This window comes from Agreia sp. Leaf210, assembly GCF_001421485.1.
Lineage (GTDB): Bacteria > Actinomycetota > Actinomycetes > Actinomycetales > Microbacteriaceae > Agreia.
In genome coordinates this window covers 57,672-113,559 of record NZ_LMKK01000003.1, presented here as the reverse complement: position 1 = coordinate 113,559, position 55,888 = coordinate 57,672, and the positions used below count along the sequence as shown (strand labels likewise).

At 67.2% G+C, this 55,888-nt stretch carries 53 protein-coding genes (2 of these 53 only partly in view); 20 read left to right on the top strand and 33 right to left on the bottom strand.

The window, feature by feature from the left end:
* A protein-coding gene (locus ASE64_RS10915) for a class II fumarate hydratase (RefSeq protein WP_082466178.1) crosses the window boundary here: on the top strand, positions 1 to 1,337 show its 3' portion. The gene continues 88 nt to the left of window position 1, outside the view; only the last 1,337 of its 1,425 coding nucleotides appear in the window; its start codon lies off the left edge, out of view; the stop codon is at positions 1,335 to 1,337.
* 46 nt (positions 1,338 to 1,383) lie between these two features.
* On the opposite strand, the gene ASE64_RS10910 is transcribed toward ASE64_RS10915, so the two are convergent.
* The 3 genes from ASE64_RS10910 to ASE64_RS10900 form a co-directional block, all read right to left on the bottom strand.
* A complete protein-coding gene (locus ASE64_RS10910; RefSeq protein ID WP_055780214.1) occupies positions 1,384 to 1,986 on the bottom strand; it encodes a prepilin peptidase in 603 nt (200 codons plus the stop codon).
* 86 nt (positions 1,987 to 2,072) lie between these two features.
* Complete coding sequence (locus ASE64_RS10905; RefSeq protein WP_055780211.1) at positions 2,073 to 3,446, bottom strand: PhoH family protein; 1,374 nt, start codon at positions 3,444 to 3,446, stop codon at positions 2,073 to 2,075.
* Between the two features lie 241 nt (positions 3,447 to 3,687).
* Complete coding sequence (locus tag ASE64_RS10900; RefSeq protein WP_055780208.1) at positions 3,688 to 4,479, bottom strand: isoprenyl transferase; 792 nt, start codon at positions 4,477 to 4,479, stop codon at positions 3,688 to 3,690.
* A 64-nt stretch (positions 4,480 to 4,543) separates the two neighbouring features.
* Between ASE64_RS10900 and trhA the strand changes: the two genes are divergently transcribed.
* Positions 4,544 to 5,248 carry a PAQR family membrane homeostasis protein TrhA gene (gene trhA, locus ASE64_RS10895; RefSeq protein ID WP_055780205.1) on the top strand — a complete coding sequence of 235 codons (705 nt, stop codon included), beginning with the start codon at positions 4,544 to 4,546 and terminating at the stop codon, positions 5,246 to 5,248.
* A gap of 7 nt (positions 5,249 to 5,255) precedes the next feature.
* On the opposite strand, the gene ASE64_RS10890 is transcribed toward trhA, so the two are convergent.
* Together ASE64_RS10890 and mca are read right to left on the bottom strand one after the other, a co-directional pair.
* On the bottom strand, positions 5,256 to 5,519 hold the full coding sequence (locus ASE64_RS10890) for a hypothetical protein (protein WP_082466176.1): 264 nt from the start codon (positions 5,517 to 5,519) through the stop codon (positions 5,256 to 5,258).
* Positions 5,506 to 6,381 carry a mycothiol conjugate amidase Mca gene (gene mca / locus ASE64_RS10885; RefSeq protein ID WP_181035622.1) on the bottom strand — a complete coding sequence of 292 codons (876 nt, stop codon included), beginning with the start codon at positions 6,379 to 6,381 and terminating at the stop codon, positions 5,506 to 5,508. The genes ASE64_RS10890 and mca overlap by 14 nt, the downstream gene beginning before the upstream one ends.
* A gap of 87 nt (positions 6,382 to 6,468) precedes the next feature.
* Here mca and ASE64_RS10880 point away from each other — a divergent pair, with 87 nt between their 5' ends.
* Both ASE64_RS10880 and greA read left to right on the top strand, forming a co-directional pair.
* Entirely contained in the window at positions 6,469 to 6,867 is a 399-nt protein-coding gene (locus ASE64_RS10880; protein ID WP_055780201.1) for a DUF4307 domain-containing protein, read from the top strand.
* 70 nt (positions 6,868 to 6,937) lie between these two features.
* The gene (gene greA, locus ASE64_RS10875; protein WP_044438983.1) at positions 6,938 to 7,429 is read left to right on the top strand and encodes a transcription elongation factor GreA; all 492 of its coding nucleotides are present in this window, start codon (positions 6,938 to 6,940) and stop codon (positions 7,427 to 7,429) included.
* On the opposite strand, the gene ilvA is transcribed toward greA, so the two are convergent.
* The 6 genes from ilvA to ASE64_RS10845 are packed head-to-tail and all read right to left on the bottom strand — an operon-like array spanning position 7,430 to position 13,873.
* Complete coding sequence (ilvA, locus tag ASE64_RS10870; RefSeq protein ID WP_055780197.1) at positions 7,430 to 8,686, bottom strand: threonine ammonia-lyase; 1,257 nt, start codon at positions 8,684 to 8,686, stop codon at positions 7,430 to 7,432.
* Entirely contained in the window at positions 8,683 to 9,786 is a 1,104-nt protein-coding gene (locus ASE64_RS10865; protein WP_055780194.1) for an AI-2E family transporter, read from the bottom strand. The genes ilvA and ASE64_RS10865 overlap by 4 nt, the downstream gene beginning before the upstream one ends.
* 37 nt (positions 9,787 to 9,823) lie before the next feature.
* Positions 9,824 to 10,912, bottom strand: a complete 1,089-nt coding sequence (locus ASE64_RS10860; protein ID WP_055780191.1) for an ABC transporter ATP-binding protein — start codon at positions 10,910 to 10,912, stop codon at positions 9,824 to 9,826.
* On the bottom strand, positions 10,909 to 11,778 hold the full coding sequence (locus ASE64_RS10855; RefSeq protein ID WP_200920211.1) for an ABC transporter permease: 870 nt from the start codon (positions 11,776 to 11,778) through the stop codon (positions 10,909 to 10,911). The genes ASE64_RS10860 and ASE64_RS10855 overlap by 4 nt, the downstream gene beginning before the upstream one ends.
* Positions 11,775 to 12,716, bottom strand: a complete 942-nt coding sequence (locus ASE64_RS10850; protein ID WP_055780190.1) for an ABC transporter permease — start codon at positions 12,714 to 12,716, stop codon at positions 11,775 to 11,777. The genes ASE64_RS10855 and ASE64_RS10850 overlap by 4 nt, the downstream gene beginning before the upstream one ends.
* Before the next feature lie 20 nt (positions 12,717 to 12,736).
* Positions 12,737 to 13,873, bottom strand: coding sequence for an ABC transporter substrate-binding protein (locus ASE64_RS10845; RefSeq protein WP_055780186.1), 1,137 nt, complete (start codon positions 13,871 to 13,873; stop codon positions 12,737 to 12,739).
* A gap of 155 nt (positions 13,874 to 14,028) precedes the next feature.
* Between ASE64_RS10845 and ASE64_RS10840 the strand changes: the two genes are divergently transcribed.
* A complete protein-coding gene (locus tag ASE64_RS10840) occupies positions 14,029 to 15,225 on the top strand; it encodes a winged helix-turn-helix domain-containing protein (protein WP_055781881.1) in 1,197 nt (398 codons plus the stop codon).
* Between the two features lie 4 nt (positions 15,226 to 15,229).
* On the opposite strand, the gene ASE64_RS10835 is transcribed toward ASE64_RS10840, so the two are convergent.
* The 8 genes from ASE64_RS10835 to ASE64_RS10800 all read right to left on the bottom strand — a co-directional run bounded on the left by ASE64_RS10835 (position 15,230) and on the right by ASE64_RS10800 (position 23,385).
* Positions 15,230 to 16,126, bottom strand: coding sequence for a M48 family metallopeptidase (locus ASE64_RS10835; protein ID WP_055780183.1), 897 nt, complete (start codon positions 16,124 to 16,126; stop codon positions 15,230 to 15,232).
* Positions 16,127 to 16,144: 18 nt separating this feature from the next.
* Positions 16,145 to 16,711 (bottom strand): LemA family protein, encoded by a 567-nt coding sequence (locus ASE64_RS10830; RefSeq protein ID WP_055780180.1) that lies wholly within the window; start codon positions 16,709 to 16,711, stop codon positions 16,145 to 16,147.
* 68 nt (positions 16,712 to 16,779) lie between these two features.
* Entirely contained in the window at positions 16,780 to 17,502 is a 723-nt protein-coding gene (locus ASE64_RS10825) for an esterase/lipase family protein (RefSeq protein ID WP_055780175.1), read from the bottom strand.
* Positions 17,503 to 17,520: 18 nt separating this feature from the next.
* Entirely contained in the window at positions 17,521 to 18,912 is a 1,392-nt protein-coding gene (locus ASE64_RS10820; RefSeq protein WP_235480584.1) for a glycoside hydrolase family 1 protein, read from the bottom strand.
* Positions 18,913 to 18,959: 47 nt separating this feature from the next.
* Positions 18,960 to 20,294 carry a D-arabinono-1,4-lactone oxidase gene (locus tag ASE64_RS10815; protein WP_055780170.1) on the bottom strand — a complete coding sequence of 445 codons (1,335 nt, stop codon included), beginning with the start codon at positions 20,292 to 20,294 and terminating at the stop codon, positions 18,960 to 18,962.
* A complete protein-coding gene (locus ASE64_RS10810; protein WP_055780167.1) occupies positions 20,291 to 21,523 on the bottom strand; it encodes an alanine racemase in 1,233 nt (410 codons plus the stop codon). Before ASE64_RS10810 ends, ASE64_RS10815 begins: the two co-directional genes overlap by 4 nt.
* Positions 21,524 to 21,526: 3 nt before the next feature.
* The gene (locus ASE64_RS10805; protein ID WP_055780164.1) at positions 21,527 to 22,792 is read right to left on the bottom strand and encodes an MFS transporter; all 1,266 of its coding nucleotides are present in this window, start codon (positions 22,790 to 22,792) and stop codon (positions 21,527 to 21,529) included.
* Positions 22,789 to 23,385 carry a TetR/AcrR family transcriptional regulator gene (locus tag ASE64_RS10800; protein WP_082466170.1) on the bottom strand — a complete coding sequence of 199 codons (597 nt, stop codon included), beginning with the start codon at positions 23,383 to 23,385 and terminating at the stop codon, positions 22,789 to 22,791. Before ASE64_RS10800 ends, ASE64_RS10805 begins: the two co-directional genes overlap by 4 nt.
* Before the next feature lie 153 nt (positions 23,386 to 23,538).
* Here ASE64_RS10800 and ASE64_RS10795 point away from each other — a divergent pair, with 153 nt between their 5' ends.
* On the top strand, positions 23,539 to 25,734 hold the full coding sequence (locus ASE64_RS10795; protein WP_162234561.1) for an Ig-like domain-containing protein: 2,196 nt from the start codon (positions 23,539 to 23,541) through the stop codon (positions 25,732 to 25,734).
* On the opposite strand, the gene ASE64_RS10790 is transcribed toward ASE64_RS10795, so the two are convergent.
* Entirely contained in the window at positions 25,704 to 26,099 is a 396-nt protein-coding gene (locus ASE64_RS10790) for a fluoride efflux transporter FluC (RefSeq protein ID WP_055780157.1), read from the bottom strand. The two genes, ASE64_RS10795 and ASE64_RS10790, sit on opposite strands and share 31 nt — an antisense overlap.
* The gene (locus tag ASE64_RS10785; RefSeq protein WP_055781878.1) at positions 26,096 to 26,518 is read right to left on the bottom strand and encodes a FluC/FEX family fluoride channel; all 423 of its coding nucleotides are present in this window, start codon (positions 26,516 to 26,518) and stop codon (positions 26,096 to 26,098) included. The genes ASE64_RS10790 and ASE64_RS10785 overlap by 4 nt, the downstream gene beginning before the upstream one ends.
* A 78-nt stretch (positions 26,519 to 26,596) precedes the next feature.
* Here ASE64_RS10785 and ASE64_RS10780 point away from each other — a divergent pair, with 78 nt between their 5' ends.
* Positions 26,597 to 28,726, top strand: coding sequence for a RecQ family ATP-dependent DNA helicase (locus ASE64_RS10780; RefSeq protein WP_055780155.1), 2,130 nt, complete (start codon positions 26,597 to 26,599; stop codon positions 28,724 to 28,726).
* 10 nt (positions 28,727 to 28,736) lie between these two features.
* Positions 28,737 to 30,302 carry a deoxyguanosinetriphosphate triphosphohydrolase family protein gene (locus ASE64_RS10775; RefSeq protein WP_082466169.1) on the top strand — a complete coding sequence of 522 codons (1,566 nt, stop codon included), beginning with the start codon at positions 28,737 to 28,739 and terminating at the stop codon, positions 30,300 to 30,302.
* A gap of 18 nt (positions 30,303 to 30,320) precedes the next feature.
* Here ASE64_RS10775 and lpdA read toward each other — a convergent pair whose 3' ends face one another.
* Positions 30,321 to 31,721, bottom strand: a complete 1,401-nt coding sequence (lpdA, locus tag ASE64_RS10770) for a dihydrolipoyl dehydrogenase (RefSeq protein ID WP_055780152.1) — start codon at positions 31,719 to 31,721, stop codon at positions 30,321 to 30,323.
* Between the two features lie 78 nt (positions 31,722 to 31,799).
* Complete coding sequence (locus ASE64_RS10765) at positions 31,800 to 32,372, bottom strand: flavin reductase family protein (protein ID WP_082466340.1); 573 nt, start codon at positions 32,370 to 32,372, stop codon at positions 31,800 to 31,802.
* A gap of 109 nt (positions 32,373 to 32,481) precedes the next feature.
* On the opposite strand from ASE64_RS10765, the gene ASE64_RS10760 reads away from it, so the two are divergent.
* From ASE64_RS10760 to ASE64_RS10750, 3 genes are read left to right on the top strand one after another with little or no spacing between them, the layout of a single operon-like run.
* A complete protein-coding gene (locus ASE64_RS10760) occupies positions 32,482 to 34,794 on the top strand; it encodes a transglycosylase domain-containing protein (RefSeq protein ID WP_082466168.1) in 2,313 nt (770 codons plus the stop codon).
* Positions 34,795 to 34,845: 51 nt separating this feature from the next.
* Positions 34,846 to 35,196, top strand: coding sequence for an ArsR/SmtB family transcription factor (locus ASE64_RS10755; RefSeq protein WP_055780147.1), 351 nt, complete (start codon positions 34,846 to 34,848; stop codon positions 35,194 to 35,196).
* Entirely contained in the window at positions 35,193 to 35,678 is a 486-nt protein-coding gene (locus ASE64_RS10750; protein WP_055780145.1) for an SRPBCC family protein, read from the top strand. The genes ASE64_RS10755 and ASE64_RS10750 overlap by 4 nt, the downstream gene beginning before the upstream one ends.
* Here ASE64_RS10750 and ASE64_RS10745 read toward each other — a convergent pair.
* The 5 genes from ASE64_RS10745 to nirD form a co-directional block, all read right to left on the bottom strand.
* Complete coding sequence (locus ASE64_RS10745) at positions 35,668 to 37,308, bottom strand: FAD-dependent oxidoreductase (protein ID WP_055780142.1); 1,641 nt, start codon at positions 37,306 to 37,308, stop codon at positions 35,668 to 35,670. The two genes, ASE64_RS10750 and ASE64_RS10745, sit on opposite strands and share 11 nt — an antisense overlap.
* Positions 37,301 to 39,421, bottom strand: a complete 2,121-nt coding sequence (locus ASE64_RS10740; RefSeq protein ID WP_055780138.1) for a molybdopterin oxidoreductase family protein — start codon at positions 39,419 to 39,421, stop codon at positions 37,301 to 37,303. The genes ASE64_RS10745 and ASE64_RS10740 overlap by 8 nt, the downstream gene beginning before the upstream one ends.
* Positions 39,422 to 39,454: 33 nt before the next feature.
* A complete protein-coding gene (locus tag ASE64_RS10735) occupies positions 39,455 to 40,864 on the bottom strand; it encodes an MFS transporter (protein ID WP_055780135.1) in 1,410 nt (469 codons plus the stop codon).
* A 98-nt stretch (positions 40,865 to 40,962) separates the two neighbouring features.
* Positions 40,963 to 41,733 carry a sirohydrochlorin chelatase gene (locus tag ASE64_RS10730; protein WP_082466167.1) on the bottom strand — a complete coding sequence of 257 codons (771 nt, stop codon included), beginning with the start codon at positions 41,731 to 41,733 and terminating at the stop codon, positions 40,963 to 40,965.
* Positions 41,733 to 42,092: a nitrite reductase small subunit NirD gene (nirD, locus tag ASE64_RS10725; RefSeq protein WP_055780132.1), complete on the bottom strand. Its 360-nt coding sequence runs from the start codon at positions 42,090 to 42,092 to the stop codon at positions 41,733 to 41,735. The genes ASE64_RS10730 and nirD overlap by 1 nt, the downstream gene beginning before the upstream one ends.
* A gap of 226 nt (positions 42,093 to 42,318) precedes the next feature.
* Between nirD and nirB the strand changes: the two genes are divergently transcribed.
* From nirB to ASE64_RS10705, 4 genes are all read left to right on the top strand, one after another.
* Entirely contained in the window at positions 42,319 to 44,931 is a 2,613-nt protein-coding gene (gene nirB, locus ASE64_RS10720) for a nitrite reductase large subunit NirB (protein WP_055780129.1), read from the top strand.
* Between the two features lie 4 nt (positions 44,932 to 44,935).
* Entirely contained in the window at positions 44,936 to 46,030 is a 1,095-nt protein-coding gene (gene cobA / locus ASE64_RS10715; protein ID WP_082466166.1) for a uroporphyrinogen-III C-methyltransferase, read from the top strand.
* A gap of 12 nt (positions 46,031 to 46,042) precedes the next feature.
* Positions 46,043 to 47,176 carry a uroporphyrinogen-III synthase gene (locus ASE64_RS10710; RefSeq protein ID WP_055780126.1) on the top strand — a complete coding sequence of 378 codons (1,134 nt, stop codon included), beginning with the start codon at positions 46,043 to 46,045 and terminating at the stop codon, positions 47,174 to 47,176.
* Positions 47,177 to 47,258: 82 nt separating this feature from the next.
* Complete coding sequence (locus ASE64_RS10705; protein ID WP_055780123.1) at positions 47,259 to 48,254, top strand: GlxA family transcriptional regulator; 996 nt, start codon at positions 47,259 to 47,261, stop codon at positions 48,252 to 48,254.
* On the opposite strand, the gene ASE64_RS10700 is transcribed toward ASE64_RS10705, so the two are convergent.
* Positions 48,165 to 49,085 (bottom strand): helix-turn-helix transcriptional regulator, encoded by a 921-nt coding sequence (locus ASE64_RS10700; protein WP_082466165.1) that lies wholly within the window; start codon positions 49,083 to 49,085, stop codon positions 48,165 to 48,167. The genes ASE64_RS10705 and ASE64_RS10700 overlap by 90 nt on opposite strands.
* Before the next feature lie 207 nt (positions 49,086 to 49,292).
* Here ASE64_RS10700 and ASE64_RS10695 point away from each other — a divergent pair, with 207 nt between their 5' ends.
* Complete coding sequence (locus ASE64_RS10695; protein WP_055780117.1) at positions 49,293 to 50,087, top strand: helix-turn-helix domain-containing protein; 795 nt, start codon at positions 49,293 to 49,295, stop codon at positions 50,085 to 50,087.
* A gap of 6 nt (positions 50,088 to 50,093) precedes the next feature.
* On the opposite strand, the gene ASE64_RS10690 is transcribed toward ASE64_RS10695, so the two are convergent.
* The gene (locus ASE64_RS10690; RefSeq protein ID WP_055780114.1) at positions 50,094 to 50,639 is read right to left on the bottom strand and encodes an MmyB family transcriptional regulator; all 546 of its coding nucleotides are present in this window, start codon (positions 50,637 to 50,639) and stop codon (positions 50,094 to 50,096) included.
* Between the two features lie 109 nt (positions 50,640 to 50,748).
* Between ASE64_RS10690 and ASE64_RS10685 the strand changes: the two genes are divergently transcribed.
* The 3 genes from ASE64_RS10685 to ASE64_RS10675 are packed head-to-tail and all read left to right on the top strand — an operon-like array spanning position 50,749 to position 53,308.
* Positions 50,749 to 51,630, top strand: coding sequence for a DNA/RNA non-specific endonuclease (locus ASE64_RS10685; RefSeq protein ID WP_082466164.1), 882 nt, complete (start codon positions 50,749 to 50,751; stop codon positions 51,628 to 51,630).
* On the top strand, positions 51,630 to 52,370 hold the full coding sequence (locus ASE64_RS10680) for a YqjF family protein (protein ID WP_055780110.1): 741 nt from the start codon (positions 51,630 to 51,632) through the stop codon (positions 52,368 to 52,370). The genes ASE64_RS10685 and ASE64_RS10680 overlap by 1 nt, the downstream gene beginning before the upstream one ends.
* Entirely contained in the window at positions 52,367 to 53,308 is a 942-nt protein-coding gene (locus ASE64_RS10675) for an EamA family transporter (RefSeq protein WP_055780107.1), read from the top strand. Before ASE64_RS10680 ends, ASE64_RS10675 begins: the two co-directional genes overlap by 4 nt.
* On the opposite strand, the gene ASE64_RS10670 is transcribed toward ASE64_RS10675, so the two are convergent.
* Positions 53,279 to 53,857: a helix-turn-helix domain-containing protein gene (locus tag ASE64_RS10670; RefSeq protein ID WP_055781866.1), complete on the bottom strand. Its 579-nt coding sequence runs from the start codon at positions 53,855 to 53,857 to the stop codon at positions 53,279 to 53,281. The two genes, ASE64_RS10675 and ASE64_RS10670, sit on opposite strands and share 30 nt — an antisense overlap.
* Before the next feature lie 47 nt (positions 53,858 to 53,904).
* Here ASE64_RS10670 and ASE64_RS10665 point away from each other — a divergent pair, with 47 nt between their 5' ends.
* Complete coding sequence (locus ASE64_RS10665; protein WP_055780105.1) at positions 53,905 to 54,777, top strand: class I SAM-dependent methyltransferase; 873 nt, start codon at positions 53,905 to 53,907, stop codon at positions 54,775 to 54,777.
* Positions 54,778 to 54,787: 10 nt separating this feature from the next.
* Here the strand turns inward: ASE64_RS10665 and ASE64_RS10660 are convergent, their stop codons facing one another.
* A complete protein-coding gene (locus ASE64_RS10660) occupies positions 54,788 to 55,360 on the bottom strand; it encodes a dihydrofolate reductase family protein (protein WP_055780102.1) in 573 nt (190 codons plus the stop codon).
* A 99-nt stretch (positions 55,361 to 55,459) separates the two neighbouring features.
* Positions 55,460 to 55,888 carry the final stretch of a GH32 C-terminal domain-containing protein gene (locus ASE64_RS10655; protein WP_156351813.1) on the bottom strand. Its footprint extends 2,691 nt past the window's final position, so only the last 429 of its 3,120 coding nucleotides appear in the window; its start codon lies off the right edge, out of view — the gene reads right to left on this strand; it ends in the stop codon at positions 55,460 to 55,462.

Below are 55,888 nucleotides of genomic sequence, written 5' to 3'. Positions count from 1 at the left end.
CCAAGTACGGCGCTCAGACGCAGCGCGCCGTCGAGAACTTCCCCGTCTCGGGCGCGGGTCTCGAATCCGCCCAGATCTCGGCACTGGCTCGCATCAAGAAAGCCGCGGCTCTCGCGAACGCGCAGCTCGGTGTTCTCGACAACGCCATCGCGGATGCCATCGCGTCGGCGGCCGATGAGGTGATCTCCGGCGACCTCGACGGCGAGTTCCCGATCGACGTCTACCAGACGGGCAGCGGCACCTCGTCGAACATGAATATGAATGAGGTGCTGAGCACTCTCGCGACGGCCCGGCTCGGCAGCCCGGTTCACCCCAATGACCACGTCAACGCCTCGCAGTCGTCGAATGACGTGTTCCCCACCTCCGTACATGTCGCCGTTACGGGCGCGCTCATCTCTCAGCTGCTGCCTGCTCTCGACCACCTCGCCGTCGCTCTCGAGGCCAAGGCCGAGCTCTGGAAGACGGCGGTGAAGGCCGGGCGCACGCACCTTATGGACGCCACGCCAGTGACTCTGGGCCAGGAGTTCGGTGGTTACGCCATGCAGATCAGACTCGGCATCGAGCGAGTGCAGTCCGCGCTCCCCCGCGTCGCCGAGGTGCCGCTGGGCGGCACCGCGGTCGGCACCGGCATCAACACCCCCGCCGGATTCCCGCAACTGGTCATCCGGCTGCTCGCAGAAGAGACCGGGCTGCCCATCACCGAGGCGCGCGACCACTTCGAGGCCCAGGGCGCCCGTGATTCGCTGGTGGAGGCATCCGGAGCTCTGCGGGTGCTCGCGGTGAGCCTCACAAAGATCTGCAACGACCTCCGCTGGATGGGATCAGGCCCCAACGCGGGCCTGGGTGAACTGCACATCCCCGATCTGCAGCCGGGATCGTCGATCATGCCCGGCAAGGTCAATCCGGTCATCCCCGAGGCCGTGCTCATGGTCTGCTCCCGGGTCATCGGAAACGACGCGAGCATCGCCTGGTCCGGGGCATCCGGTGCATTCGAGCTCAACGTCGCCATCCCGGTCATGGGCACCGCCCTGCTCGAGTCGATCCGGCTTCTCTCGAACTCGTCGGTGCTCCTCGCCGACAAGACGATTTCGGGTCTCGAGGCCAATCTCGATCGGGCACGCGCCCTCGCCGAGTCGTCGCCCTCGATCGTGACGCCACTCAACCGCATCATCGGCTACGAGGCGGCAGCCAAGATCGCCAAGCACTCCGTGGCCAACAAAGTGACGGTGCGCGAGGCTGTCATCGAACTCGGATTCGTGGAGCGGGGCGAGGTCACACTCGAGCAGCTCGACACGGCGCTCGATGTGCTCTCGATGACGGCGCCGCCCTCCGCCTGACCCGAGGCGACACCACCTGACTCGACGCGAGGCCGTTCGAGCCGCATTACAGTGCGGCTCGGGCGGCCTCGTTCCAGTAAAGCGCGACCAGGACGACCACCGTCCAGAACCCCGACAGCAGCAAAGGGCCGAAGGCGATTCGGCTGCCGCGCCGCCCTCGAGCGCGCAGCAGGAGCGCAGCCGCGTACCCTCCACCGAGCAGGAACGCGAGCATCAGCCCAGCGACCGCGAGAACGGGTGAGACGAGCGACAGGCATCCGGTCATGACCACGCTCAGCTTGACGTCGCCCATTCCCAACCCTCCGACGAGGTGGAGAACGAGCATGACCGCCGCGACGATCGATGTCGTCAGAAAGGCGAGAAAGGGAAATTCCCCAGCTGAGGCGGTCGCCCAACAGCCATCGACGACCACGGCCGCGAGACCGGGAACCACAAGCACGTTCGGAAGCCGCCGCAGACGGAGGTCGATGACGACCAGGCTGGGCGTCACGAGCGCGAGCCACGCCAGGGAGACGATGCCCGGGGCCATTCCGAACGCAGCGCACGACAGGCAGAGCAAGACGCCGGCGATGACGAGCTGAGACGGATGTGCACCTCGCGCCACATCGATCAGACCGATACGCTCTCGCGGGATGGGCTCCGAGGTCATGCGCCCCACGGTAACGAGGTGCGGGGCGTGCCGTCAGAAGTTATCCACAAGGGACTCCCTCACGCGCACGCCCCGCACGCTGACGATCAGGCCAATTCGTTCGACTCCAGCATCTCTGTCACGAGCGCGGCGATGGCCGAGCGCTCCGAGCGGGTCAGCGTCATGTGACCGAAGAGTGGGTGCCCCTTCAGCGTCTCGATGACGGAGGCGACGCCGTCGTGCCGGCCCACGCGCAGGTTGTCGCGCTGCGCCACATCGTGCGTCAGCACGACCCGCGAATTCTGTCCGATGCGGCTCAGCACCGTGAGCAGCACATTGCGCTCGAGTGACTGAGCCTCGTCGACGATCACGAACGCGTCGTGCAACGAACGACCGCGGATGTGGGTGAGCGGCAGGACCTCGAGGATGTTGCGCTCGATGACCTCGTCGATGACGTTCTGCGACACGATCGAGCCGAGGGTGTCGAAGACGGCCTGGGCCCACGGATTCATCTTCTCGGATGCGTCGCCAGGGAGGAAACCGAGCTCCTGCCCACCGACCGCGTAGAGCGGCCGGAAGACCATGATCTTGCGGTGCTGCTGCTTCTCCAGAACGGCCTCGAGTCCCGCGCAGAGGGCCAGAGCCGACTTTCCCGTTCCGGCTCGACCTCCCAGCGAGATGATTCCGACCTCGGGGTCGAGCAGCATGTCGATGGCCACCCTCTGCTCGGCCGAGCGGCCGTGCAACCCGAACACATCTCGATCGCCCCGAACGAGTCGGAAGCTGTGCTTGCCCGTAACGCGGCCCAGCGCCGATCCTCGGTCGGAATGGATCACCAGCCCCGTGTTCACCGGAATCCCCTCGACGAGGTCGGTGTCCATCGACTCGGCATCGTAGAGCGCCGACATCTGGTCGGAGCCGAGGGTGATGTCCGCCAGCCCCGTCCAGCCGGAGTCGACCGCCAGCTCCGCGCGATACTCCTCCGCCGCAAGTCCGATGGATGCCGCCTTCACTCGCAATGGCAGATCCTTCGAGACGACGGTCACGTCGAGCCCGTCGTTCGCCAGGTTGAGGGCGACGGCGAGAATGCGCGAGTCGTTGTCGTTCAGCTGGAGCCCCGAAGGAAGGACCGACATGTTCGAGTGGTTGAGCTCCACCCGAAGGCTGCCGCCCTCCCCCACTGCGATCGGAAAGTCGAGCCGTTCGTGGAGCACACGCAGTTCATCGAGGTTGCGCAGCGCCTGGCGGGCGAAATATCCGATCTCGGGGTCGTTCCTCTTCGATTCGAGTTCCGTGATGACGATCACGGGAAGAACGACGGGATGCTCCGCGAAACGGAAGATCGCCTTCGGATCGGACAGCAGAACCGAGGTGTCCAGAACGTAGGTACGTTCCTTCTGGTTCACGACTGCCGGGGCAGAACCGGATGCCCGTGTGCGGGCCCCGGTGTCGGTTGACTGGTGGGAATTGCGATCGGCCACGACTACTCCAACCCCGAGCGCATGATGCACTCGGATCACTGTGGCGAGTCGGCCCCTAAGCCTTTCTCAAGTCTTTAGGTTTCTCCCGAGTCGTACTTATGTGGCCGACTCGACCAGGTGCCATACCTGATGAGAGTGACGCTACGTGCCGATGTGTTTCGCAGAGTGACGACACGCCCCGTGTCGGGTTACGTTCGTGTAAACGGCAAGCCAATCGCACATTGACGCGGATGCCGTCGGCTCAGCCCCCGAAGCGCCGATGCCTGCGCGAGTAGTCACGCAGGGCGCGCAGGAAGTCGACCTCGCGGATGTCCGGACCGAGGGCCTCCATGAAGTAGAACTCGCTGTGCGCGCTCTGCCACAGCATGAAGTCGCTGAGGCGCTGCTCACCCGAGGTGCGGATGACCAGGTCGGGGTCGCGCTGCCCACCCGTGTAGAGGTGCTCCGCGATGAGCTCCTGGTCGATGCTCTCGGCCAGGTCTTCGAGGGTGTGGCCCTGCTCCTGATGCGCGCGGATGATGCTGCGCACGGCATCCGCGATCTCGGTGCGGCCGCCATAGCCGACAGCCAGGTTGACGTGCAGCCCGGTGTGACCTGCCGTTCGTTCTTCGGCCTCGTCGAGTGCTGTGACGAGAGCCGGAGGCAGGCCGAGGTCGCTGCCGACGTGCTTGATCCGCCAGTCGCGGAAGTGGGAGAGCGCGCCCGCCAATTCGGCGATGATCTCGACGAGCTCGTCGAGCTCGTCTTTATTGCGGCTCGTCAAATTGTCGGTCGACAGCAGGTAGAGCGTGACGACCTTGATACCGACATCGTCGCACCAGACGAGGAACTCGCGCATCTTCGCGGCCCCAGCCCGGTGGCCGTGTGCCGCGGTGCCGAGAAGTCTCTGCTTGGCCCAGCGGCGGTTTCCGTCGATGATCATCGCGACGTGATGCGGAAGCGCGTCGACGGCGAGCTCACGCCTCAGTCGCTTCTGGTAGAGGCCGTAGAGGAAGCCGCTTCCCCGTGGGTTCTCTTCGATGGACACACGCATACGCTACCCGTCTTCGCGGAGAAACTCACAGCGGCACGAACTCGGCGGCGCGTACTCTGGTGCCATGCCCGCGCGCGCCGACCTCCCCAATATCCCCCTGCTCGACGACGCGGTCGAACACCCCGTCGAGGTCAAGCCCACGTGGCGAGGCTGGATCCACGCCGGCACCTTCCCCCTGGCGATCGTCGCCGGCATCGTGCTCATCGTCCTCGCCGACGGTGCGGCAGCGAAGGCCGCCAGCGCGGTCTTCATGGCGACGTCGCTGCTGCTCTTCGGCAACAGTGCGCTCTACCACCGCTTCAACTGGAAGCCGCGCATGAAACGGCTGCTCAAGCGCATCGACCACGCCAACATCTTCCTGCTGATCGCCGGCACCTACACCCCGATCGCCGTGCTCGCCCTGCCTCCCGAGAAGGGCATCCTGCTGCTGTGCCTCGTCTGGGCCGGAGCCCTGTTCGGCATCGGCTTCCGGGTGTTCTGGATCGACGCTCCGCGCTGGCTCTACGTGATGCTCTACCTCGTGCTGAGTTGGGCCGCGGTCATGTACCTCGGCGATCTGCTCGCCACGAATGCCGCCATGATGCTGCTCGTACTCATCGGCGGCCTCTGCTACACGGTCGGCGCCGTCGTCTACGCGCTGAAGCGACCCAATCCGTTCCCCGGGCACTTCGGGTTCCACGAGATCTTCCATGCGCTCACGCTCGTGGCGTTCCTCTGCCACTGGACGGCCATCCTGCTGATCGTCCTGAAGCCCTCCTACGGGGGCTGACCCGTCTCTAAGGCCGGGCGTCGCCGTCCGCCGCACCGTCGGCATCCCGAGCCTCTTGCTCGAGCTGCTGCCGCACCTGCTCGCGGTAGTTCACGCGGCGCACCCGCCGCACCATGTCGATCACCAGCAGGATCACGATGACGGCCACGCCGAAGGTGGCGATGAACCCGACGAAGCCGGGCGTGACGGTGTTCGGATCGAACTGGGGCTGATCGGCCGCGCGAATGAGGCCCTGTGTCACCGTCACCGCGATCTGGTCAAAGCTGTACATCGTCGTCCTCGATTCCGGCGAACAGATCGGCCTCGGGCATGGTCGTCTCGACCTTCGACGAGATGAGCTGGTAGTCCTCGAAGGGCCACGCCTTCAGTTGCAGTTCGTTGGGCCAGAAGAAGAACTGGCTGTCGGGCGACACCTGGCTCGCGTGTGCCCTCAGGGCGTTGTCACGCACCTCGAAGAACGCACCGGCCGGCACCTGCGTCGTGGCGAGGAACGGGCTCTCCTTCATCCACGAGCGCAGCTCGGTCATGGATGTGATGAGCGGGCTCTCGGGGTCGGTCGCCACGATCTCGTCGTAGACGGCCTTCATGCGCTGGTAGCTGAAGATGCGGTCGTAGTAGAGCTTGGAGACGCTCCACGGCTCTCCTGCGTCGGGGTAGGCCGCGGCGTCGGACGCCGCCTCGAGAGCACGCACCGAGATCTCGTGCGTACGGATGTGATCGGGGTGGGGGTACCCGCCGTTCTCGTCGTAGGTGAGAAGCACCTGCGGCTTGAAGTCGCGGATGAGGCGCACGAGCGGTTCTGCCGAGATCTCGACGGGAATCGTCGCGAACGCGTTCGCCGGCAGAGGCTCTCCCTCGTCGGGAAGCCCGGAGTCGGCATACCCGAGCCAGCGGTGCTCGAAGCCCACGACCTTCTGAGCCGCCGCCATCTCGTAGCGACGAAGACCAGCCATGTCTCGCTCGGCGTGACGGCGCTCGGCCAGGGACTCGTTGAGGATGCTGCCACGCTCGCCTCCGGTGCAACTCACCACCATGACCTCGACACCGCGGTCGAGGTAGTAGGCATATGTGGCAGCGCCCTTGCTCGATTCGTCGTCGGGGTGCGCGTGCACGGCCATCAGGCGCAGCGTCATCGGTCTCGTCTCCTCAGCATTGCCGATTAGCCTAGACACCTAAGCCAACACCTAAGACTAATCGCTGCTTCGAGAGGCACCCATTCCGTGACGCGTGAAGACCTTGCCATCCGCTACGGGCGAACGCGCGCCAACAGTCGGCGCACCCGCGTGATCGCGCTCATCACCGCGGCCGTCTTTGCCGTCGTTCTCGTGGGCTGGGTCGTGTGGGCCGGGCTCGACAACTCCGGCGCCGAGCTCGAGGCGAAAGACACCGGGCACACCGTCATCGACGAGCACTCGGTCTCGATCGACTTCCTACTCACCGTGCCCAAGGGATCGACGTCGAGTTGTGCCCTGCAGGCGCAGAGCGCCAAGTTCGCCATCGTGGGATGGAAGGTCATCGACATCCCCGCCTCCGACAAGGCGACGCGGGGAATCACGGAGACCATCCGCACCACCGAGCAGTCGGTCACAGGTTTGATTTACCGCTGCTGGCTCACCTAGGCTCTTCTTCGATGCCCGGGAGATTTCCCGGGCCATATTTGCGGGATATATCCGTACAGAGGGAGTTCCGATGGCAGACGAAGCAGCCCAGGTCACGTGGCTGACCCAGGAGGCCTACGACCGCCTCACGAATGAGCTCGAGGAGCTCAGTGGGTTCGGCCGCACCGACATCGCGAAGAAGATCGAGATGGCTCGCGAGGAGGGCGATCTCAAGGAGAACGGCGGCTACCACGCCGCCAAAGAAGAGCAGGGCAAGATGGAGGCTCGCATCCGCCAGCTGACCCTGCTGCTGCGCACCGCCGAGGTCGGCGAGATCCCCGAGAGCCACGGCGTGGTCGAGGGCGGCACCGTGATCACCGCCCTCGTTGCGGGCGACGAGACCGTCTTCCTTCTCGGAAACCGCGAGATCGCGGGCGACAACGACCTCGACGTGTGGAGCGAATCCAGCCCGCTGGGTCAGGCCATCATCGGCCTCAAGGTCGGCGACAAGACCTCGTTCGTCGGCCCGACCGGCCGCAACATCGACGTCGAGATCGTCAAGGTCGAGACGTACCGAGCCTGATCAGTCGTCGCTGATGCGCGGGTCGAAGCCCGCATCGCGCAGCATGTCGAGCACCTGCTGACGATGCTCCGGCCCGCGCGTCTCGACGCTCAGCTCGAGTTCGACCTCGCTGATCTGCAGGCCCTTGCCATGGCGGGTGTGGAGCACCTCGAGCACGTTGGCGTTCGCCTCGGCGAGCAGCTCGGAGATACGCGCCAGCTGGCCGGGGCGGTCGGGCAGCATGATCCGCATCTTGAGGTAGCGATCCGACGCGGCCAGACCGTAGTTGATGAGCTTCAGCATCAGGAGCGGGTCGATGTTTCCGCCCGAGAGAATCACGACGGTGGGACCGGATGCGACGATCTGGCCCGACAGGATCGCGGCGACGCCGACCGCGCCGGCGGGTTCGACGACCTGTTTGGCCCGCTCGAGAAGCACCAGGAGCCCCTTCGCCATGTCGGCCTCGGAGACGGTGACGACCTCGTCGACGAGCTCCTTGATGATGGCGAAGTTGAGGATGCCGGGCTTGGCGACCGTGATGCCGTCGGCCATCGTGGGCGACGTGACGATCTGGGTGGGCTGGCCCGCGGCCAGAGACGGCGGGTAGGCGGCCGCATTCGCGGCCTGCACACCGATCACTCGGATGGCGCGCCCCTCGAGCTCCGCGCGGCGCTTGACCGCCGACGCCACGCCTGAGATCAGTCCGCCGCCACCGATCGGAACGATCACGGTTTCGAGGTCGGGGACCTGGTCGAGGATCTCGAGGCCCAGGGTCGACTGCCCGAGAACGACGTCGGGGTGATCGAACGGCGGGATGAAGACCGCGCCCGTCTGCTCGGAGAACTCCGCCGCAGCCCGCAACGCCTCTTCGACGCTGTGCCCGCGGAGAACGACATCGGCCCCGTACTGCTTGGTGGCCTGCAGCTTCGGCAGCGGTACGCCGAGGGGCATGAAGATGGTCGCCGAGATTCCGAGTTCGCGGGCGGCGAAGGCCACCCCTTGGGCGTGGTTGCCGGCAGACGCCGCGACGACTCCGCGGGCCTGCTCCTCAGCCGAGAGCCGCGACAGCCTGTTGTACGCGCCACGGATCTTGTACGAGCCGGTGCGCTGCAGGTTCTCGCACTTCAGAAAGACGGGAGCGCCCAGTTCGGCGCTGAGGTAGCGCGACGTCTCCATGGGAGTGGGGTCGACGATACGCGAGACGCGCTCCCGGGCATCCATCATCTCGTCGAGCGAGGGAACCACGGTGAGCACGGGCTGCGTCAGGGAATCAGTCATTCGAGAACGGTGTCTTTCGATGTCGGGAGAGAGGGTTGCCGCCAGTCGCCTCGGGCGATGTAGCCGATCATCACGTTGAGCACGGCGACGATCGGAACAGCGAACAGAGCGCCGGGTATTCCGGCTACAACGGATCCGCCCGCAACGGCGAGCACCACGGCCAGGGGGTGAACCTTGACGGCGGTTCCCATGACCAGGGGCTGCAGAACGTGGCCCTCGATCTGCTGCACGAGCAGAACGATGCCGAGCATGATGAGCGCGACGACCCAGCCGTTGTAGACGAGGGCGATGAAGACCGCGAGTGCTCCCGTCGCGACGGCACCGATCACGGGGATGAACGACCCCAGGAAGACCAGCACAGCGATGGGAATGGCCAGGGGCAGCTGAAGGATCGCGGCTCCCGCACCGATGCCGATGGCATCGATCGTGGCCACGAGGATCTGCACCTTGATGAAGTTCTGCAGCGTCAGCCATCCGGCTTTGCCTGCCCCGTCGAGGGCCGTGCGAGCGCGGCGCGGGAAGATGCGCACGATCCACGCCCAGATGCCCTTGCCGTCGATCAAGATGAAGAGGGTGGAGAACAGAGTCAGGAGAACGCCGGCGAACAGCTCGGTCACGGTCGAACCGACCGATACCGCTCCGGAGAGCAGCGCCGACGAGTCGGCCTGCAGGAACGACATCGCCTGGTTGATGTAGCCCGTGAGGTCGCTGTCGGACACGTTGAACGGGGGCTGGGTGAGCCAGTCACGGAGGTCGTGGACGCTCGCGACCGTCTGGTCGCGCAGATCGCCGAAACCGGCCCGCACCTGGGCGACGACCAGATAGATGAGCGCCGCGACGATCACGAGTGTGCCCAGCTCGGCCACCGTGATGGCGAGCCACTTCGGCCACCGGTGCGCGACGAGCCAGTTCTTCAGCGGAACCAGGAGCGCCGAGAGCAGAGTTGCGACCAGAAGGGGAATGACGAGGAGTCGGAGATACGACACCAGGAAGAAGAACACGGCCAGTGCACCGGCGATCGCCAGCAGGCGCCACGACCACGCTCCCGCTATGCGGAGTCCCGGGGGAACCGCAGCGTCATTCACGTCAGGCTCAGACATGTCCTCATTCTAGGCGCGCAGACCTGAGGAGAATTCGTTATGACGCGTCGGCCGCCTTCACCGCCACGGGTGCCCCCGTGAAGGTGAGAAAGACCCTGTCGCCGACCGCTACGGGAGACGTGGCTCCGTGTTGAACGCGCACGAGCGCGCCCGAGGCCAGGCGCACCGTGCTGCGACGGAAGCTGCCGAGGAAACTGCTCGAGACCACCTCCGCGGAGATGCCCTCCGACGCGAAGACCACGTCTTCTGGGCGCACATAGGCAGAGACCGCTCCGATCGGGGCCGCCTGGTCGATGAGCGGAAGGACGACACCCTCGACGGTGACGACTCCGGGCGTCTCGATCACCCCGTCGAGCCGGTTGCTGAGCCCGACGAACTCCGCGACGAACGACGTCTTGGCACGCGTGTACAGCTCTTCGGGCGCACCGATCTGCTCGATCGTGCCCGCCCGCATCACGGCGACCCGATCGGCCACGGCGAGGGCCTCCTCCTGATCGTGCGTCACGAACAGCGTGGTGATTCCGAGATCGATCTGGATGCGCCGGATCTCGTCGCGCAACTGCACCCGAACGCGGGCGTCGAGGGCCGACAGCGGCTCGTCGAGCAGCAGCACGCGCGGTTCGGTGACGAGCGCCCTGGCGAGAGCCACCCGCTGCTGCTGGCCACCGGAGAGCTGATGCGCGTAGCGCTCGGCGTGCGCTCCCAGGCCGACCATTTCGAGGGCCTCCAGCGCCCGCGTTCGCCGCTCGCCCTTCTCGACTTTGCGCATGCGCAAGCCGAATTCGACGTTCGACAGCACGGTCAGGTGCGGGAACAGGGAGTAGGACTGGAACACCATTCCGATGTCGCGCCTGTTGGCCGGCAGACCCGACACGTCGTCGCCGTCGATGGTGATGCTGCCGCCCGTGGCGTCTTCGAGACCGGCGAGCACCCGCAAGGCCGTGGTCTTGCCGCAGCCGCTCGGGCCGAGGAGCGCGACGAACTCGCCGGGCTGCAGGGTGAGGTCGACGCCGTCGAGGGCTCGGTGCCCGGGAAACTCCTTGACGATGGAACGGAACTCTACGGTTGCGCCGGCCCCGCGCGTCTTCGGTTGGGTTCGTGCGGCGGAACGGGTGGCGAGGCTCATGAGGATGCTCCGGTCGGGGTGACTGCGGCGGGTGCGGTGATGGATGCGGCCGGCTCGCGACGGCGACGGCGGGGTGCGCCGATCCGGCCGATCGCGAGCAGCAGGACGAAGGCGAAGACCAGGGCGATCAGAGCGAAGATGACGGCGACGAAGGGATCCGACTTCGACACGATCACGAGCGCCGTCTGCAGATTGACCCGGTTCAGAAGGGCCGCGATCGTGTATTCGCCCAGCACGACGGCGACCGAGATGAACGACGCCGAGAGGATGCCGCGGCGCAGGTTCGGCAACAGCACGCGCAGAAGCACGGTCGGCCACCCGGCACCCAGGGAACGCGCCGCCTCGCTGAGGGTGATCACGTCGATGGCGGCCAGGTTGGCCTGGATCGCTCGGTAGGCGAACGGAAGAACGATGATTCCGTAGGCGAACGAGAGGGTCCACACACCGCTGCCGAACATCTTCGCCACGACGGAGTAGACGGGAGCGAGACCCACGACGAGCACGATGGCGGGAATGGTGATGGGCAGCAGGCAGAGGAACTCCATCGCGCGACGCAGATACGGGAAGCGCAACTGCACGAGGATCATGGTGGGCACGAGGATGACGAGCATGACCGCGACGGTGACGATCGCCAGCACCACGGAGTTGCCGAGCGCGGTGAGCACTCCCTTGTACTCCCCCGTCAGCCCTCCGGAGAAGACCGCGATCCACCGGCTGAAGTCGTAGCCGCCCTCGAGCCCGCGACGCAGCGTGAACTCTCCCATGGCCACGATGGGCACGAGGAAGACGAGCCCGACGACGCCGAGGATCAGCCAGCGGGTGAGCGCGCCGGGTTCGGGTCGGAACGCCTTCGCCTGGCCGCTCATCGCTGCCACTTCGCCGACCGCTTCATCAGCAGCGAGTAGAGCGTCATGACGATGACCATCACGACGATCATTCCGAGGGCGAGGGCGCCGGCGAGATTCTCTCGGCCCAGCACCGTCTCGCTCGTGAGAGCTGAGCGGATCTGCAGGGGAACGATCTGCGACCCCTGACTCGTGAGCGCGGCGGCGGTCGCGAACGACGAGAAGGCGTTCGCGAACAGCAGCAGCAGGCAGCCGAGGAATGACGGAGTGAGCACGGGGATGCCGATGCGCCACCAGTACGTCGCCCGCGATCCGCCCAGGCTCGCGTTCGCCTCGGCCCACTGGGGCTTCAGGCCCTCGAGCGCCGGAAGGAATGTGATGATCATCAGGGGAACCTGGAAGTAGATGTACGGCAGGATGAGGCCGGGCAGCTCGTACAGCCACACGCCGTCGGCGAAGATGTCGATGCCGAGCGAGTCACGCAGGTAGACGGTGACCATGCCCTGGATGCCGATGGTCGCGACGAACGCGAAGGCCAGCATCACGCCGCCGAATTGGGCGAGGACTCCGCTCGCCGAGTCGACGACCGAGCGCAGCATCCCGGTGGGGTTCGTGCCGATCAGCGCGTAACAGCAGGCGGCACCGACCACCGACCCGATCACGGCGGTGAGCGCCGAGAGCCCGATGGAGTTGCCGAAGGTGCTGAGAATCAGGGGGTCGGCAAGCGCCTCGATGTTGGTGAGCGAGAACGAACCCGTGCCATCGAGGAAACCGGTGAACAGCGCTATGGCGGTGGGCAACCCGAGGAAGAGGAGGATGTACGCCGCGAAGGGAACGAGGCCGAGAAAACTCGGCACGGTGAAGGCCGCCCGTCGCGACGACTCGGGGCGCCGAGCCTGCACTGCTGCAGGTTCGACGCCCTCGAGGGGAGCGACGACCGACACGAGGGTGTCAGCCATCAGTTGTGTCTCTCTCTTCGTTACTGGACGGCCGCGGCCCAGTTGCTGCCGAGCAGGGCGGCAGCGTCTTCGGACTCCTTCGCCGTCGGAACTACGGTCTCGTCGGGCGTCTCCGGCAGGGCGCCGAAGAGTTCCTTGTCGATCGTTCCGGCCGCCTCCATCGCCTCGGCGCGCGCCGGGCGGGCGCCACCTGCGAGCCACAGGTTCTGGGCCTCGTCGCTGTAGAGGAACTCCTGCCACAGACGAGCGGCGGCCGGGTGCGGAGCGTCGGCACTGATGGCCTGGTTGTAGTACCCGGCGTAGCCCATGCCGGGAAGGACGACGACCTCCCACTTGCGCTGACCGTCGAGCTTCTTGCCGTAGCCCACGTTCAGGTAGTCCCAGTCGAAGACGACGGGCGTCTCGCCCGAGGCGATCGTGGCGGGGGTGGGGTCGATCTTCACGAAGTTGCCGGCCTTGTTCAGCTTCGAGAAGAAGTCGATTCCGGGCTGGAAATCGGCGGTCGATCCGCCGCTCTGAACGGATGCCATGCCGACGGCGGCGAAGGCCGCCCCCGCCTGCGTCGGGTCGCCGTTGATCGCGACCTTGCCCTTGTACTCGTCGCCGAGCAGATCGTCGAGGCTCTTCGGCGCGGGAACCGCGTCGGGGTCGTAGCCGACGGCCATGTATCCGCCGTAGTCGCCGACCCACAGGCCCGACTGCTCCTTCAGCGCATCCGGGATGTCGGCCCAGGTCGCGACCTGATACGGAGCGAACTTCTTCGTGTTCGCCAGCGCGACGGCGGCGCCCACGTCGAAGACGTCGGGAGCGGTGTCCTGTCCCTTGAGGTTGTCGGCCGCCTGGATCTCCTCGGCGCTCGATGCGTCAGGCGACGCCTCGGTGATGGTGATCTCGGGGTACTTCTCGGTGAACGCATCGAGCACGGCACCATAGTTGGCCCAGTCCCGCGGGAGGGCGATCACGTTGAGCGCACCTTCGGCTTTCGCCGCCTTCTCGAGACCGGCGAGGTCTCCGAATGCAGAGACGCTGGTGGCGGTGGCCGCGTCGACTCCGCCGTCTGCGGAGGCATCGGCCGAGGTGCTCGCGCACGAGCTGAGAGTAAGCGTGAGGGCGATCGCTGCGGCGATGCCGGCGATGGCTGTGCGGGTGGAAAGCAAGAGTCCTCCAGGTGGATCGGGCGGGTGCCGGGCGGGGCTGTGGTGCCGACGTGCCGACGCTATGGGGGTCGCGCGACGAGGATGCGACCGCCCGGTATCGCCGAGGTGAACGGCGCATGTCTCGATGTCGTAGGTGCATGAGTACTCTCGAGAACATGGCTCAGTCGCTGTCTCCCGCTCTCGCCCGTCGCGTCGCGCTGGCCGCGCAGGGCTTCGGGCGTCCACCCACGAGCGTCGTTCCCGGGGTGCGCCAGTTCGGTGCCCTGATCGATCGGCTGGGGCTGCTGCAGATCGACTCGGTCAACGTCTTCGAGCGCAGCCACTACCTTCCCGTCTTCGCCCGGCTCGGCAGCTACGACAAGGCGCAGCTCGACCGCGTCACCTATTCGCCCCGTATCACTGAATACTGGGCGCACGAGGCGTCGTTCATTCCCGTCGACACACTTCCGCTGCTGCGCTGGCGGCAGCAGGAGTATCGCGACCGCGCCGAGACCGGAGCCGACTCGTGGTTCGCCGCGAACAGGTCTATGACCGAGTGGCTGCTCGCCGAATTGGCTGCAAAGGGCCCGATGCGCGCGAGCGAGATCGAGCACGAGTCGAACACCAGAAGCGGCTCCTGGTGGGGGTGGTCCGACGTCAAGCGCGGGCTCGAGACCCTGTTCCGTTGGGGCGACGTCGTCAGTGCCGGGCGAACGCGCTTCGAGCGCGTCTACGCCCTGCCCGAGCAGGTGCTCCCCGCCTCCGTGCGTGAGCTGCACGTTCCCCGCGACGAAGCCATGCGTCGCCTCGTCTCCATCTCGGCCCGCGCCCACGGCGTCGGCACGGCTGACGACATCGCCGACTACTTCCGCCTGAAGGCCGTCGACGCGGTTCCCGCGATTCGCGAGCTCGAAGAGGCGGGCGAGCTCGTTCCTGTCACGATCGATGGATGGGGCAAGCCTGCCTGGCTGCACCGCGATGCGCGCCTTCCCCGTCGCATGAACGCCGCGGCCCTCCTCTCACCGTTCGACCCCGTGGTGTGGGCGCGATCCAGAGCACTGCGTCTCTTCGACTTCCACTACCGCATCGAGATCTACACCCCCGAGCCCAAGCGGGTATTCGGCTACTACGTGTTGCCGGTGCTGATCGACGACCGGGTCGTAGGCAGAGTCGACCTCAAGAACGACCGACAGGCCGGCGTGCTTCGCGTGCGGGCGGCCTGGGCCGAAGATGGCGCGCCCGACGAGACCGCCGCACGACTGGCCCCCGTGCTTCGTCAGACGATGCAGTGGCAGGGCCTCGACTCGATCGAGGTCTCGGCCAAAGGCACGCTCGCACCGGCGCTCGCCGCCGAGATCTCGAGCACGACCTAGCGGTTCAGAACTCTCCGCCGATCTTCTCGAGGCGCGCGACGCGATCGTCGATGGGAGGGTGCGTGCTGAACAGGCGCGTGAGCATGCCCGGCTTGAGCGGGTCGGCGATCCACATGTGCGACATCGATGATGACTGCTTCTGCATCGGACGCCCGTAGGCCGCCAGCTTCTCGAGGGCACTGGCCAGGGCATCCGGATGCCGCGTGGTCAGCGCTCCCGTTGCGTCGGCGAGGTACTCCCGCTGGCGCGACACTGCCGCCTGAACGAGTCCGGCGACGAGCGGGGCAACCAGCATGGCGATCAGGCCGAGAATCAACACGACGGGATTGCCGCCTCCGCCTCCCCCGTTGCTGTTGTTGTTGCGGCCTCCGCCGAAGAAGGCGAAGCGCAGGAACATGTCGGCGATGAAGCCCACGGCCACGACGAGGCCGAAGACGATCATCGACACCCTGATGTCGTAGTTGCGGACGTGCCCCATCTCGTGGGCCATCACGCCCTCGAGTTCGGCGTCGGTCATGATGTCGAGCAAGCCTGTGGTGGCAGCGACGCTGGCATGCTGCGGGTCACGCCCGGTAGCGAAAGCGTTCGGCGCGGGATCGGGCACGATGTACACGGCCGGCATCGGCGTTCCCGTGGTGATCGACAGATTCTCGACGATGCGCCAGAGCCGGGGATTGTCGGCCTTCTCGATCCGCACGGCGCCGCTCGACGATATCGCCTGTCCGCTGGCGAAGAAGTATTGGAAGACCGCGTACGCGATGGCCACGACCACCGTGACGATCACGATCGTGGTGTTGTTGTAGATCACGCTGGCCAGATAACCCAAGCCGCCGATGATCCCCAAGAAGATGAGGATGATGAAGACGGTGTTGCGTTTGTTCCCGGCTATCGCCCGATACATTCAGCCCTCGCCCCGCGGCTAGAACTGAACGCGCGGCGGCTCTGCGATGGCGGCGAGGTCTGCCACCTCGAAGAAGTCACGCTCGGTGAAGCCGAGGTTCTTGGCGAAGATGTTGTTCGGAAAGACGCGGATCTTCGTATTGAGCTCGCGTACCCCGCCGTTGTAGAACCGTCGCGACGCCTGCACCTTGTCTTCGGTGTCGACGAGCTCGGCCTGGAGCTGGAGGAAGTTCTGGCTGGCCTGCAGCTGAGGGTAGGCCTCGGCGACGGCGAAGATGCTCTTGAGCGCACTCTGCATGTGGGTCTCGGCGACGGACGCGTCGACCGGGCCCTGTGCCTGCAGCGTCTCCGCGCGGGCCGCCGTGACCGACTCGAACACGCCCTTCTCGTGCGCCGCGTATCCCTTGACGCTCTCGATGAGGTTAGGAATCAGATCGGCGCGGCGCTTCAGCTGGACCGTGATGTCGCTCCACGCCTCATCGACGCGCACCTTCAGAGTCACCAGCGAGTTGTACGTGGCCCACAGGTAGATACCGATGATGGCTACGAGGACAACGACGACGATTACCGGGATAAGCCATTCCATAGCGTTTACTATAAGCCAGCACTCAGCAGACCCCCTTCGCTGTGGAGCAAGCTCCCAGAGATCGTGGCCTACGGCAGCTCTGCCGTCTGTCTCGGCGGAAGGGCCGCCACCGCCCGCACCGTCTCGGCGATGACCAGGGGCTCCGCGAGCACCCGGAAGTGACCGGTCAGAGGGAGAGCGATGTTCGTGGCTCCGGCGAGTTCGCTACCGTTCGGGATGTGGGTGTCGTAGTAGGGGTAGATCGACACGATGTGCTCGTTGATCACCTTCTCTGCAGCCAGGGTCGCGATACTCCCCCGCCCCGGAGCGAACTCCCTCAGGGGCTTCGTGAGCGGCAGCCTCGAGAGCGAAGAGCCCTGAAACGGCGACGCGATGGCGACGACCCCGGCGACTCGCCCATCCGGATCGTCGAACGCGAGCACATGCTTGCCGATCAAGCCCCCCTTGCTGTGCGCCACGATCACGACATCGCTGAGGTCGCGCTCGCGCAGAACGGCTCCCGCCAGGCGCGCCGCCTCGGGAATGGGGATGCTGTTGCGCTGCAATGCGGGAACGATGAAGCACGGATGTCCCCGCTCGTTCAGCGCCTGAGCGACGGGAAGCAGGTACTCCCATCTCTCGTAGACCCCGGGCACGAGCAGCACAGCTCGCTCGCTGCCCTTCTCGAAGGGAACGGGATCGGGACGCGAACGGACGCTTCGGCGTTCCGCCTGCAGCGCGTAGGCGTAGTCGCCGAGCCAGATTCCCGCGCGATCCCGTAGAGATCGGGGTGCTCGGATGCGGGGCGCCATGCCCGCAATCCTAGGTGGCTACCGTCTTCGGTCGCCCGCGAGCGCCTGCATCCAGCGGAACGAATCCTTCGGCGTGCGCTCCTGGGTGACGAAGTCGACGTGCACGAGCCCGAACCGCTGGCTGTAACCCGCGGCCCACTCGAAGTTGTCGAGCAGGGTCCACACGAAGTAGCCGCGCAGATCGAGCGTTTCGGCGATTCCTCCCGGCGCGGTCGACCGCAGGGCCGCCTCGAGGTGACGGGCGAGGTAGTCGATGCGCCTGGGGTCGGAGACCACCCGTTCGCCGGTGCGCTCGTCGAACACGAGCGACTCCGGGAAGCTCGCTCCGCCTTCGGTGATGATCACGGGCGGAAGCGCAGAACCGTATCTGTTCGCCAGCTCGGCGAGCGTCGTCTCGAGGAACTCCGGAGCGACCGGCCAGCCGAAGCCCGTGGTGGGGAACTCGGGCCAGGGCGCGAGATGGAACGGGAGCGACGCCATGGCCGCCGACTCTCCGTCGGGAGCGATCGCGCGACCCGCACCTGCGGCGATGCGCGTCGGGAAGTAGTAATTGAGACCGTAGAAATCGATGGGCTGCGAGATGAGCTCGAGATCGCGCGAGTCGACCTCGATCAGTGGTTTCAGGACCGACGCGAAGTCGTCGCGCGGCTCGGGATAGCGGCCCAGCAGCACGGGGTCGGCGAAGATGCGATTGTGCAGAACATCGAACAGCCACGCGAAGGCGGTGTCGTCGTCAGACGACGTCGCGGGTGTCGTGGGGGTGTGCACGTTCGTGATGCCGATGCCGCCGGAGACGTCGGCTCCCCTCAACCCTTCGACGGCGTAGCCGTGCGCGAGCAGAAGATTGTGGGCGACGGGGAGCGCATCGAAGAGCAGCGTCTCCCCCGGAGCGTGGATTCCGAGGGCGTAGCCGTTGAGCATCACCGTGGCGGGCTCGTTGACGGTGACCCAGCGGTCGACCCGGTCGCCGAATCGCTCCCCCAGCAGAAAGGCGAGCTCGCCCAGCCGACGGGCCGTGTCGCGCGAGAGCCAGCCACCCGCCAGTTCGTTCGGCGTGTCCCAGTGGAACAGCGTGGCCATCGGGCTGATCCCGTCGGCGAGCAGCCGATCGAGGAGACGATCGTAGAAGGCGACGCCGTTCTCATTCAGTCTGCCTGTGCCGCCCGGCTGGACCCGGGGCCACGAGATCGAGAAGCGGTAGGCATCCACCCCCATGTCGCGCACCAGGTCGAGGTCGTCGCCCTGCCTGTGGATGTGATCGGCCGCGACATCCGCGGTCGCCCCGCCCCGAATACGGCCGGCCTGGTGCGAGAAGACGTCCCACGTCGACGCCCCGCGGCCGCCCTCCCGGGTCGCCCCCTCGATCTGGAAGGCGCTCGTCGCCACACCCAGCACGAAGTCTCGGGGCATTTCGGCGGCGAGTGTCTCTGCGCTCGGAAACCGTGTGGCTCTGCTCGTCATTCTCCGAGTACTCGATTCAGGTAGAGGTTCGCGAAGACGCGCTGAGGATCGAGACGATCACGCACGGCGAGAAAGTCGTCGAAGTGCGGGTACATCGCACGAAGATCCTCCGACTGCCTCGTATGCATCTTGCCCCAGTGCGGGCGTCCTCCGTAGCCGAGCATGATCTGCTCGACCGCCTCGAAGTACTCGGTCGGGGCTTCGCGATAGTAGCGGTGCACGGCGATGTAGCCGCTGTCTCTGCCCTGAGCCGTCGACAGCCACAGGTCGTCACCCCTAGCGAAGCGCACCTCTATGGGAAACGAGATGCGCCAGCCGCGCTCGTCGATGAGCCTCATGATGTCACGCAGGGCATCGGGCACGCACTCCGCCGGGATCGCGTACTCCATCTCGCGGAAGCGCACGGTGCGCCGCGTGGCGAAGACGCGGTGCGAGCGGTCGCTGAACTCGCGGTTGCCCATCAGGCGCTCGGCCATTCCGTTGATCCGAGGAATGATCGTCGGCACCGCAACGGCGGCGGCGCAGGTCGCCCGGTAGACGCCGTTGCTCAGAACCACATCGTCGAGCCAATAGGCGAAGGGCGAGAGCGGAGCGGTACTCGCGGACGCCGGCAGCCTCGTGTTGGTCTTGGAGACCGCGGTTCGCGTGTGCGGAAACCAGTAGAACTCGAAATGATCGCTCGAGCGCACCCGGTCGGCGAGCGAACCGTGCTCAGTCGGTTCGGCCTCGAGCAGGCCCCCTAACGGAATCGGTCGCTCCTGGGCGTGCAGCACGAAGCAGTCGACGCACTGCAGCGTGACTTCGACGAGAATGCCGAGGGCCCCGAGACCCAGGGCCACGGCCGGCAGCAGTTCCGCGTTCTCCGACTCGGAGATGCGCAGGAGGCTGCCGTCTCCCGTGACCAGCACGGCTCCCCGCACCTGCCCCGCGATGCCGGTGAACTCGGCGCCCGTTCCGTGCGTTCCGGTCGAGATGGCGCCGCTGATGCTCTGACGATCGATGTCACCCAGGTTCGGCATCGCCAGACCGAGCGGTTCGATGAGGGCTGGAATGTCGTAGAGGCGGGTGCCCGCCGCGAGCGTGACTCGTTTGCGCTCGCCATCCACTCCGATCAGACCGCTGAGCGCGCTCAGATCGAGCTGAACTCCGGGGGCCACCGCGATACCGGTGAAGCTGTGCCCCGCCCCGACCGCCTTGATGGGCAGACCCGACCGCGCCGCTGCGACGACGGCTCGTTGCACGGCGCCGGCACTCGTCGGACGCTCGACGCGGCGTGGACGCACCTCTTCTGTGCGGCTCCAGTTGCGCCAGACGGCGCCGCTCGCGGTCACAGGAAGGACTTCCCTTCGCCCCGATAACTGGGAACCGTGGCGACTACCTCATCGCCCGAGACGATCGCCACCTCGGCGACGTGTTCGGCGAGTTCGCCCGACTTCGTGTGCCGCAGCCAGGCCCGGTCGCCGATGCGCAGATCGGCCGCGAGCGCGCCCGAGACGGGCGACTGCACCTCTCCGGCCATCTCCCGCGCCTGCAGCTCCAGCCCCTCGGGCCAGACGATCTCGGGGGTGCGGTCTCTCTGCGGCGGTCCGGATGCGATCCAGCCGCCGCCGAGGAGCGTCGCCATGCGGGGCGTCGGCTTGCGAACGACAGACAGCGCGAAGGCCGCCGCCGGCGCAGGCCGGAACCGGGAGTAGGTATCGAAGAGGTGCCCGCCCAGAAGACCGGAGCCCGCGGCGATCTCCGTCACCGACGCATCCGCCGACGTGCTCTCGAGAGAGCCCGTGCCGCCGCCGTTCACGAACTCGAGCGGAGCGATGCGCTCTACCGCCTCGACGATCGCACCCCGCCTGTCGGTGAGCTCGGCCACCGACTGCTTCTGCATCCAATCGAGCACGACCGCCCGCGCCGGATTGCCCTTCGGCCGGTTCCCGACCCCGGCGATCTGCGCCTCGTAGCCCATGATGCCCACGAGGGTGAATCCGCGGCGCCGGGCGACAGCCTCGGCGATCCGCTGCGCCTGCGCCACCTCACGCACGGGCGAACGCCACACGCCGACATGGCCGAGCGCCTTCGTGACGAACGACATGTCTATCTCGAGGCAGAGCCGCAGGTTCTCGCGTGTTCCCGGAGGAGCGACCTCGTCGATGAAGTCGAGATGATCGAGGCTGTCGATCATCAGCGTGATCCGGGCGGCCAGCTCGGGGCTCGAGGCCAACTGACGAAGAGCGCCGACGTCGGCGCTCGGATAGCCCACGACGACATCGTCGACCGTCTCGGCCAACCAGAGCGCCTCGGGGAGCGTATAGGCGAGGATGCCCGCGTAACCGTCGAGAGCGAGCACGGCATCGACGAGAGACCGGATGCGCACCGACTTGGATGCGACGCGGATCGTCTTGCCCGCGGCCCGATCGATCATGTCGAAGGCGTTGTGCGCGAAGGCCTCGAGACCGACGGCCGCGAGCGGGGTGTCGAGATGCGCCGTCGCCGCGTCGAGACGAGGCCACCACGTCGAGGGAGTGCGCCACGGTTCGTCGCTGGAGCGCTGAAGAGGGGGAATCATGGGCTACCTCACGGATCTGATGCGGGCGACGGCCAGAGCGCCGCCGAAAGCGAAGAGTGCAGACAGGATGAAAAGTCCTTGGAAACCGCCGAGCCAGGCGACCACGGCAGCACCGAGCAGCGGAGCAAGGGCCTGCGGCACGGCGGTGGCGATGTTCATGATGCCGAGATCCTTGCCACGCGTCGCCGGGTCAGGAAGGACCTGGGTCGCGAGCGCCTGATCGACGCTGAGGAAGCATCCGTAGCCCGCGCCCAACAGGCCCGCGGCAATCATGGCCACAGAGAGCTCGGGCACGAACGCGAGAAGGAGCGCCGCGACGGCCTGGAGCGTCGAGGAGACGAACACGAAGACGCGTCGTCGTCCGAGCCTGTCGCTGAGCGCGCCTGCCCCGAGCGACGAGATGACGACGAAGACCATGTAGACGAGGGTCAAGACGAGGAGGTCGTCTTCGGCGTTCTCGTCGTCGAGCCCGTACATCAGGAAATAGAGCAGAAGGGTCGTTCCGAGCGCGTTGCCCGTGTTGACGAGAACTCGGCCGAGCAGTGTCCATCCGAAGTCGGGATAACGCCGGGGGCTGATCCACAACTCGTCGAGCAATCGACCGCGAGGGATGCGCCTGGCGGCCTCGCGAGTCAGCACCTGGTCACGACCGAAGAGCAGGAACGGTGCGACCAAGACGACGAGCAGCACCGCCACTGCGGCGTACCCTCCGAACTGACCGGTGAAGAGGGTGAGAACGAGTACGAGGCCGAGAATCGTGCCGATGGCCTGGGGAGCCGAGATCCAGCCGGAGACGAATCCGCGCTGCTCGACGGGCACCCTGTCGGAGATCGTCGCGGTGAGAGCGGCCGTGAGCACGCAGAACCCGACGATCGACAGGGTCCAGAAGATGCCGATTCCGACGAAGCTCTCCTGCAGCCCGAGAAGCAGAAGCGAGACGGCGAACACCGCCGCTCCCCCGGCTATCCAGGGGCGTCGACGACCGAAGCGCGATGTCGTGCGGTCGGAGAGGAGTCCGGTGACGGGGAAGGCGACGAACGCAGCCACGCCCGCGATTCCCGAGATGACACCGAACGCGACGACATTCTCGACCCACGATGCGGCGCCGAGGCGTTGCTCGATCTGTACGGGCAGCAAGAGCTGCACCGGGGTGAGCTGCGCCATCCAGACGCCGAGCCACGCGGCCGCGAAGAGGGCAATCCACCCGCCCTCCACGCGGCGAACGGGCTCTGAGAACACTCCCGCGGCTGCGGTATCCGTGCTGCTCATGCGGCGACCGCCAGCCCGACGACCGAGTCGGCCGTGAAGTCGAGCGCACGGGCGGCCGCGGCGTCGTCTCGCGTCACAAGCCATGACAGCGTGACCCCGTCGGTGACCACCACGAGGATGCGGGCGATCTGGTCGACCGGCATGGTCCACGTCATGTCCCAGCGCTCCGCCGCCGTCGCCAGGGCGTCCTGGGCGAGCACGCAATAGCGCTCGTACTGCGTCGAGGCGACGACCTCGAGCCCTGGCGTGCGCAGGGCGTACTGGGTGAGTTCGAGCATGGCCTTCTCCCGTTGCGGGTCGGAGCGCAGGTGCTGCAGATACCGTTCGAGCCCGAGCCGCACGGTGTCGCGGAAGGTCTCCCCCGGTGTCAGATCGGGGAGCATGGCGTGACGCTCGGCCTCGACGACGACGCTCACCAGTTCGGCCATCAGCTCGTCGCGCGTGGCGAAGACGTAGTGAAAGCTCGCGAGCGCCATGCTCGCCTCTGCGCAGATCGCGCGAACGCTCGCCGCCGCGACCCCGCGGGCGGCGACGACGCGGAACGCTGCGGAGACGAGCTCGGCGCGTCGCTCCTGTGCCGACATCCTGGCCATCGAGTCGCCCCCTCGCCGAGTGGGTCGATCGTCCCACTCGTGCCCAGTATGGCGCGGCACGCGTTACGGGCGTGTGAATTTTTCGTCGCGCAGGCCCATACGAACGCAACAGACTTTGACTTCGCTCGCGCAACACCCCTAAATGGGAGGTACGTGACCGATCTGCCCGAACCACCTCTGTCTGCAGCACAGCGCCGTCGTGCTGCCGTGTTGTCGACGGCATCGGCGCTTCTCGGCGTCTTTCTTCTCACGATCGCCTTCGTCGCCCCGGCTACCGTCGCGCTCGCCACGGAGACCGATCCGCCCCCCACGTCGACGCCCGTGGCGCCTCCCGCCTCGCCGATCGAGCCGGCGCCGAGTCCCGATTCGACCGCGGTCGCCGCCCCGGTGATCGAGCGGCCCGCGGCGTCGACTCTGGTCGGCGACAGCATCCCCTTCAGCGGTACGGCCGAACCGGGCAGCGGCATCGACCTGTATTCCAGCGCCGGCGGGCAGCCCCTGTGCAGTGTCGTCACGAGCACCACGGGAACGTGGTCGTGCGCGATCTCGCTGCCCTCGACCCCCTCTGTCACCGTGCGCGCGGTCCAGACCGTGGCCGCTCAGTCGTCGGAGACGAGCGTCGAGGTCTCTGTGCTCAATGCCCCGACCGCCGGTTCAGCGGGAAACGGCACCGTCTCGAATGGAACAGTCATGGGCGAGGCGGTGCCGGGCGCCACGGTGACGGCCGTCGCGGGACAGGTGTCCTGCACCGCGACGGCGGATGCATCGGGAGCCTGGTTCTGCGCCCTTCCCAAGGGTCTCTCGAGCGGCTCCTACGAACTCACGGCCACACAGGTGGCGCCGTGGAGCGGAGGTCGCTCGTCGTCGCCGAGCCGGGCGAGCACCCTGACGATCGACGTCGATGCACCCGCACCTCCCGGCGTGACGATTCCCACCGGCTCGATTCAGGCATCCGGCGCCTCGTTCTCGGGCAGTGGCGAAGACGGCGCTACGGTGACGCTCTTCGCCGGTCCGCACTCACTGTGCCAGGCTGTCGTCTCCGCAGGGCGCTGGTCGTGCACCTCCGCCGCGATCGACGCCGGCACCTACCCGGTCTCGGCCATCCAGCAGGATGCAGCAGGCAATATCAGCGACGAGAGCGCTCGCGTCTCGGTGGCGTTCACCGCCCCGGCGACACCACCGTCGCCGACCGAGCAGCCCACACCGAGTGCGACCCAGCCCGCTCCGAGCTCCACCCCCATCCCCTCAATCGCCGGCGGCGACCCCACGGCCGCGGCCCCTCAGCAGCCGCAGGCTCAGCCGGGCGCGGCGGGTGCGCCGCCGACGACCGCCTCGGGCGGATGGTCGGCCTCGACTCGGTTCAGCGCCGCGATGCAGCCGGCCTTCGGAACATCGGGCTCGGTCGACTGGACCCTGGCACTAGGGATCGGGCTGGCCATGGTCGCCCTGCTCGCCGTTCCGGCCCGCCTCCTCGCGGGCACTCTACGGGGTCTCCGAGCCACGCCTGAGCTGCAATCGGCAACCGGTGGCAGGTTCACCGGTCGCAATCGATCCCGCTACCAGGAGTTCGAGACGGCTCCTGCCCTGCCCTGGAATGCGCGAGTCACCGGCGCATTCGCCCTCATCGCCAGCGCCACCATCACCGTGCTCAGCGCCCCCGTGACCGACGAACCCGCCTACCTGCGGCTGCTCGTCGCGGTGATCCTGGGCGTGCTCGTGGTGAACACGGTCGCCGTGCTCCTGCCCCGGATGCTCGCGCGCACCGTCTTCGACGCCACCGCCGACATCCGACTTCGCCCGCTCTTTCTTCTCGTCTCTGTGGGCGCGACGGCGCTCTCGCGCGTTCTCGACCTCGATCCGGCGCTGGTCTTCGGCATCGTCTTCGGCCTGGGACTGACGCTTCCCGCCTCGCGGCGATCGAGGGGTCGCCTGGCAGCACTCCAGATCGGTGCGCTTCTCGCCGTCGGCACGACCGCTTTCTTGATCTCCGGGTCGATCGCCGCTGGCGCCGGCTCGAGCACCGCCGGCGCGTTCCTTGCCGAGTTCGTCAACACCGTCGCGCTGGCCTCACTCGGCGGGGCCGCGATCCTGCTGCTTCCGATCGCCGATCTGCCGGGACGCCATATCCTGCGCTGGAAACCGATCGGCTGGCTGGTGCTCGCCCTGGCGGGCTTCACGCTTCTGGCCGGCGTTCTGTCGTCCGCGCTCGAGGGGCTGGGCGGCGGAGCGGGCCTCATCGTTCTCGGCCTGGCATCGCTCGCCTTCGCGACCGCCTGTTTCGCGGTCTGGCTCTGGGCCCGCTTCGTGCGAGCGCCCGCTCACGACGAGAGCAGCACGCCCACCGCGTAGCCGGCCACGGCGAGCGTGATGCCCACGAACAGATTGCCGAGACACGAGACGACAGCTGTACGCCACCGACCGGAGCGCAGAAGGTCGACGGTCTCGACGCTGAAGGTGCTGAAGGTGGTGAGCCCCCCGGCGACCCCGGTGATGAGAACGAGGCGCACGTCGGCGGTCAGCGCCGACCCCGCTGCGAGCCCGGCCGCGCAGCCGGCGAGCGCCGAGCCGACGGCATTCACGAGAAGCACGGCCCACGGGAACCGCCCCAGCCGCGACGCGCGCGGACGCGAGGCGGCGAACGTGCTCACCCCGTAGCGCACGATCGCGGCCAGGCCGCCTGCCACGACGACCACGAGAGCGAGAAGAGGCGTCATCTCGTCGGCTCCCCTGGGTGGGGAGAGCGATCGCGTCGCTCGCCCAGACGGAGTCCGAGGAATGCGGCGCCGAGGCCGAGCAGCAGCGTCGCGATCAGATAGACGACGGCGACGATGATCTGGTCCGGCCCCGAGACGGTCAGGAGCACGAGGGCGAGGATCACGGCGGAGAAGGTGGTGAACGAACCGAGGACTCCCGGACCGACGGCAGCTGTGACCATCGACGACGCACCCCGTCGGAAGACTGCTGCCGTGAGCCAGCCGAGCACGAATGATCCGATCGTGTTGATGAGAAGAGTGTCGACCGGAAACTGCTGATCCGTGTGGGGAAGCGCGAGGTCGAGGCCGAGCCGCAGAGCGCTCCCCACGACTCCCCCGAGGAAGACCGCTACGAGATGGGCGAGTGGACGATTCTGCACAGGCGCGAGGCTACCCCGTCTCGCCCCAGAACGGCCTGAGTGTCGGCCGGGGTCGGTGGTGGATGGCAGGCTCGAGTCATGACCGTGCAACTGCAGCAGACCGCGACCGACATCCTGCGCTCCCTCGTCGGCCGCCCCGACGCCGAGTTCCACGACGGGCAACGCGAGGCCATCGACGCCCTGGTCACCGACCGCAGTCGCGCACTCGTCGTGCAGCGCACCGGGTGGGGCAAGTCCGCGGTCTACTTCATCGCCACCCTCCTTCTGCGCCAGAGAGGCGCGGGGCCCACGATCCTCGTGTCACCCCTGCTCGCACTGATGCGCGATCAGGTGGCCGCGGCAGCACGCGCGGGTGTCACCGCCGCGAGCCTCAACTCGGCCAACACCCACGATTGGGAGTCGATCAAGGAGCGTCTCGCACGCAACGAGATCGATGTGCTGCTCGTCTCGCCCGAACGACTCAATAATCCCCGCTTTCGCGACGAACAGCTGCCCGAACTCGTGCGTCGCACGGGCCTTCTCGTCGTCGACGAGGCGCACTGCATCTCAGACTGGGGTCACGATTTCCGCCCCGACTATCGACGCCTGCGCACCCTCATCGCGGAGCTTCCCTCGGGCGTACCGGTTCTCGCGACCACGGCGACCGCGAACTCCCGGGTGGTGGCCGACGTGGCAGAGCAGCTCAGCGTCGACACACACGGGCCGCAGGCGAATACCGTGGTCACTATCCGGGGCCCGCTCGCGCGTGCATCGCTGCGACTCGGAGCACTCCGGCTGCCCGACTCGAAAGCGCGTCTCGGCTGGCTGCTGACCCACCTCGGCGAGATGCAGGGCAGCGGAATCATCTACGCGCTCACCGTCTCTGCAGCCGAAGACACGGCTCGTCTGCTTCGCGAGGCTGGCCACGAGGTGCTGGCCTACACCGGCCGCACCGATCCTGCCGACCGCGAGGCGGCAGAGGCGAAGCTCAAGAACAACGAGGTCAAGGCCCTCGTCGCCACGAGCGCACTCGGCATGGGATTCGACAAGCCCGACCTCGGTTTCGTGATCCATCTCGGAGCACCGTCGTCTCCCGTGGCCTACTACCAGCAGGTCGGGCGGGCCGGGCGCGCCACCGACAACGCAGACGTTCTGCTTCTGCCGGGCAGAGAAGACCCTGAGATCTGGCATTACTTCGCCACGGCATCCATGCCCGACGATCGGAGGGCCCGCGCGGTTCTCGACGCCCTCGACGCCGCATCCGGCCCCCTGTCGACGCCCGCGCTCGAGGCACTGGTCGACCTGCGCCGAACTCCGCTCGAACTCCTGCTCAAGGTCCTCGACGTTGACGGTGCCGTATCGAAGGTTCAGGGCGGGTGGCGATCGACCGGCAGGCCCTGGGTCTACGACGCCGAACGCTACGAGCGCATCGCTGCGGAGCGCGTGGCCGAACAGCAGTCGATGCTCGACTACGAGACCACCACAGGGTGCCGCATGGAGTTTCTGCAGCGAGCCCTCGACGACCCGACCGCGGCACCCTGCGGCCGCTGCGACAGGTGCACCACGGCGTGGTACGACACTTCCGTGTCCACGGGCGACCAGGCCACGGCGGAGACGGCGCTCCAAAGGGTCGGCGCGGTCATCGAGCCCCGCACCCAATGGCCGACGGGCGCATCGGAGCGCGGAGTGGCGGCGAAGGGGCGCATTGCCCTCGACGAGCGCGTCGAGCCGGGCCGTGCATTGGCCAGGCTCACCGATCTGGGGTGGGGAGGTACGCTGCGGCAACTATTCGCCGCGGGAGCCCCGGACGAGGCCGCAAGCGCGGCGCTGATCCAGGCCTGCGCGAAGGTCCTGGGCGAGTGGCGGTGGAGCGAGCGACCCGCCGCCATCGTGAGCATGCCCTCCAGGCGTCGGCCCGCACTCGTGCACTCGATCGCTCAGGGCCTGTCCGAGCTGGGCCGGCTCCCGCATCTCGGTTCACTCGAGCTCGTCGGCGCGGGCCCCGAGGGAGCTCCGGGCGGAAACAGTGTGTACCGCCTCTCGTCGGTGTGGCAGCGGTTCGAGGTCTCCGAGCAGATGGCGTCGCGACTCGAGTCTCTCGCCGGCAGCCCGGTATTGCTTGTCGACGACCTCGTCGACAGCCGCTGGACGCTGACGGTCGCCGGGCGCGAACTTCGACGGCACGGCTCGGGGCCGGTTCTGCCCTTCGCCCTCGCTCTGCAGATGTAATCTCGAACAGATGAGCACCGCTGACGCACTGCAGAACACCTCCGAGGCGCGCATCAGGCGTCGCATCCCGGAGCAGCTCGACGACATCGAACGCATCGAACCGCAGCCCGACTTCAGGGTCGACCTCGAGCGCATCCGATTCTCGCCGTACTTCTCCCGTCTGTCGGCCGTCACTCAGGTCATCTCGCAGGCGGGGGCGGGCCCCGTCATCCACAATCGACTCACCCATTCCGTCAAGGTCACCGCCGTTGCACGGTCCATCGCGGTGATGCTCGAGCAAGACCGAGGCGACACCGGGGCTCTCGTGCGCGAGCTCGGTGGGTGCGACCCCGTCGTCGTGCAGGCGGCCGCCAGCGCTCACGACCTGGGGCATCCGCCGTTCGGTCACCTCGGCGAACAGGTGCTCGATCGACTCGCCCGCGAACGCCTGGGCCTGTCTGAGGGCTTCGAAGGCAACGCGCAGACGTTCCGCATCCTCACCGAGCTCGACGCCTGCGACGCGACCGAGCAGGGCCTCAATCTCACGGCCGCGGTGCGCGCGGGTGTGCTCAAGTACCCGTGGCTGCGCGCAGATTGGCAGTCGCGCGTGCGCACCGACATGCCCGACGGCATGCCGCGCGGCGTGGGCTCCCAACGCAACGGAGGCGCCGACAAGTTCTCGGCCTACACGCTCGATGTCGAGGAGCTTCGCGAGGCGCAGAGAGCCTTCCCGAACATCGGCGAGTGGCGCCAGACCGTCGAATGCTCGGTCATGGACATCGCCGACGACATCGCCTACTCGATCCACGATCTCGACGACTTCTATCGGGCGGGCGTTCTGCAGCAGGCGTCGGTCTCGGCCGAATTGCGCAGCTGGCTGCGCGACCAGACCGCGCTGTCCAGGCTCGACGAACAGGCGCTCGAAGCGAGCGCTCGCACACCGGGGCACGCGCTCGAGCTGGTGAGGCGACGCATCCACGCCCGAGATGCGTGGATCGCATCGGACGACGCATTCAGGGCCGCCGTGCAGAGAGTCAGCGAAGACCTGGGCGACGGCCTGCTGTCGGTGCCGTTCGACGGCTCTATGGGAGCCGAGAGGGCGATCTCGTCGTTCACTCGCAGCTGGATCAACAGGCTCCAGCGCTCCATCGTCGTCGATCGCACCCCGCATGTGAGAAGCGCCCACGTGCGACTCGGCCAGCAGGCGTGGCACGACGTCGTCGTGCTCAAGTTCGTGCACACTCGCTTCGTGCTCGAACGTCCCGACCTCGCCACCTACCAACGCGGTCAGGGCCGAGTGCTCGAGACCCTGGTCGAGGGATTCCGGGCCTGGCTCTCCGACGAAGACGACGCCGCACGCGCCCCGCGTCGGCTGGTCGAACTCGTACAGGTGGCGACGGCGGGCTACTTCAGACTTCGATCCGACACGCCTGAGCTGCTGCGCGGCACGACCGACGACGAGAGCCTCATCGCGCGAGGTCGAGGCCGCGGCATCGTCGACTACATCGCCTCGCTGACCGACAGCCAGGCGATGAGCGTGGCCTCGTTGATCAGCGGCACCTCGGAGCACCTGTGGGAGGGCGGCACGGGCATCTAGCGCCCGTGCCGACCCGTCTTACAGGTTGATCATGTGCCCCTTGAGGCCGTGGAAGGCCTCCTGCAGGGCCTCGCTCAGGGTCGGGTGCGTGTGCACGTTCCGCGCCAGCTCCGTCGCGGTCAGATCCCACATCTGAGCAAGCGTGAGCTCGGGCAGAAGCTCGGACACGTCGTGACCGACCATGTGGCCACCCAGCAACTCGCCGTACCTGGCGTCGGCGACCAGCTTGACGAAACCGGCGGGCTCCCCGAGACCGTGTGCCTTGCCGTTGGCCGTCATCGGGAAGGTCGAGACGAGCACGTCGTGGCCCTCGTCGCGCGCCTGCTGCTCCGTGAGGCCGAAGCTCGCCACCTGCGGCTGGCAGAACGTGGCCCGCGGCATGTTGCGGTAGTCGCCCAGCGTCTGGGTCTCCGCTCCTGCCATGGTCTCAGCGGCGACGACTCCCTGGGCCTCGGCCACGTGCGCGAGCTGCAGCTTCGCCGTGACATCGCCGATGGCGTAGATGTTGGGAACGTTGGTGCGCATGTGGTCGTCGATCGCGATCGCTCCGCGTTCGGTGAGCTGCACGCCGGTCTTGTCGAGCCCGAAGCCCTCGACACGCGGTGCGAACCCGATCGACATCATGACCTTGTCGACCTCCATCGAACCCTTGGTGCCGTCCTTGGCCGTGTAGGAAACGGCGACGGAGGAGCCGTTGTCGACGATGCTCTCGACCTTGGTCGAGGTGAGCAGCGTGACACCGAGCTTCTTGTACTGCTTCGCGATCTCCTTCGACACATCGGCGTCTTCGTTCGGGAGCGCGCGGTCGAGGAACTCGATGATCGTGATCTCGACGCCGTAGTTGCGCAGGATGTAGGCGAATTCCATGCCGATGGCACCGGCGCCGACGATGACCATCGACTTCGGCAGCTCCCTCGTGAGGATCTGGCTCTCGTAGGTGACGACGTTGTCGCTGAGGGTCACGCCGGGAAGGAGTCGCACGAACGAGCCGGTGGCGATGATCGCGTTGTCGAAAGTGATCTGCTCGGCGGTGCCGTCTGACTTGGCCACCGTCATCGAGTGGCTGTCATTGAACGAGCCGCGACCGTCGTACTCGGTGATCTTGTTCTTCTTCATCAAGAAGTGCACGCCCTTGACGCGCCCCTCGGCCACCTTGCGACTGCGGTCGAACGCGGCGCCGAAGTCGAACGAGACATCTCCCGAGATGCCGAACTCCTTCGACTGCGTCGCGAAGATGTTGGCCAGCTCGGCGTTGCGGAGCAGGGCCTTAGAGGGGATGCAGCCCACGTTGAGGCAGACACCGCCCCAGTACTTCTCTTCGACGACGGCGACGCTGAGCCCGAGCTGCGCGGCACGGATGGCAGCGACATAGCCACCGGGGCCGGCTCCCAGAACGACGAGGTTGTAGTGAGCGCTCATTATGTTTTAGGACTTCCTTCGGTTTGCACGAGGTCTTTCTCGTTCAACTCTATTCGCACTGGCGAGGAAGTCGGCCGTTCACGCGTCGATGCGGGAGTGCTCACCCAGCCGGTGCCACGTGCGGTTGTGATAGACGAGGGGCTCCCCCGAGTCGACGTCGTCCGAGATGCCCGCCTGCAGGGCGTGGATGGCGATCACGGTCGAGCCACCGGCATCCATGCGTTCGATGACCTTGCCGCGGATCCACGACTGTGCCGACGGAAAGTAGGGCTCCCCGGTGATGAGCCGGTCCCAGATCGACGTGTCGGCGAAGCGATCTATGCCGCTCGTGGCGCAGAGGGTTGCGAGGTCGAGCTGTTCAGAGCCGAGGAGATGCACGACCACCGTGTCGGCGGCCAGGATCGTCGGAGCGCTCGAGGACTGTCCTGACACGGAGAAGACCAGCAACGGCGGTTGTGCACTGACAGAGAAGACCGACGTGGCTGTGAGGCCCACCGGCCCGTTTCCGGCGTCCGCGGTGATCACGGCGACACCGGCGGGGTGATTGCGGAACACGGCTTTGAAGGAGTCGGCGTCGAGCCCCGAGTGCTCGGCGATCGAATCGACGGAACCGGTCTGCTGTGGGCCGCGAGCGGAAGAGTGCAGTGTCATGTGCACAAGCCTTACTCTCTGCGGCCGCGCAGGGAACTTCTGTGTCCTCGTGTGACGCTCGGGCTCGATTCAGCCGCTTCGGAGGTGCGCGAACGTATCCTCAACTGTTATGCCTGATTCCTCGTCACGTCTTATGTCTGCGGCGAAGCCCTGGTTGAAGCTCCTCGGTGCGAGTGTCGTCGCCGGCGTCCTCGTCACCGCGCTCGCCGTTCCTGCGGTCTCTCTCACCAGCGCATCCGTCTCACGCTCGGTCGGCCTCTTCGAGGATCTGCCCTCGACCCTCGACATCGGTGCGCTCGCGCAGAAGTCCGAGATCTACTCGACGAACCCCGACGGCTCGAACACCCTTCTGGCCACGGTCTTCGACCAGAACCGGCAAGAGGTGGGCTGGGACGAGATCGCCCCCGCGGTGAAAGACGCCGTCGTGTCCACCGAGGATCCGCGCTTCTACGAGCACAACGGCGTCGACCTGACATCGACGCTCCGGGCTGCTCTCAAGAACGTCACGTCTGGCGGAGTCGAGAGCGGCGCATCGACCATCACGATGCAGTACGTGAAGAACATCCTCGTGCAGCGGGCTGAAGCGCTCGACAACGAGACCGACAGGGAGAAGGCCTACGCCGAGGCGACCGACACGTCGCTCGATCGCAAGCTGTCCGAGATGCGTCTGGCGATCGGCCTGGAGAAGAAGTACAGCAAAGACGAGATCCTGCTCGGCTACCTGAACATCGCGAACTTCGGCGGCTCCGTCTACGGCATCGAGGCCGCGGCGAACTACTACTACGGAACGACCGCAGCTCAATTGACGGTTGCCCAGGCAGCCAGCCTCATCGCGACGGTGAACGAGCCGAACGGGCTGCGCATCGACGAGCCCGACAACATCGAGGCCAATAAGGCGCGGCGCGACGTCGACGTTCTCGCGTCGATGCTCAAGCACCACACGATCACCCAGGCACAGCACGACGAGGCCGTCGCCACGCCCGTGACCCCCGTGATCACCGAGCCGTCGACGGGATGCCAGACCGCGGCGAACGGGGCCGCGTATTTCTGCGACTACGTGACCTGGATCGTCAAGAACGACCCCACCTTCGGCGCAACAGCCGACGAGCGCTGGTCGAACTTCAAGACGGGCGGGTTCCAGATCTACACGACTCTCAACTCCGCGCTCCAAGCCAACGCCAACGAGACGATGACCAAGTACATCCCGGCCTCGAGCGACGAACTCGACCTGGGCTCCACGATCGTCACCGTCGAACCCGGAACGGGGCGCATCCTCGCGATGGCGCAGAACAAGACGTACGTGGCCGGCGATTCCGCCGACCCCGGCAGCACGTCGTTGAACTACAACACCGATCAGGGGTACGGCGGATCGACCGGCTTCCAGGTCGGCTCGACGTACAAGGTCTTCACTCTCGCCGAGTGGCTGAAGCAGGGTCACACGCTCGGCGAGCGGATCAACGGCAATCCTCAGACGTTCAATCGATCGAATTTCACGAACTCGTGCATCGACATCAGCGGCGACCCGTATTCGCCCAAGAACGACAGCGGATCGCGGCCGGGAACGGTGACCGTGCAGAACGCCCTCACCGACTCGGTGAACAACGCGTTCATCGCCATGGCCCAGAAGCTCGATCTCTGCCAGATCCGCAACACGGCCCAGTCTCTCGGCGTGCACCGCGCAGACGGCGGTGACCTCGGCTCGAACCTCGCCGACATCCTGGGCACGCAGACGATCGCGCCCCTGACCATGGCGGCGGCCTATGCCGGAATCGCCGCGAACGGTGTCTACTGCAAGCCGATCGCCATCGACCGTATCGTGGATGCGACGGGTGCGGAACTGCAGCCGCCCCAGGCCGGGTGCGCGCAGGCTCTCGACCCGAAGGTGGCCGCCACCCTCGCTTACGCGATGAAAGGCCCGATCCAGAGCGGAACCGCCACGGCGTCGAATCCCTACGACGATGTCGAGCACATCGGTAAGACGGGAACGACCGACAACGAGAAAGACACCTGGATGATCGGGGCCAGCACGAGGGCGGCCACGGCTGTCTGGGTGGGCAACGTGTCGGGAGACGTCTCGATGACCGACGTCGAGACGAACGGGTACTCCGGGTACAGCGTGCGCCACCGCATCTGGAAATCCGTGATGACGGCGAACGACGAGACGCTGCCCGCTGCGGCGGACTTCCCTGACCCCGAGGACTCCCTCGTCTACGGATCGGGATCGAGTTCGGGCTCCGGATCGAGTTCCGATGCGCCCACCGATTCTCCGACGGCGACGCCCACGCCGGCGCCCTCGCAGAACGCCCCCGGCGTCGCACCGACGCCCGGCGCAACTGTGGCGCCCCCGGCCGGAGAAGACGGGACCGACGGCCGCGGCGACGAGGACAACACCGGAATCGTGCCCGGCGTCGGCGGCAATTAGAGAGGCTGGATCTCTTGATTCGGCGTCGAACGCGCGGTAACGTACAACCAAATGGTTGTATCTGAACTGACGGATTCCGAGATCGATCGCATCTTCCAGGCCCTGGCGGATGCGACCAGGCGCGACATCGTGAGCCGCGTGCTCACGTCCGAGCATTCGGTGACCGCTCTCGCCGAGCGCTACGACATGAGCTTCGCTGCCGTGCAGAAGCACGTGCAGGTGCTCGAGCGCGCCCTTCTCGTCACGAAACAACGGCGCGGTCGCGAGCAGCTCGTGCACAGCCGCATCGAGACCATCGGCCAGGCGACCACATTGCTGCAGGCCTACGAGCAGATCTGGGCGCAACGCGCCCTCCGCATCGACGAGATACTCGCCGAAGACACCGCCAAGGAGAAGTCATGACCGTCATCAGCGTTGAGAAGGACACCGACGCACTCACCCTCACCTTCGTCGCCGAGTTCTCGGCCGACGTCGAACGGGTCTGGCAGGTCTGGGAGGACCCGCGCCAGCTCGAGCGCTGGTGGGGGCCGCCCACCTGGCCGGCCACGTTCACGCATCATGAGCTGTCGGTGGGCTCGCGCTCGGCGTATGTCATGACGGGGCCCGATGGCACGAAGGCGGGCGGATGGTGGCTGATCACCGCGGTCGAGGCTCCCGCTCGCCTCGAATTCGATGACGGTTTCGCAGACGAGAACGGCGAACCCGACGACTCGATCGCGCCCGTCACGGCGACGGTGACGTTCGAGTCGATCGACGGAGGAACTCGGATGACCACTCTGAGTCGATTCGTGAGTATCGACCAGCTCGAGAAGATGGTCGAGATGGGCATGGAAGAGGGCATGACCCTTGCCATGGGCCAGATCGACGACGTGCTCAGGGCGTAAGCACCGCGACGTGCTCGAGCACGTGCGCGATGCGCTCCTTGCAGCCGCCGCATCCCGTGCCCGCGCGCGTCGCCTTGCCGATGCACGCCACGCTGGCATGTCCCGCCTCGGCGGCTGTCGCGATGGCTCCGACCGTTACGGCGTTACACCAGCAGACGGTGGCGTCCTCCGCGAATATGTCGCCCGTCGACGCATCGTCGATGTCGGGGCCGTCGTGACGCAACAGCACGGAACGATCCGTGGGGAGTTCGCTGCGTCGTTCGAAGAGCAGCGTCAGCTCGGCGGCTGCGCGGGGCATGCCCACGCAGACGAGCGCCTCGAGCACCCCCGCTCGCGTGATCATCTTCACGTAACGGCCGTGCTCCGCGTCCATCCAACTCGACACTCTGCGGGCCGGTTCGTGGCGGCATCCGCTCGTGTGCGCTTCGGCTCCGCTGTGCACGTCGTCGGCGAGGTCGTCGAGCGCATCTCTCGAGACGTCGCCCACGGCGACGACGTCGATGCCGGATGCCTTCAGCATGACCACGGCATCGCGGTCGACCTCGAGAGGTTCGGGCTTCGCGAGCCCTGAGGCGCTAGCGGTCAACGACCGGGCGAGCCAGTCGGCCTGACGCCAGCCTGGACCGATCAGGCCGGACGGTGCACCGCGAGGCGGAGCCTGAGAATCGCCGATACTCGGTCGTGCCGCGATCTGTGCGCAGTCGCCGATGGCATGGATTCGATCGTCGCTCCAACAGGTGAGTCGCTCGTCGACGAGGATGCCCGTGGCCACGTCGAGGCCGCAGAGGCGAGCGAGCTCGCTGCGGGCGCCGACACCGCAGCTGAGTACCAGCAGATCCGCCGAGATCTGTTTGCCGTCCGCGCACACGAGCGCATCGAATCGATCCACCCCGTCGTGGTCCTGACGAAAGACGACGCTCTCCGCAGGAGAACGTGAGATCATGCTCACCGACGAATGGCGGGCGCCTCGGGCGAGCAGCAGACCGGCGCCGCGATCGAGCTGACGTGCCATGGGGATCTCGCCGTGATAGACCACGCCCACCTCCGCTCCGGCCTCGGCGGCGGCCAGGGCGAGCTCCATGCCCAGCACTCCCGCTCCGAGAACGAGGATTCTCTGACCGAGACTCACTGCGCGTGCCACGGTGTCGGCGTCGGCCAGATCGCGCAGCGCGGTGATGCCGCGAGGCAGGGGTGCCTCGGCCGAGTCGAGTCGGCTGGCATCAGCCGCAGGAGGGCGATGGTCATAACGCAGACGGGTGACCCCTGCGAGCGTGGGCACGTTCGCCCGGGCACCGGTGGCGAGGACCACGCGGTCGTATCCGATCGTGGAGCCGTCGCTCAGCGTCACCGTGCGGCGCGTGCGCTCGATCGACACAGCGGCGACGCCGGTGCGCACGGAAACACCGGCCGCGATGGCCTCGCCCGGGTCGGTCACCTCGAGACTCTCCCTCTCGGCGCGCCCGACGGCTAGTTCGGCGATGAGCACCCTGTTGTACGCGGCGTCGGCCTCCGCTCCGACCACGGTGACCGCGATGAGCCCGGCGGACACGGCGGGCAGCAGTTCGTCGACGAGGCGTGCACCCACGGGTCCATATCCGATCACGACGACACGGAGCGGCGACTCAGACATGAACGACCTCCGGTAGCGCGACCGTGTCGAGAGAGCGGATGCGAACGGTGGTGCGCTTGAACTCGGGCATGCCCGAGACCGGGTCGGTGACCTGTTCGGTCAGGAGGTTCGCGCACTGCTCGCCACCGAAGTGGAAGGGCAGGAAGACGGTGTCGGGGCGGATTCCGAGGCTCCACTCGGCTCGGCAACTCACGATGGCGTCGCCCCGGCTCAGTTCGACCCGGCATCCGTCGTCGATACCGAGCAGCTCTGCCGTGGCCGGGTGGATCTGCATCCGCGCCTCCGGTTTCGCGGTCAGGAGCTCCGGCACCCGGCGAGTCTGCGCTCCCGACTGGTAGTGCTCGAGCAGGCGACCGGTGATGAGAGTGACGACGCCGTCTGTTTGCGCCACCCCGTCGTGTTCCGTCGCTTTCACCGCGACGAGACGGGCGCGGTCATCGGCGTGAGCGAAGGCGTCGACGAAGAGACGGGGGGTTCCCGACGATCCGCGGGGGTAGGGCCAGTACGCCGCAGCAGTATCGTCGTCGAGCGCGTCGTAGCTGAGCCCCGAGTAGTCGGCGAGCCCGCCCTCAGAGGCCCGGCACAGCTCGTCGAACACGGTCGGAGCGTCGGTGCTGAACCGACCGGCGGAGCCGAGCCGACGTGCCAGCTCGCTCAGAATCCACAGCTCGCTGCGCACGCCCTCGGGAGGGTCGATCGCTCTGCGTCGACGCAGGACGCGGCCCTCGAGATTCGTCATCGTGCCCTCCTCCTCCGCCCACTGCGTGACGGGCAGAACGACGTCGGCGAGCGACGCGGTCTCGGAGAGAAAGAAATCGCAGACGACGAGCAGGTCGAGGCGGGCGAGTCCGGCACGGACGGCGGACACGTCGGGCGCGGAGACCACGACGTTCGAACCATGCACGAGAAGGCATCGCACGCCGCCGTCCATTCCGAGAGACTGCAGCAGTTCGACGGCCGGGAGGCCCGGGCCTGGCAGCGACGCCGCCTCGACGCCCCAGACCGTCGCGACGTGGGCGCGAGCCGCGGCATCGGTGATCTTCCGGTATCCGGGCAGCTGGTCGCTCTTCTGTCCGTGTTCGCGACCGCCCTGGCCGTTGCCCTGCCCCGTCAACGTTCCGTAGCCGCCCGTCGCGCTGCCCACGAGGCCGAGCACGAGGCTCAGATTGATGGCGGCGGTCGCGGTGTCGGTGCCGTCGGCGTGCTGCTCCACTCCCCTGCCGGTGAGGATGTAGGTTCCCTCACCCTGCGCGAGCCGACGCGCGATCGCCCGCAGCTGGTGCACCGGAACGCCGGTTCGAGACTGCACTCTCTCTGGCCACCAGGAGCTGACGCTCCGTCGGACGCTGTCGAATCCGCTCGTGCGGCGCTCGAGATACTCGACGTCGTGCAGCCTCTCAGCGATCACGATGTGGGTGAGCCCCAGGAGCAGAATCAGATCGCTGCCCGGTGTGGGCTGCACGTGCATGCCTCCCCCGTCCTCCGTGAGGCGGGCCGTCGGCGATCGACGGGGGTCGACGACGATGAGGCCGCCAGCCGCGCGCGCACCGGCCAGATGTCCGATGAACGGCGGCATGGTCTCGGCGACGTTCGAGCCGAGCATCATGATCGTCGACGCCCGATCGAGATCGTCGAGGGGAAAGGGCAGGCCACGGTCGAGGCCGAAAGCCCGGTTGCCGGCCGCGGCCGCGGACGACATGCAAAACCGCCCGTTGTAGTCGATGCGCGACGTTCCCAGCGCGACGCGAGCGAACTTGCCCAGCTGATAGGCCTTCTCGTTGGTCAGTCCGCCTCCGCCGAAGACACCCACCGAATCCGCCCCGAACTCCGCTCGGCTGCGGGACACCGTATCCGCTACCGCGTCGAGAGCGTCCTCCCACGACGCCGCGACGAGCTCGCCCTTCGCATCGCGCATGAGCGGCGAGCTGATGCGTTGCGGCGAGTCGATGAGCTCGGCCGAGGTCCAGCCCTTCTTGCACAGCCCGCCGCGATTCGTGGGAAAGTCGCGACCCGAGACGCTCAACGAAGCACCGGCCGCGGCCGACGGCGACAGGGTCATGGCACATTGCAGCGCACAGTACGGGCAATGGGTGCGGGTGTTCCGGCTCGTCATCTAGGGCAGGTCCTTTGTGTCGGCTCGGTCGGATCAGATGCGCTGGCCGCTGAACGCGGAGCCGCGGCGCAGGTAGACGACTCCGGTGACGATCATCAACACGACGTAGGCCACGACGAACATGTTCAGCGCACTCGTGTAGTCGCCCGTCGAGGTCTTCGAGAGGCCCAGCATCTGCGGGATGACGAACCCTCCGTACGCCCCGATCGCAGAGATGAGGCCGAGCGAGGCCGCGGTCTTGCGCTGTGTCGACACGTCTCCGGAGTTCGTCGCCGCGTCCGTGACGCCGGACCGAGCCGCGAAGACGCTCGGAATCATGCGGTAGGTGGAGCCGTTGCCCACACCGCCCGCCACGAAGAGCAGGAGGAAACAGCCCAGGAAGATCCAGAAGTTGTTCATAAAGATCGTCCACGTCACGGCGAGGGCCCCGAGCGCCATCACCGCGAAGGCGGCCATCGTCACGCGGGCACCGCCGAAGCGGTCGGCGAGCCGCCCGCCGTAGGGCCGCGAAAGCGAGCCCACCAGAGCTCCGAGAAAGGCGAGCGAGATCGACGCCGACCCAACGGCGAAGGTCGAGAAGTCGGGAAACTGGTCGGCGATGAGCTTGGGAAAAACGCTGGCGAATCCGATGAACGACCCGAACGTGCCGATGTACAGCAGGGCGAGAATCCACAGATGCGGCTCTCGCAGCGCGGCGAGCGAGGCTCTGAAGTCGGACTTGGCGCTCGAGAGGTTGTCCATGTGGCGGTAGGCGCCCCACATCGCGAGAAGGATGAACGGAATCCAGATCCACCCGGCGAGCGGCAGGTTGAGGGTCACCGCCGCGCCGATGGTGATGGCGATCGGCACGACGAGCTGCGCGACGGATGCGCCCAGGTTGCCGCCGGCCGCGTTCAAGCCGAGCGCCCATCCCTTCTGACTCTGGGGATAGAAGTAGGTGATGTTCGACATCGAGCTGGCGAAGTTTCCGCCGCCGAGGCCCGCGAGCGCCGCGACGCCGAGCATGACGCCGAACGGCGTGTCCGGATGCCCGACACAGATCGCGAGGCCGGTCGCCGGAATCAGAAGCAGGCCTGCCGAGATGATCGTCCAGTTCCGGCCGCCGAACTTCGGCACCATGAAGCTGTACGGAAAGCGCAGGGTCGCGCCGACCAGGCTGGGGATGGAGATCAGCCAGAAGATCTGACCGGTGTCGAAAGTGAAGCCGACCGCCGGCAGCGACACGACGACGATGCTCCAGAGCTGCCAGATGACGAAGCCGAGGAACTCGGCGAAGATCGACCATCTGAGGTTGCGGGCCGCGATCTGCTTTCCTCCACCCTCCCATTGGGCGGGATCCTCCGCGTTCCAGTTGTCGATCCAGCGGCCCGGGCGCATCACGAGCCCGGGGGGCGTCGTCGTATCGGCGACGAGCGGTGCGGAGGGTGTTTCGGTGTGGGTCAAGACGTTCTCCGATGGTCGAGGGTGCGGGTAGACGAGCTGTCGGTGTCGACGCTAGCCACGCGGTGTTTCAGCCGACGGCCTCAGCGATTACCGTTCGGTCACCAGGTCGTCGCACGCGTGCGACCGGTCTGATAGGCCTCGGAAACATGCTCGTCACATTGCCGCTCGAAGCGATCGACGACGACGTCGACGAGCTCGGGCGGAGGGCTCTGCCCGTCGATCAGCAAGGGATCCGTCACGACGTCGGCACCCGCGCGGTGCACCAGGGACTGGAAGTAGCCGGGGGCGAGCAGGTAGCTCGCGACGACCACGCGTCGACCGGGCGACTCGGCGCGAACAGTCGTGACCGCCTGCTCGAGCCTCGGCTCAGCAGCGGAGAGGAATCCCACGGTCACGGGTCTCTTCAGCTCTGCTGCGAGCAGCGACCCCATCGCCCGGCAGTCCTCACCCGCGCCGGAGTCGCTCGATCCTGCGGCGGCGAGCACCACGGTGTCGTCGTCTCGGAGACCGGCGGACGCGAGCCTCTCTGCCAGGATGCGCGACAGCCGCGCATCCGGGCCGAGGGCCGACGTCACGACGACCTCACGCGGCGTCGGCGAACAAACGGCCTCGGCCGCCGCCTCGGCGAGGTCGACGTGCACGTGATAGCCGGTCGAGAGCAGAAGCGGCACGATCACCACGGGAGTGCCCGGGCCGATCGTGTCGAGCGCCGTCGGTACATCGGGCTGCTGCACATCGACGAACGAGCCGACGACGGTCAGGTCGCGCCGACGTTCAGCGACGGCCGAGACGAGGGATGCGACGGCACGCCGTCCCGACGGATCGCTCGTTCCGTGGGATGCGGCCAGCAGGACGGGGCGTGCGGTCATCACGCGGCTACGCCGGTGCCCGCGCCGGACCGACTCGTGCGCGCGATCTCGACGACGCCGTCGACGACACGAACACCGACGACCGGCAGGCTGTACTCCGGCGTGCTGTAGCACTCCCCTGTCTCGAGGTCGTAGACCTGCTTGTGCAGCGGCGAGGCGATCGTGACCCGGTCTCCCCTCGAACCGACGATGCCGCGCGCGAGCACCTGCGACCCGGTGGCCGGATCCTCGTTCGAGACGGCGTGGACGCGGTCGCCGGGCAGGCGGAAGAGCGCGAACTGCTCGCCGTCGACGAGCACGGCCTCACCCCAGAGCACTTCGAGGTCGTCGAGGCGGCAGACGGGAATCCAGGTCGTCATAGGTCGAGCCTTTCTGGCGCGGTCGCGAACGGGGATTCCCTCAACCTAGGCGGCGTAGATTTCGCCCTCTGACCGTTGCCGTGACAGTCGCGTAACAAAGACCTCTCGGCGCCGCCGGAACACGGTGAGGCGCGCGTCACACACTGTTACGTGGGCGCAATCGTGAGGAAATCGAGGCTGCCTAGGCTTCGAGCATCCCCTGACGACGCACGTGGAAGGCACAGCCATGACGAGCCCGAACTTCTCTGGCGATCGAGCTCATCGAGTCGTCGTCATCGGTGGCGGACCCGCCGCGCACAGGTTCGCCGAGTCGGTGCACTCGCGCCGAGCCCACGGCGACTCTCCCGACGTGACGGTGACCGTCGTCGGCGAAGAGACACACCTGCCGTACGACCGCGTGGCCCTCTCCCGCCGTCTCGTGTCATCGGAGGATCTGACCCTCGGCGACAGGGAACTGTGGAGTTCGCCGGGAATCACGTACCGGGGCGGCGTCGCCGCGAGCCGAGTCGACCTCGAGGCGTGTTCCGTCGAACTGGCGGACGGCAGCATCCTGTCGTACGACGACCTGGTCTTCGCCACGGGTTCGGCGGCGACGGTTCCTCCGATCCCCGGCGCATCGTCGGGATACGTCTACCGCACCATCGAGGACGTCGACTTCCTCGTGGCCGAGGCTGCGAGGCTGGCGACGAGTCTCGGTCGCCCCGCCGATGTGGTCGTGGTGGGCGGCGGCCTTCTCGGACTCGAGGCGGCCGGCGGCCTCCAGAGGCTCGGAGCCCGCTCGACGATCGTGCACTCCGGCAGATGGCTGATGTCGGCTCAACTCGACGAGGGTGCCGGACAGGCCCTCGGTCGCCTGATCGAGGCTCAGGGCGTGACGCTCGCTCTGGGGAACCGGCCGACCCAGGTGCTCACCGGCCCCTCCGGACGGGTGCTCGGCGTCGAGTTGACCGACGGCCGGGCCATCAGCGCCGATCTCGTGGTGTTCTCGATCGGCATCACCCCGCGCGACGAACTCGCGCGTGCGGCGGGGCTCGATATCGGCGCGCGAGGCGGCATCGCCATCGGTGACGACTGCAGCTCGTCGCACCCGGGCGTCTGGGCGATCGGCGAGGTCGCGAGCGTGGGCGGTGTCTGCGTGGGTCTCGTCGCTCCGGCGAACGCCATGGCCGAGGTCGTGGCCGACAGGATCCACGGCGGCGCCGCGAGCTTCCCCGGCATCGACGACGCGACGAAACTCAAGCTGTCGGGCGTCGAGGTGGCGAGCTTCGGCGACGCACTCGGAGCATCCGACGGCGCCCTCGAGGTCGTCTACGCAGATCCTGCACGCGGCATGTACCAGAAGATCGTCGTCTCGAACGATGCCAAGACGCTGCTCGGCGGCATCTTCGTGGGAGACGCCGCGCCGAACACCGCGCTGAGGCCTCTCCTCGGCCGAGAGCTTCCGGGCGAGCCCAGCGCCTACCTTTCTGCTGCCGGCGTCGAGGCCCCCGCGAGCGCCGAGCTGCCCGACGACGTTCAGCTGTGCTCGTGCAACAACGTCTCGGTCGGAGCCGTACGCGAAGCGATCCGCGGCGAGCATGCGGAGGCGTGCACCGAACTGGGTCCACTCAAGGCGTGTACCCGGGCGGGAACCCAGTGCGGATCGTGCGTGCCGCTGGTCAAGAAGATTCTCGAGACCGAGCTCTCCAAAGCCGGAATCGAGGTGTCGAAGGCCCTCTGCGAGCACGTCGATCTCAGCCGCAGCGAGCTGTTCGAGGCCGTGCGCATTCTGCAACTCACCAGTTACGAGCACATCATGGAGCACTTCGGGCGCGGCCTCGGCTGCGATGTGTGCAAACCCGTGATGGCGTCGATCCTGGCCACCCAGACCTCGAAATACATCCTCGACTCCGGAAGCGGCGCCCTGCAGGACACGAACGACCGGGCCCTCGCGAATATGCAGAAAGACGGCACGTACTCGGTCGTCCCCCGCATTCCGGGTGGGGAGATCACCCCGGCCAAGCTCAAGGTGATCGCCGAGGTGGCCGAGCAGTTCAATCTCTACACGAAGCTCACGGGCGGGCTGCGCATCGACATGTTCGGCGCGCGTCTCGAACAGCTACCCGACATCTGGAAGATCCTCGTCGACGCGGGCTTCGAGTCGGGACAGGCCTACGGCAAGTCGCTGCGCACGGTGAAGTCGTGCGTGGGCTCGACCTGGTGTCGTTTCGGCGTGCAGGATGCCGTGGCGATGGCCATCGAGCTCGAGTTGCGCTATCGAGGGTTGCGGTCGCCGCACAAGTTCAAGCTCGGAGTGTCTGGTTGCGCCCGCGAATGCGCCGAGGCGCGCAGCAAGGACATCGGCATCATCGCCACCGAGCAGGGGTGGAATCTGTACGTGGGTGGCAACGGGGGCTATCAGCCGGCGCACGCTCTGCTGCTCGCCCAGGACCTCGACGACAAGACGCTCATCGCATACATCGACCGCTACCTCATGTACTACATCCGCACCGCCGACCGCCTGCAGCGCACGGCGCGCTGGCAGGAGGAACTGCCCGGCGGACTCGACCATGTGCGAGACGTCGTCTGCAACGACTCGCTCGGGCTGGCCGACGAGCTCGAGGCCGCGATGGCCGAGCACGTCGGCAACTACGAGGACGAATGGGCGGCGACGCTGAACGACCCTGAGCGGCTTCGTCGGTTCCGCTCGTTCGTGAATGCCCCACGCACCGCGGATCCGAACGTGGTGCAGGTCACCGAACGCGACCAACCGAGGCCGGCCCGCCCCGACGAGCGGGCCGCGGCAGCGGAACGTGTTCTCGTCTCGGGACCCTCGATTCCCGTGCGAAAGGGACAATAAGCCCATGGACATCTCCGTGAACCTCACGGGCCGCCGCGTTCTGGTCGTCGGGCACGCCGGTCACGCGCGGCACACCATCGCGCGCTGCGTGGCGTCGGGCGCGCGCGTCTACCTCGCCGATGATGGGAGTGGTGACGATTCGCGTGCGCGTGACAACGTCGTGCGTGTCGTCGTGCCCGTGAACCGCCTCGAGTGGAAGACCCTCGTGTCGTCGGTCGACCTCGTGATCTCGGTCGGTGTCGATTCGGCCACCACGGATTCGCTGGAGCGCGCAACGCGTGACGCGCGCATCTGGCTCACGACGGAGCCACCGAGTCCGACGCTGCCGATCGGCCGTGTGACCCTCGTCGGAGGCGGTCCCGGCGACGGCCAGCTTCTCACTGTCGCGGCGCTCGCCGCGCTGCGGGAGGCCGACATCGTCTTCTTCGACCGCCTCGGTCCGATCGCACGGCTGGCCGAGTGGGCTCCGGGCGCCGAGCTGGTCAACGTGGGCAAGACGCCGGGTCACCACGCGGTGAACCAGACCGAGATCCAGGAGCTGCTCGTCGAGGCGGCGCTCGCGGGAAAGACCGTCGTTCGGCTGAAGGGCGGTGACCCTTTCGTCTTCGGGCGAGGCGGCGAAGAGGTCATCGCGTGCAGCCGGGCCGGGGTCCCCGTGACGGTCGTCTCCGGCGTCACCAGCGCCATCGCAGTCCCCGGCGCAGCCGGCATCCCCGTCACTCATCGCGAGATCTCCCGGCTGTTCACGGTGGTGTCGGGCCACGTGCCGCTCAGCGAGAACGAGCTGCTGCATCTGGCAGGCCTGGGCGGCACGATCGTCGTGCTGATGGGCGTGGGGACCCTGCCGCATCTCACGGCGGGCCTTGCGCGAGCCGGCATGTCTGCCTCGATGCCCGTAGCCGTCGTCGAGAAGGGCTTCTCGACGAGTCAGCGAACGACCCGTGCCACCCTCGACGAGATCGCCCCGCTCGCCTCGCGGCTCGGAGTGCGATCGCCCGCCGTCGTGGTGATCGGCGAGGTCGTACGATTGAGCGAGCAACTCGATGTGACGGCCGCTACCTTCCTTCAGGATGCAGCGGCCGAACTGACGACCGACTGACGAAAGAGGCCTGTGACCGACTCAGACGCGGATGCTCTGGTCAGAGCGTTCCGCCCGGATCAGCTTCGCGGTTTTCGTATCGGTGTGACCAGCGACCGCAGGTCGGAGGACCTGATCGCAGCGTTCGAGCGCAGGGGCGCCGACGTTCTGCACGCACCCGCCATCCGGATCGCCGCCGCCGATGACGACGCAGAGCTGACCGCCGACACGCTGGCGATCATCGCGGCACGACCCGACGTGCTCCTCGCGACCACCTCCTATGGGGTACGGCGCTGGTTCGAAGCCGCCGACGCCGCAGGAATCGGACACGAGCTGAGCGAGACTCTCGCCCACACCCGTATTCTCGTGCGCGGCCCGAAGGCACGCGGGGCGGTCCGCGCCGCAGGCCTCGACGATTCGGGAATGAGCGATGAAGAGACCACGAAGTCTCTGGTCGACCATGTGCTGCGAGACGGCGCCGAGGGAAAGACCGTCGCCGTGCAGCTGCACGGATTCACCGACGAGGGGCAGCTGCAGCGGCTCCGCGATTCCGCCGCGACCGTGCTCACCGTCGCCCCCTACCGATGGTCGCTGCCCGCCGATTCTTCTCGGGTGCTGAGACTCGTCGATGCCATCTGCGCCGGTTCGCTCGACGCCGTCACCTTCACGAGCGCGCCGGCCGTCGAAGCCCTGTTCTCTGCGGCCGACGGAGCCGGCCGTCTCGACGCGCTGCAGACGGCCTTCATGGGCCCCGTGGTCGCAGCGGCGGTCGGCCATGTCACGGCTGCTCCTCTGGTCGCCTCGGGCATCGAAGCGATCATTCCGCCGCGCTACCGCATGGGCGCGCTCATCCGACTCGTCTGCGAGCACCTCGAGGAGCATCGCATCCAGCGTCTGTCCACCCGACACGGCGACATCGAACTGCGCGGTCGGCTCGTTCGCATCGGAGACTCCGAGGCGGTGCTCGCCCCGCTCTCGCTCGCCCTGTTCCGGGCTCTGCTGAGCGCGGAAGGGGCGGTTCTCTCGCGCGCGGAACTCATGGCCGCGCAGCCGGACATGCAGGACGACCACGCGACCGACGTCGCCATCAGTCGACTGAGGCACTCCCTGCCGATGCCCGGGATCGTGTCGACCGTCATCAAGCGGGGGTACCGGATCGCGGTCTGACCTGTCATCGCCGAGCTGTCCGACGTAGGCTTTAATAGAGCCTGCGCTCCATAATTTCGGTGCTCGTAGACGTCAGGACACCATGACCGCCACCCGGCCCTCCCTCGCTCCACGACCGCCGCGCGTCGGCATCCTGCTGTTCGACGGCGTCAAGATGCTCGACTTCGCCGGCCCCGCAGAGGTGTTCTTCGAGGCCAATCAGCGCTCCGCAGGCTATGAGATCATCACGATCTCACGCTCCGGGGAGCCCGTGATGACCTCGATGGGCATCCAGGTCGGCGTTCAGACCTCCGTTGCTGAGGCGGGGCGCCTCGACACCCTCATCGTTCCAGGCACAGAGAAGGCGGTGACGGTGTTCGCCGACCCCCTGCTGCTCGCCTCGGTCGCGGAACTCGCTTCCCGGTCGACTCGGATCGCCGGCGTCTGCACCGGTGCGTTCGGTCTCGCCGCAACGGGACTCCTCGCGGGCAAGTCGGCAACGACGCATTGGAAGTTCACGTCTCTGCTCGCCGAGACCTACCCCGAGATCGATGTGCAGCCCGAGGCCATCTTCGTCAATGACGGCAACGTCTTCACCTCTGCCGGAGTCGCTGCGGGCATCGATCTCGCCCTCTGTCTGCTCGAACTCGACTACGGTCCCGAGGTCGCGCGGTCCGTGGCTCAGTTGCTGCTCGTCTACATGAAACGCTCCGGCAATCAATCGCAGTTCTCCGCGGCTCTGCAGGGCCCTTCCCCTCGCACGCCGGTCATCACCGTCATCACGGACCACATCAGCGAAGACCCTTCTCGTCCCTACACGGTCGGCTCGCTGGCGGCGGTCGCGAGCGTGAGTCCGAGGCACCTGACGCGCGTCATGCGAGACGAGGTCGGTATGTCGCCCATGGAATACGTCACCGCGATGCGCCTCGACCTCGCCGTCTCATTCCTCGATTCCGGGGCCTCGGTGGCGGATGCCGCGGCACGCTCGGGCTATGCGACTCCCGTGGCGCTACGACGCTCGTTCGTCGCGCGCTTCACGATCACTCCCTCCGAGTACCAGCGGCGGTTCCAGTCGACGCATCGGGACCTCATCGCCTGACGACGCTCCGCTCGAGAGGGCGCGCAGAGCAGCGGCAGCCGTGGATCCGGGCTCTGCCATGTAGGTCGTGAGAAATTGCCCCGGCGATCGCGGAATGCCGAGTGTCTGCCAGTTCAGCGAAACGGTGCCGAAGGGCTCGATGAGAGTCTCGGTGACTCCGGCGCTGAGCGGTTTCACGTCGTACTCGGCCCAGATGCGGCGAAACGAGAGGTGCCTCGTCGAGAGCCGACCCACGACATCCTGAAGCCGGGCGTCGTGCGGGTCGCCGTTGAAGCGCAGGGCCGCGACGTACTCGCGGATGATCTCCTCGTCGTCGGGCTCCCCATCTCCCGCGCGCATGAGCGTCGTCATCGTTCGCCGTTCATACGCCGCCTCGAGCAGGTTCGTGCCGGGAACGAGAATGTCGGGGGCGATCAGACGCGCCATGGGGTTCGACGCCAGCACGTCGAGATTCGCATCGGTCACATAGGCGGGTGTCTGCTTCCACCGCTCGAGAAGCCGGGTCACGCTCTCGCTCACCGCGACGGATGCGCGCACGGCGCGAAGGTACGGACGAGGCCGCGCGAGCCGAGACAGGTAGGTCAATCCGTTGTCATCGAGCATCAGGGCCTTCGCGAGCGAACGCACGACCTGCTCGGACGGTCGTCTGTCGCGACCCTGTTCGATGCGGAGGTAGTACTCGGGACTGATGTCGGCACGCGCTGCGACTTCTTCTCTGCGTAGTCCGGGAACACGACGCGAGGCCTCACGGGGCAGGCCGACATCCTCGGGTTGCAGGAGTTCGCGGCGAGCGCGAAGGAACTCCCCCAACGGACTCGATGACCCGCCCATCCCCTCGTCCCCCGTCTCGGCGCTCCGGTTGCAACCGCTCTCATTCTGGAGGCGTCGACGGCGCCCGCGTGAGTGCGAGTCGGGCCGAGCATGGTGCACAAACGGACACGTGCGCTGGGTGGTACTGACACGGCCAGGTGGGCGGCATGACCCCGCTCATAGACTCGCGGTCATCACCCGCTCGAGCGACAGAGGGCTGCATCGACCATGAGTCTCTACCATCTGACAGACGACCGCATCGGCCAATCCCGGCTGCTCGACGACGATCCAGGAAGGCGCCACGAGGCCTTCGGCACCGCCGTCGCGCATCAGCGGATCGACCCCGGCTTCCACTCGTCTGTGTGGGCCGTCATCGTCGATCCGAACGCCGGCGCAGACCGCGCTCGTGCGCTGGCCTCACGCATCGCCGCATCGTCTCGCGCGGAGGCCGTGTTCGTGCGCGAGAGAGCCGGATGCCTGTACTTCGTCACTCGAGCACGCCCCGAGTCGACGACGTTCGACGAGCGGATCCGCGAGTTCGCGAGCCGCTTCGAACTGCGTGTGCTCGGCATCGGCGCAGCTCTCATCGAGCACACCGACTACGACCTCGCACCCGTGGCCGAGCGGGCCCACCGCGCCGCCGGCATCCTCGCCGCGCTGCCCGAGCTCGGAGACATGGGCTGGCACAACCAGCTCGGCCCGTGGATCATGCTGAGCCGCATCGCCCCGGGATCCGTTCGGGTGCGAGACATCTCACCCGCCGCCGACGTGCTGCTCGAACCGGTGAACTCGATCTACCGCGAGACGGTCGAGGTCTATCTCGACGTCGCCGGCAGGATCTCCGACGCGTGCGCACGACTGCACATCCACCGCACGACCCTGTACTACCGGTTGGACAAGGCACCAGAGGCGGTTCGCGACGCGCTCCACGATGGATCCGCGCGGAGCAGCCTCCACCTCGCGCTCAAGTTGGAGCGGCTGTGGAATGCCCACCGGGAATCGCCCATCGACTACGCCCAGTGATCGTCGTCAGTTCGATTCCGAGGTTCTTCTCCGCTCGATGAGCTCGTCGAGCCTGCTGCGAGAGACCTCGTCGACCGGCTGCCAGATGAAGAGCACATCGTCGTCGCTCTCGGGCACGGTCAACATGTAGTACGAGCAGGTGATCCGACCGACCGGGCTGTCGTCGAACGGCACGATCCCTCGACTCGTCGCACGGCGTGATTCATCGGCCCAGGCGACCGAGAAGTCTCGACTGTGCACCGAGAGCTCCCCCACGATCGTGTCGACAGCGCTGTCCGGCTCGTGCTCGTCGAGCGACTCCCTCAGCAGCGCCGCCATCTGCGCCGACGCCTCGTGCCAATTGGCGTGCCCTCGATCGACGTCGGGCTCGAGAAACGCGAACCGCGCCAGGTTGGTGCCCTCTGTGAAACCCTGGCTCAACGCGGCGGCGGCGGCGTTCGACGCCAGCACTGTGAAGAAGCGGTCACACAGGAACGCGGGAATCGTCGTCCATGACGCCAGGAGATCACTCAGCGCGGCGCGAGAACGAACAGAAGCGGCATCATCGTGCATGACGCTCACGGTAGACCTCGGGCCGGGCGGCGGACACCCCGCCGCACGAATTCCGACGATGATCGAAAGAGGGGCCGTTTGCGAGGTGCGCAGGTGGTTGACTGGGCCGATGGATGCCATGACACCGGAGCGCGCAGGGTACCGATCCGACTTTCTCGCCGTTCCTGTAGCGCTACCCGCGCCGACGGCCGGAACGCCCCTCCGAGAGCTGCGCTACACGCACTTCAGCGTCCTTCTCGATCCGGTGAGACGGCTCGCACGCTCGACGGGGGTGAACATCGACGGCGACGCACTGACCGACATCGAGCGCGGTGACGACTGGCACCTCGATGACAGGATCCCCGAGGACGAACAGGTCGGAGAGGCCGTGTACGCGCGCAACGACCTCGACCGAGGTCACCTGGTGCGGCGCAGAGATCCGGTGTGGGGAGACCGTGCGACGGCGGAGCAGGCGAACCTCGACACCTTCGCCTATCCGAACGCGGCACCGCAGGCCGGCGACTTCAACCAGTCGAAGGAGTTGTGGCTCGGGCTGGAAGACCACGTGCTTGCCTACGCCCAGACGAACCGCAATCGGATCAGCGTCTTCACCTCTCCCGTCCTCGCCCTGAACGATCCGCTGTACCGCGGTGTGGGCATCCCGCAGGCGTTCTGGAAAGTGGCCGCCTGGACCACTGCCGTCGATGGCATCGCCTCGCTCCGAGCGGCCGCCTTCGTGCTGGATCAGTCATCTCAACTCGTCGACATCGACCTCAACGATGCGAGCGCGCAGGCCCTCATCGACGGGGGTCCGCCGCCGCTCGGACCGTACCTCAGCTACCAGGTTCCCGTCGAAGACGTGGAGAGCCTGACGGGCCTCGATTTCGGAGAGCTCGTCATGGCAGACGTCATGGCTCCGGTGCTGGCCGGCCGAGCCGACGGGTCACCTCGAACCGGTTGGGTGAGGCTGCGCAACGACGGCGACATCACTCTCGAGAAGGCAGCCTCGTAATGGAGCTCTCACGCACGGCTCCCCCACTTCGCGGAGGCGTCGTCGCCGCCCAGGAATGGCGCCAGGTCGCATTCGTTCACTGGCGGGTCGACCCCACGATCGTCGCACCCCTCCTTCCGCCTGGTGTCGTGCCCGATCTCTTCGACGGCTCGGCGTGGGTGGGGCTCATCGCCTTCCGCCTCGGCGATGCGCGCATCGGCCCGCTGCCCCCGACCTCGCGCTGGGGGTCGTTCACCGAGGTCAACGTGCGGCTCTACGGCGTCGACGCGGCCGGACGCCGGGGCGTTGTGTTCCGCTCGCTCGAGGCATCCAGCCTGCCCGCCGTGATCGCGGCCCGCGCCCTTTTCGGGCTCCCTTACATCTGGGCGCGGTCTGATCAGCGGCAGATCGCGGGCGGGTGGCAGTACGCATCCCGTCGGCGAGGTCTGCGCCCCGGGTCACCGGAGCCACGCTTCCGCCTCGACGTGGCGGTCGATGAGACGCGCACGGTCGACGACGCACTCTCCCTGTTCTTGACCGCTCGCTGGGGACTGTTTCAAGAACGCTTCGGCCGCACCCTGTGGCTTCCGAACGAGCACGAGCCCTGGGTACTCCATCCGGCCCGGGTCACCGCGCTGCACGATGAACTCTGCGCGGCCGCTGGGCTTCCGGGCATCGTCGACGCCGCACCCGACTCGGTTCTGTTCAGCCCCGGCGTGGATGCGCGCTTCGGCCTCGGCAGCATGAACGGCGCGGTGTGACGAGGCCCCGCCTCGTCGGCGTGGCAGCCATCCTCGTGACCTCGGTGCTGTGGGGAACCACCGGTACCGCCGCGACCTTCGCCCCCTCCGCGGGCCCCGTGGCGATCGGATCCGCGGCGTTGGGGATCGGCGGGCTGTTGCAGGCTGCCGTCGCGCTGCCCGCCCTGCGCGCAGCACGCGTCGCTCTTCGTGCACGGATCGGCATCGTGCTTCTCGGCGCCGTCTCCGTGGCCGTCTACCCGCTCGCCTTCTACAGCTCGATGCATCTGGCGGGAGTCGCCGTGGGCTCTGTCGTCTCCCTCGCCTCCGCACCCCTGGCGTCTGGCATCCTCGAACGCGTCGTCGACCGCCGCGCCCTGAGTCGGTGGTGGATGCTCGCGGCCGGCCTGGGCGTGATCGGCAGCGTCATGCTGTGCGCGGCGAGACTCGACGGCCCTGCAGCCTCTGTCTCGGGCACCGTCTGGGGCATCGTGCTCGGATTGCTCGCGGGCACGACCTACGCCGTCTACTCGTGGGCGGCGCACCGACTGATGCACGAGGGGGTGAGCCGCGGCGCGGCGATGGGCGCCGTCTTCGGGATGGGAGGGCTGCTCCTGGTTCCGGTGCTCGTGATCACGGGGGCTCCGTTGCTCGCGTCATCGCAGGCCTTCGCCGTCGCCGGGTATATGGCGCTCGTGCCGATGTTCCTCGGTTACGTGCTCTTCGGAATCGGCCTGGCCCGGGTGCCGGCGAGCACGGCCACCACGATCACGATCGCCGAGCCCGCCGTCGCCACCCTGCTCGCCGTACTCGTCATCGGCGAACGACTGACTCCGCTCGGGTGGGCAGGACTGGCCGTGATCGGCCTCGTGCTCGTGCTGTTGGCCGCCGCTCCGGCCACGACGCTGCCGCGGCAGAACCGATCGGGCCTACCTCTTCGCCGGTCGATGACCGGGTAGGTGCGCGCGCTCTCCATCGTGATCGAAGATCGTGAGCAGCTCGACGGGCCCGTCATTAGCTTCGAGCGCGTGCGGTGTCATCGTCGAGAACTCCGCCGCCTGGCCCTCGCGCACGAGAATGGTCCGTTCGCCCAGGCGCAAGGTGAGGACCCCCTGGAGAACCGTGAACCACTCGTAACCGGGGTGCACCTGCTGCTCGGTCTTCTCCCGCTCCGCCGTGATGCGCATCTTGGCGATCATCACGCCCCTGCGATCGCGATCGCGAGACAACAGCCAGATGGTCGATCCGACGCCCGTCTCGGGTTCCGGCCTGATCACCACGTCGTCGTCGCCCTCCGGTTCGACGAGTTGATCGAGAGTCGTACCGAGCGCCTGGGCTATCGGCACGAGCTGGTCGAGGGCGATGCGCCGGTGGCCGGTCTCGATGCGGCTCAGTGTCGACGGAGAGAGATAGCACCGGCTCGCGAGAGTGTCGAGCGTCCAGCCCAGCGACAGCCGAAGGCTTCGGATGCGCTGGCGCACCACGTCGTCGATCATGTCTTGCGTCATACGCAAGATCATATGTCGAAAATGGATGCCTCGCGTAGCGTTGTCGTATGACGCACGCCTTCCCCGCACCCCGCCACTCGCATCCGGACCGTCCCGGCTTCGGACCGGCACCCGCCCACCACGCCGAGCTCGAAGAACTGCTCGATCTCGACGCCCTGTTCGGCGCACCGGTGCTGGCTCAGGCCATGGATGAGGCCTCGCACGCGATGATCACCGAGCCCCGCACGATCGTCGATCTGGGCGCAGGCACCGGAACCGGAACCGTCGCGCTCGCCCACCGCTTCCCCGGAGCCCGAATCCACAGCATCGACGCATCCGTCGGCATGCTCGATCGCCTGCGCGAGGCCGCGAGAGACGCGGGCGTGGCCGCGAACGTCGAGGCCCACCTGGCCGACCTCGACGACGACTGGATCGCCGATCTGCCCGACGGGATCGATCTGGCGTGGGCGGCTCTGTCACTGCACCATGTCGGTGATCCCGCTCGTCTTCTTCGTCAGGTGTTCGACGCCCTCCGCCCCGGAGGCGCGCTCGTCGTGATCGAGATGACAGGCGAGACGACCTACGAACCGGCAGACCTCGACACCGAACGCTCTCGACTCGGTGAGCGTGTCGTGAACACGCTCGCGGAGCGTGGCTACCCGGTGGTCGCCGACTGGACCCGCGCCCTCGAATCGGCCGGTTTCGCACCGATCGCGCGCAGCGAGGCCACGCTGACAGCATCGACGGACACCCCAGACGGTGCTCGCTACCTCGGCTTGCAGCTGGGCTTTAATCGCACCCTGCTCGGCGACGGCCTGGAGCCCGACGACCTCGAGGCGGTCGATGATGCCATCACACGTCTTCGAGCCGGTCGCGCGACGATCTCCGCCGCATCCGGCCGCGCCATCTGGGTCGCCGTGCGACCGGTCGTCGCCGAGTAGCCGATGCCCGTCACGCGCCCTCGTGGGTAGCGGGCACATAGCGGAGCCAGAGCCCTCCGGCCGTTAGCCGATGCTGGTCGAGCAACGTGAGATCGAGTCGGACGCCGGCTGGAAAGAAGGGTGTCCCACCTCCGACGGTCTTCGGCGCGAGGACGGGCTGATACTCGTCGACGACACCCGCGCGAACGGCGTGAGCCGCGAGATGGGGGCCGTCGATCGTGATGTCGCTGTCGGACGCCGCCTTGAGCTCTCGGATCGCCGCAGCATCGAAGGAGCGCTCGATACGCGTCCGCTCGCTCGTGACCTCTTCCAAGGTCGTCGAGTAGACGACCTTGTCGGCGGCCTGCCAGACGCGAGCGAAATCGACGATGAACGGGGGCGCCTCCTCGAGCAGATGCGCGGTCTCCCAGAAGACCATGGTCTCGTACATGCGCCGGCCATAGAGGAACGTGCCCACCGACCGCAGCTGCCCTGCGAAGAAGTCGTGTTCCTCCTCGCCGACCTCCATGAAATCGAATCCGCCGTCGGCATCGATGGCGTAGCCGTCGAGAGAGGTGATCATCGAATAGATCAGCTTGCCCATGGGAACCTCCGGTTGCTGTGCCCCGTCATCGTCGACACGCTCCGAGAGTACTCGCGCGTCCGTGTGCCGCACACCCGTCGGTGCGCGGCACACGCTCACTCAGCTCGTGGCCCGGCTGCGACGAGCGCGCTTTCTCGCCCACAGCGTCGCCGCCCCGACTCCGAGCAGCAGCGCCGCCAGCGCCCCGGCGGAGCCGACCGAGAGGCCCGTAGCGGCGAGCCCGCCCGTCGATGCCCCCGCCGGCGCAGATGGCGCGCCGACCGACGGCGTGCCGGGCGCCGCTCCCGATGCGTCGGCGATCCGTACGTCGACCGGAGCCGAGCTCGCGCCCTCTCCCACCACGGTGCGAGCGGACACGGCGAAGCTCACCACGGAGCCGGGCTCGAGCCCGATTACCCGGCACTCGTTCGCTGCGACCTCGCACACCGGACCCGCAGCCCTGGCGTCCGCAGCGACCGATCGCACGACATATGACGTGACCGGCGATCCGCCGTCGTCATCCGGCGCTGCCCAGGTGATGGTGGCAAC

Excerpts from the sequence above, each read along its gene's own strand:
- ASE64_RS10910 (WP_055780214.1), bottom strand. The coding sequence starts at position 1,986 with ATGACCTCGGAGCCCATCCCGCGAGAGCGTATCGGTCTGATCGATGTG.
- ASE64_RS10900 (WP_055780208.1), bottom strand. The coding sequence starts at position 4,479 with ATGCGTGTGTCCATCGAAGAGAACCCACGGGGAAGCGGCTTCCTCTAC.
- trhA (WP_055780205.1), top strand. The coding sequence starts at position 4,544 with ATGCCCGCGCGCGCCGACCTCCCCAATATCCCCCTGCTCGACGACGCG.
- ASE64_RS10890 (WP_082466176.1), bottom strand. The coding sequence starts at position 5,519 with ATGTACAGCTTTGACCAGATCGCGGTGACGGTGACACAGGGCCTCATT.
- mca (WP_181035622.1), bottom strand. The coding sequence starts at position 6,381 with ATGACGCTGCGCCTGATGGCCGTGCACGCGCACCCCGACGACGAATCG.
- greA (WP_044438983.1), top strand. The coding sequence starts at position 6,938 with ATGGCAGACGAAGCAGCCCAGGTCACGTGGCTGACCCAGGAGGCCTAC.
- ilvA (WP_055780197.1), bottom strand. The coding sequence starts at position 8,686 with ATGACTGATTCCCTGACGCAGCCCGTGCTCACCGTGGTTCCCTCGCTC.
- ASE64_RS10865 (WP_055780194.1), bottom strand. The coding sequence starts at position 9,786 with ATGTCTGAGCCTGACGTGAATGACGCTGCGGTTCCCCCGGGACTCCGC.
- ASE64_RS10860 (WP_055780191.1), bottom strand. The coding sequence starts at position 10,912 with ATGAGCCTCGCCACCCGTTCCGCCGCACGAACCCAACCGAAGACGCGC.
- ASE64_RS10855 (WP_200920211.1), bottom strand. The coding sequence starts at position 11,778 with ATGAGCGGCCAGGCGAAGGCGTTCCGACCCGAACCCGGCGCGCTCACC.
- ASE64_RS10850 (WP_055780190.1), bottom strand. The coding sequence starts at position 12,716 with ATGGCTGACACCCTCGTGTCGGTCGTCGCTCCCCTCGAGGGCGTCGAA.
- ASE64_RS10840 (WP_055781881.1), top strand. The coding sequence starts at position 14,029 with ATGGCTCAGTCGCTGTCTCCCGCTCTCGCCCGTCGCGTCGCGCTGGCC.
- ASE64_RS10835 (WP_055780183.1), bottom strand. The coding sequence starts at position 16,126 with ATGTATCGGGCGATAGCCGGGAACAAACGCAACACCGTCTTCATCATC.
- ASE64_RS10830 (WP_055780180.1), bottom strand. The coding sequence starts at position 16,711 with ATGGAATGGCTTATCCCGGTAATCGTCGTCGTTGTCCTCGTAGCCATC.
- ASE64_RS10825 (WP_055780175.1), bottom strand. The coding sequence starts at position 17,502 with ATGGCGCCCCGCATCCGAGCACCCCGATCTCTACGGGATCGCGCGGGA.
- ASE64_RS10820 (WP_235480584.1), bottom strand. The coding sequence starts at position 18,912 with ATGCCCCGAGACTTCGTGCTGGGTGTGGCGACGAGCGCCTTCCAGATC.
- ASE64_RS10810 (WP_055780167.1), bottom strand. The coding sequence starts at position 21,523 with ATGATTCCCCCTCTTCAGCGCTCCAGCGACGAACCGTGGCGCACTCCC.
- ASE64_RS10805 (WP_055780164.1), bottom strand. The coding sequence starts at position 22,792 with ATGAGCAGCACGGATACCGCAGCCGCGGGAGTGTTCTCAGAGCCCGTT.
- ASE64_RS10800 (WP_082466170.1), bottom strand. The coding sequence starts at position 23,385 with ATGGCCAGGATGTCGGCACAGGAGCGACGCGCCGAGCTCGTCTCCGCA.
- ASE64_RS10790 (WP_055780157.1), bottom strand. The coding sequence starts at position 26,099 with ATGACGCCTCTTCTCGCTCTCGTGGTCGTCGTGGCAGGCGGCCTGGCC.
- ASE64_RS10780 (WP_055780155.1), top strand. The coding sequence starts at position 26,597 with ATGACCGTGCAACTGCAGCAGACCGCGACCGACATCCTGCGCTCCCTC.
- ASE64_RS10775 (WP_082466169.1), top strand. The coding sequence starts at position 28,737 with ATGAGCACCGCTGACGCACTGCAGAACACCTCCGAGGCGCGCATCAGG.
- lpdA (WP_055780152.1), bottom strand. The coding sequence starts at position 31,721 with ATGAGCGCTCACTACAACCTCGTCGTTCTGGGAGCCGGCCCCGGTGGC.
- ASE64_RS10765 (WP_082466340.1), bottom strand. The coding sequence starts at position 32,372 with ATGACACTGCACTCTTCCGCTCGCGGCCCACAGCAGACCGGTTCCGTC.
- ASE64_RS10760 (WP_082466168.1), top strand. The coding sequence starts at position 32,482 with ATGCCTGATTCCTCGTCACGTCTTATGTCTGCGGCGAAGCCCTGGTTG.
- ASE64_RS10755 (WP_055780147.1), top strand. The coding sequence starts at position 34,846 with ATGGTTGTATCTGAACTGACGGATTCCGAGATCGATCGCATCTTCCAG.
- ASE64_RS10750 (WP_055780145.1), top strand. The coding sequence starts at position 35,193 with ATGACCGTCATCAGCGTTGAGAAGGACACCGACGCACTCACCCTCACC.
- ASE64_RS10745 (WP_055780142.1), bottom strand. The coding sequence starts at position 37,308 with ATGTCTGAGTCGCCGCTCCGTGTCGTCGTGATCGGATATGGACCCGTG.
- ASE64_RS10740 (WP_055780138.1), bottom strand. The coding sequence starts at position 39,421 with ATGACGAGCCGGAACACCCGCACCCATTGCCCGTACTGTGCGCTGCAA.
- ASE64_RS10730 (WP_082466167.1), bottom strand. The coding sequence starts at position 41,733 with ATGACCGCACGCCCCGTCCTGCTGGCCGCATCCCACGGAACGAGCGAT.
- nirD (WP_055780132.1), bottom strand. The coding sequence starts at position 42,092 with ATGACGACCTGGATTCCCGTCTGCCGCCTCGACGACCTCGAAGTGCTC.
- nirB (WP_055780129.1), top strand. The coding sequence starts at position 42,319 with ATGACGAGCCCGAACTTCTCTGGCGATCGAGCTCATCGAGTCGTCGTC.
- cobA (WP_082466166.1), top strand. The coding sequence starts at position 44,936 with ATGGACATCTCCGTGAACCTCACGGGCCGCCGCGTTCTGGTCGTCGGG.
- ASE64_RS10705 (WP_055780123.1), top strand. The coding sequence starts at position 47,259 with ATGACCGCCACCCGGCCCTCCCTCGCTCCACGACCGCCGCGCGTCGGC.
- ASE64_RS10700 (WP_082466165.1), bottom strand. The coding sequence starts at position 49,085 with ATGGGCGGGTCATCGAGTCCGTTGGGGGAGTTCCTTCGCGCTCGCCGC.
- ASE64_RS10695 (WP_055780117.1), top strand. The coding sequence starts at position 49,293 with ATGAGTCTCTACCATCTGACAGACGACCGCATCGGCCAATCCCGGCTG.
- ASE64_RS10690 (WP_055780114.1), bottom strand. The coding sequence starts at position 50,639 with ATGCACGATGATGCCGCTTCTGTTCGTTCTCGCGCCGCGCTGAGTGAT.
- ASE64_RS10685 (WP_082466164.1), top strand. The coding sequence starts at position 50,749 with ATGGATGCCATGACACCGGAGCGCGCAGGGTACCGATCCGACTTTCTC.
- ASE64_RS10680 (WP_055780110.1), top strand. The coding sequence starts at position 51,630 with ATGGAGCTCTCACGCACGGCTCCCCCACTTCGCGGAGGCGTCGTCGCC.
- ASE64_RS10670 (WP_055781866.1), bottom strand. The coding sequence starts at position 53,857 with ATGACGCAAGACATGATCGACGACGTGGTGCGCCAGCGCATCCGAAGC.
- ASE64_RS10665 (WP_055780105.1), top strand. The coding sequence starts at position 53,905 with ATGACGCACGCCTTCCCCGCACCCCGCCACTCGCATCCGGACCGTCCC.
- ASE64_RS10660 (WP_055780102.1), bottom strand. The coding sequence starts at position 55,360 with ATGGGCAAGCTGATCTATTCGATGATCACCTCTCTCGACGGCTACGCC.